This is a genomic window from Virgibacillus kekensis (genome assembly GCF_042654125.1).
Classification (GTDB): Bacteria; Bacillota; Bacilli; order Bacillales; family Amphibacillaceae; genus Lentibacillus; species Lentibacillus kekensis.
In genome coordinates this window covers 388,432-446,102 of record NZ_JBHSFU010000003.1, presented here as the reverse complement: position 1 = coordinate 446,102, position 57,671 = coordinate 388,432, and the positions used below count along the sequence as shown (strand labels likewise).

Genomic DNA, 57,671 nt, shown 5'->3' with positions numbered 1-57,671 from the left:
AATAATGGTAAGCAAGCTTCCCAATCATCGCCGTCTTTTCTCTTCCTTACAGGGTCCAAATCAGTTACACACACAACTTTCTTATTTATAGCGTAGTCGCTTTTATGCGTGTCAAATAGTTTTAAGAAATGATCAAAATATCGTCCTCCGATATTTATTACTGATGTATGATTTTCAACTAAATCACTATCAGGGTTTAAAGCTTTAGCAAATTCGGGCACAAGCAATTGTTCGGCTAAGCCTTCTACTAACATGACATTTTGAGCAAAGAAAATGTCTGCTTTAGTTACATCTAAGAAGCGTTGAACATATTTTTTAGATTTTAAGTCTTCTGTATCACTTTCATCAAATACCCTTCCTGGGTAAGCAACATTCATCTCTTTATTAATATCCTTATATAAAACTATTACGTCATCCAAATCAACTGCTGCAGTAATGTTAGGAGAATGAGAAGTTATAAATATTTGCCTTACTTCACTTTCCCTATTCTCCTTAAGGAATTTTAAAAATTTATATTGCATATTAGGGTGTAAATGAGCTTCTGGTTCTTCAATAGCTAGTATCGAGTAAACCTTTGAATTTGAACCTAAATATTCATCAGAAGTATCTTTTTGCATTTTCGCTAATAATAAAGAAATATATATCAGATTATTGTAACCCAATCCATTATTGACTGCTGGGAGAGTTATTCCTGTCTCATCTTGTACAATTAGCCTCAAGGCAGAATATAATTCTGTATCATTTATTGAACCATCAAATGCAGGTGTCATCTCACCAAATCCTGCTCCTGTATTTTGTACATAGCGTAGCATATGTCCTTTGCCTTCCTCCATCCTATCATGGAGAGACTTTATTAACTCATTTGCATTATCTGAAAACTGAATTTTATTTTCTCTAATTTTTGAGAGTTTTTCTTTATCTTCAATAGAAGTATCACCTTTAATGTCATAATCTATGAAAAAGTCGATCACTTCTTTTAAAAGTGCGTTTCTACCTGTGTACAAATCTCTTTCAACATCTCTAATTGCAGTTAAGAACTGAAAATCAAATTTATCTATGTCTTCAGGTTCAACCGCTGTTTTATTACCTGGGTGACCCACTAATAATCTACTCTTATATTTTCTTAAGAAATTATGTTCTATCTCATTCCAAAAATCATTAGGATTACTGGAGTTTATTTCTTTTATAGCTTGATAATAATTATCCCATTCTTTATCTGGTAGGTAGTACTCATAAGTGATTGTGGCTTCATACGGACTCTCCAATCTTGTTAACCAAGAGGAAACAGTCACAAGGTCATCTGAATAGCTATCTTCATTTTGAGATTCTCTTAACACTGCTTGCAGCGTGATTGTAGGAGGCTTAGTATAAAGTTCATCTATGCTTATTCTTTTGTTAAAATCATCAACACTCAATTGTTTGTTCTTCTTTGAGTTAAATAAAATTTCCAAAGCCCGAATTATAGTGGTCTTCCCTGCATTATTATGGCCTATCATCACGTTCAAACCATCATTAAATTCAACAGTCATACTACTTCTAAAAGAACGGAAATTCTCTACAGTTAAACTTTGTATGTACATAAATACCCCTTTATTAAATGATAATGTTACCGAAAGCTAAACACTACTTTCTTCTAACATCTTATTTTTTCTTTTGCTTGCTTCGTTTTCCTATGGTCCGGTTACTGATCCCCAAGTGCTAAAAGAAACAGATAAGTAAATTTCGTTTCACTCCCCCCTTAAGTAATCCTGAGTATAACTGCTACTAATCTTTTGGTTATATTAATAAAACGAACAAAACACTAAAAATAGAAATTAATATGTATATGTTCTCGTGTGCTTCACTTTATACAAGTCGTGTAGTAATAGAAACAAAAATGGAAATAAGACCTACTAGTCTAACTACACTAGAGCTAATTATCCAGTCTTTAAAATTCCTTTGTAATTAACAAGTTCTAGATTTTAAGACAATTTTCCTTCTTAGACAAACCTAACCTTTACTTTTAATCCATATTTCACAAAGTCCCTAAAAATGGAGACATCTGTTGCACAGTATCCATCTTCTACATAATACAAAGAGTTAATCTAGTCAGGTTACTGAAGAAACCCATAGTTTTGAATTATGGTTCAGATAATCGATGTTATAAGAACTACTCTAACTTAGGGTTGGTCTAGCTCCTTACACGCCTAAATGTTTTATCACGGAAAAGTAATATACTTGATTTACACTAACGTCGCTTACTTCCGAACTTATTGCCTCACCATTTTCGCGTCTCAGGTAAAAAGGGTACACTTTTTGGAAAGTATTATAATCTAACTTTCTTTCTGTACTAAGCTTACTGGATCGAGTGTGATCAAATGCTTTGTTTATAAAGATTATGGTTCCGTCTGTAGAAGCTGAGAACCATACAGGTGCTTTTTTTGTTTTTGGAACAGTTGGCAATTCAACCCTCCTGCCTTCTAATCTACGGATTATACTATTCCATATATGTAATGTTTTCATTATATCCTCTCCACTTAACACTTATTATGCATTCACTTAAAGCACAAAATTATAAAGCTATTTCTTGTATTATTCGACGTTAACTGTTAAAATCCTCCAATAAACGCTAAGAAAACGAAAAATATCTTTAAAGTAAAGGCAGTTTAAATATCTAACTTCTTTTATTCATAGTATCAAGTTTGCCTTAATGGAATATAATAGTTATGGAAAAAAACACGATTTAACTTGTGGTTAAATCGTGTTTTTATTCGTGTCAATATTTTTCTAAAATTAGGTTACATAAGGATTATTATGTGAATGTACAGCTTCTCCATATTCAATTTTTATTGTCCCTATTTTGCTATACCCTATAGATTAAGGGGTATTTCCAATGGGTCGGTACCAGAACGGGAGGTTTTTGTTACGCTCTAGAAAGGACACTTCCCAACATGAACCCCTAAAAAGGGGATTTCTTAAGTGCCCGCCAACAGTTTACCCTATAGCCATTTCTTGAACGGATCAACATATTCTCTCTCCGTCATGCTGTGCCGCAATCAATCTTCTGCTTCCTACTTACGAAATATGCAAGTATGAAACTAACATTAGTTCAAGAGATTCTGAACACCGTTCCTTCATATGGCAATAAAGTTCCTCTAGAATGGTTTTTATCTTCATTCGTTATCAAAACGCTAGCTTCTTTTATTGATTCAACAACCTTCTGATCTAATTCAACCTCCTGAGCAGAAAAATTACACAAAACAGTTAGGGATTCCCTCTCACCCTTACGTTGGTATGCAAAAACGTTGGAATCATTACGCATAAGTAATTCAAATTCCCCAGTCGTAATAATGTCGAAGTCTTTTCTGAGTTGGATTAGACGTTGATAATAATAGAAAATAGAATTCTCATCTGCTAAAGAAGTTTCCGCGTTAATCCTTTCATAATTACTGTTTACTTGAAGCCATGGAGTTCCGGTGGTAAAACCTGCGCAAGCAGTATTATTCCATTGCATTGGCGTTCGAGCATTATCTCGTCCTTTCGCATATATGGCTTCCATGATTTTTTCATGTGACCAGCCCAGTTCTGACTTTTCCTTATACATGTTCAACGTCTCGATATCACGATAATCTTCTAAGTTATCAAAATGGATGTTCATCATGCCTATCTCTTCCCCTTGATAAATGAAGGGGGTCCCTTGCATCATGTGAAGACAAGTGGCTAGCATTTTGGCAGATTTGACCCGGGATTCCTCATCGTTACCAAACCTTGATACGATTCTTGGCTGATCATGATTGTTCCAATACAAACTGTTCCAGCCAACACCGTGCAGAGAGGTCTGCCATTTTTCAAAATTCTCTTTTAGATCAACTAAATTAAGAGGTTTCAGATTCCATTTATCTCCCTCATGTTCATCTAATCCCATATGTTCAAAAGTAAAGATCATATCTAGTTCGTTATTTGCAGGGTTAGTGTATTCAAGAGCATCTGCAGGGCTTGCTCCAGGCATCTCGCCAACAGTCATCACATCGTATTTTGAAATAACTTCTTTATTCATCTCCTGCAGAAATTCATGAATTCTTGGTCCATTTACAAAAAAGGGGCCGGGATCTCCATATTGTACTCCTTCTTTTACTTCTCCATCCTTAAACTCCTGGTCTTTAGATATAAAATTAATAACATCCATTCGGAATCCATCAATTCCTTTATCCAGCCAGTATGTCATCATGTCATATATATCTTCTCTAAGTTTAGGGTTCTCCCAATTTAAATCCGGCTGCTTCTTTGCGAATAAATGAAGATAGTATTGCCCTGTTTTTTCATCAAACTCCCATGCTGATCCGCTAAATATTGACCCCCAGTTTGTTGGAGGTTCCCCATTTTCGTTTCCGTCTTTCCAAATATAATAGTCACGGTATGGACTGTCCTTACTACTTCTTGACTCTATAAACCAATGATGTTCATCAGAGGTATGGTTAACAACTAGATCCATGACAAGCTTCATATTCCTGCTATGCAGTTCGTCTAGTAATCTTTCTATATCCTCCATCGTCCCATAGTCTTTATAAATATTTCGGTAATCACGAATATCATAACCATTGTCAGCCTGAGGGGAATCGTAAACAGGAGATAACCACACAACGTCAATCCCCAGCTTTTTCAAATAATCCAGCTTTTCTATAATTCCCGGAATATCTCCTTTACCGTTACCAGTAGTATCGTTAAAACTAATTGGGTAAATTTGATATACAACGCTTTTTTTCCACCATTCATTTATCAAGATTATCCCCTACTTCCTCTTTTCCTATAATTCTTACAGTACCTTTTACATTTAGTCTTGAATCCATTGATCCTGCTTTATCAATGTTCATTTGCCCATCATTAGAAATCCTTATAGTAGCTAAAGAGTACGCGCCTTCTTGATACTCATAGGATATTTCATCATCTTCATATAATTGTCCAATCATTTCTTGGTTACTAGAATAGTAGGCTAGGCAATCTATATCTTGAACTTCTTTTGTATTGTGCACGAGAGATCCAAGCGGAAGTACAGTACCTTCCTTAATATAGATTGGCAGCGTGTCTAGGTCAGCAGAAACCAAATGATATGCCCCACCTTCAATTTTTTCTTCTGTCCAAAAGTCATACCAAATACCTTCTGGAAAATAGACAGCACGATGCGTTTGACCTGGACGAAGAATCGGCGCTATCATAAGATTGCTTCCTATCATTACTTGATCACTACAGTTAAATGTTTTGCTATCCCGTGGATATTCCATAACAAGAGGTCTTACGATTGGCATGCCTGTTTGTTCTGTCTGGTAAAAAAGGGTATATAAGTATGGCATAAAACGGTAACGTAATTGGATGTATTTTTTAACTGACATCATGGTTTCTTCTCCAAAAACCCATGGTTCCTGATAAATGGAGTCTTGCACACTATGGTTACGGAAATAAGGTGAGAACGCCCCTACCTGTGTCCACCTAATTAACAACTCTGGAGTAGTGTCCGAAGAAAAACCCCCAACGTCAGCTCCACAAAATGCAACCCCTGATAATCCTAAATTCATCGTCATCGGCAAAGACATCTCAAGGTGTTCCCAATGACTTCTGTTATCTCCAGTCCATACAGTGGAATAGCGTTGTACGCCTGCAAACCCGGCCCTTGTGAGTGAAAAAGGACGTGTTTTAGGCAATAAAGATTGCAACCCTTCAAATGTTGCTTTACTCATATAAATACCATATAGATTATGTCCTTCTTTATGGCTAATTTGCTTCCCGTCCAGATTATGCATGACATCTAAATCCATTGTTTTCGTTTCGTTGAATACAGAAGGTTCATTCATATCATTCCATATACCTCGTATCCCCAGTTGGGTGTAAAAGCCATGTAAGTGCCCCCACCATTTCTGGACTTTTTGTTGAAAGAAGTCAGGAAAGGCACTAAGACCTGGCCATACTTCTCCATGATAAACCTCTCCACTTAAATACTTGCTAAAGTATCCTTTTTGCATACCTTCCTTATAAACAGAGTAGTCTACGTCACTCTTGACTCCAGGGTCTACAATCGGAACCACATCAACCCCTTGATCCTTTAAATCAGAAATCATTTGATTGATGTTAGGGAAGCGATTCTCATCAAAAGTAAATATACGGTATCCGTCCATATAATGAATATCTAAGAAAATACAATCTAAAGGGATCTCATATTTCTTAAATAGAGCAGCCACTTTCTGAACTTCATCTTGTGATTGATAACTATAACGAGATTGATGGTATCCTAGAGACCATTTGGGAGGAAGGGGCGTTCTACCTGTAATCATCGTATAATATTGGAGAGTTTCCTTTATCTCATCCCCTAACATAATGTAGGTGTTTATTGCTCCTCCTTCAGCTTTAATGATCATTTTGTCCCGAAAACGTTGCATATCAAATTCTGTACGGTAAGAATTATCGAAATAGATACCAGTGGATACACAACTTGGGTCATGTAGGATGACAAAAGGAATCGACTGGTATAACTCCACTGTATCTTTATTGTGAGGTGCAAATACATCGGTATTCCAATTGCTGATCTTCGAACCATTTTTGTTCAAAAAACCACTTTTCTCCCCTAGCCCATAAACAGGTGCATCGTGTGATTTATGGACAGTTAAAATAATGTGCTTATCGGATGTATAGGTGACCCCTGGGGAGTCAGTTTCAAATAATACTTCTTTGTTGGTCTCTACTCTAATGGAAAATGGTGATTTATTAATGATAGCTTTATAGTTTTTGTGCACTAAATGAAACTCTTTATCCTTTTCCTTACATACTACTTCAGAAACAGGCTCATCTTTTTCAACCGCAATTGTGTTTTCTTCAGAAATCTCCCCAAACGGGTCAACTCCAAAACGAATGACTTTCTCTTCTGTAAAATAAATAAAAAAGGTTCCCTTTGATAGCTTTCCTCTCAATACGCCGCCGTCCCACCTAACCGATTGTACTGCTCCTACTGAGCGGATATTTTCTTTTTGGCCTCCAGTATTTGAAGGTAATATTGCATAACTAGTATCTTCTAACATGATTATCCCCTTCTTACTACACGAAATGGCTTGTTAATCCCGATGATTTCAAATTGAAGGTCCTCTAACTCTGTGTTAGTCTCTATGACTACTTCTTTGGCATGAACTACTACGTTTATTTCAATTGTGTTACCTAAATGATCTTCAATCTTTTCTTCAAAGGATGCTTCACAGTACACTTTACATAATGGCACTTTATACTGGGATATATCATTCCCCACAGAACTCCCTAATTGTTTTGTTTCATCTACATTCATTAAAATGGCAGAATTCATTCGAACAAATACAGGTATTTCATCAACATCAGCTCTGGATGTCACAACGGTAGGTCCCTTGTACACTTCATTAGACCATAAATCGATCCATGTGCTATTTGGAAGATATATTTCCCTTGAGATTGTTTCTTCTTCTATTATCGGGGCTACTAACATAGCATCCCCAAACAGATATTCATCATATAATCCATCTACTCTCTCATCTTCTGGGTACTCGAGCATTAATGCTTTCATCAATGGAAAACCAGTTTGAATTGCTTTTTTTGATTCATGATAGATATAAGGGATTAAGTTCATTCGTACATTTGCAAAATATCGATACACTTCGATAACGCGATTTTCCCCAGTTCTATCGGCTATATTCCACGGAGTACGGTCTTGATTGAATTCAGCCTTACTTTCTGCGTGGTATTGCATAATTGGGCAAAACGCAGCCATAGAAGATGAGCGCATGAATAATTCTGCCGTAGGAATGTCTCCGTTAAATCCAGCTAAATCCCATCCCCAAAATACGATTCCTGCCAGCCCTGCATTTAGACCAGCTACTAGCGACCTCTTAAAAGCACTAAAGGTAGAACGTTCGTCTCCTGCCCAGTGTGCTGGAAAGTTTTGAGCCCCTGTGTAACCAGCACGACTAAATGTTATTCCATTGTTTTGTTGCGCAAAGTTATAATACGCTTCAATATAATCATTAGGATAGAGGTTTCGCATTTCACTCCCAGTTTTTCCGCTGGCAAACTGAAGATTTTTACCAAAAACAAATTCTCCTCCATCTGTTTTGAAACCATCTACGCCTAGTTCGATTAAATACTGACGTTTATCAAACCACCATTTTCTACCTTCTTCATGACTGAAATCCATGATTAAACTATTCGTAAACCAGTTTTCAGGAATTCTGTATGGAGAGCCATCTTCATTTTGGACTACATATCCATTATCTATCAGATAGGCTTCATCTTGGTCTTTTAGTGGATGTTCTTGTTTATTTAAATACTTTTGGATAGGAATTTGCCACAATATCAGCTTTAATTTATCCTCATGTAGCTCTTCTACCATTTGCTTAGGGTTAGGCCACCTGCCCCAAGAAGGAAAATCCATTTCGTCATATTTATGGATATGACCCGGCTCTTTCAATTCATAAATAGCATCATTGAACATGTAATATGTTGCTTCATCGCTCCATTGCTCCAAAACAATTACTGTTGCAGGGATATTGTGCTGCTTAGTTGCCTCTACTTCTTGTTTTACTATGGATTGTCTGTCCCAGTTGTTACTCGACATCCATGGACCTAACGCCCATGCCGGTACCATAGCTGGTTTTCCTGTCGCATGGGTATATGCTTTCAATTGTTTCTTATAATCACCGAAGTAAAATTGAAGGTCTGTATCCATCGTCTTAGCATTTTGTTCAAAGGTTATCGTGCATTTGTCTTTTAGTTCAGATGCTAAATCAAACCTTGTATACATTGCTGTGTTTATGTGACAACCATAACCACTGTTCGTCATGTAAAAAGGTATTGGAATATATGTCCTTGTTCCTTGATCGCGGTATTGATTATAAACATAACAATCAATAACCTCTCCTCTTTGCTCAATCGAATTGTATCGTTCTCCAAACCCATAGAAACGTTCAGCTGAAGGAGTGTACCAATGAATCGACCACTCTCTCACTACATCATCTAAATCTGCTTTCCATTCAATAGGTGGATACAGAGGATGAGTAGTTAACAATTCTTTTTCACCGTGATAAAGAGACAATTGAGGAGAATCACCCGTAACCTCCAATCTATACTCTCCTGCTTCTAGGGTAGAATGTTCGAAGCTAATCCTCTCATCTACATGAGAAGTATTGTTTTGTTGGAGACAAAAGTTCATTCCCTCTTCATTAAAGGAAATATGCAAGGAATGTTTTGAATCTATAGAGAGACTAAGTGCTTCCCCATTATTTTCTACTAGCTCAAGGGTTCGAACGCTTTTCTTTTCCCATGTCATGAGTTCATACTCTTCTGAACAAAGTTGTGTTCCATTTTTAAGGTCAGCTGTAAATTGATAATAGTACTTTTCATGGCTGGGAAGAGGAGATAGGTCACCTTGATAGATAACGGTGTCCTGTGTATATTTTGGAGCTAATCCTAGTATTCTCTTCCAACTTCTTGGTTCATTATTTATTCGTAGCTCTACCTTATCTACATCCACATGACTGACGACTTGACAAGCAAAGTAAATGCTATCCTCAAGGGTTGGATAATGAGGAAAACGCTCGGTAAGCTGAGAAATATACACATTTTCATTCCCTAATGGGTCATGGATTATTTGATCACGAGTATTATCTTTAGATGCATAGAAATCAAAGATTCCCATCATAATATCTGCCAGTTTATCTTCTTTCTCACTGTCCCTTACATAGTGAGCATAACGGAAGGCTTTCTCTCTTTCTGACTTTTCAAGATAATAGAGTGCTAGCATTGAAGTCGCAGACGGCGAAATCTCCTTCGCTCCCCGAAAAGGCAATAGTCCGCCTTTTTCCTCCAGGTGGAGTACCATTTTTTGAGTTGCCTCTACCATTATTAAATCCTCTGGAGAGAATAGACCATATGGCATAACCGCCAGGGTTTGATCAACAGAAATTGTCCTTTCAGTTACTCCATTGAGTACCGTTCCTCCCGACAATAAATTGTTGAAAACATAATCCCGTATATCTGTCATCGTTTTTTGAAGGATAACCTCTCCCCTTCCATTCTTAGTTGCTTGTAATGCTGCATAGACCATAGCTATATTCGATAAATAGATATCTTTCCCCATTCCCCATATACTGGGGTGATTCTTATTCCATTCACTTGTTAGATAAGATACATAAGGCTCATAGTTAATGGTTGCTAAGGTCTGGCTGTCAGGGGTAAGCTCTAATTGTTTTTGAAATAGCCAAACCCACGTAGCGATATTATAGATTTCATCCTTTTTAGTATTAGGCTTAAGACGTAGAATGTTCTCCTCCACCGCCTGATCATCACTTTGCAATTGGTAAAGATACGTTTGGAGTAACGTTGTATATGTTTGTTTCGATTCCAAGGTCAACATCCTTTCACGAAAAAGGATATATGTGGGTGTTTCGCACATATATCCTTCTTAGGGTGTAAAGTTACTTGTTTAAAATCCCTTCATATTCTGATTGCAATGTTTCTAATACTTCCTCTGTCGTTTTATCTCCATTCAGAGCTTTTTCAAACTCTTGATTCGTAACATCACTAATCTTACTCCAATTTTCAACTGCGGGAGGTAATACCAATGTATCTAGTGCTTCAAATACTGCTTCACGATTTTCAGGAGGAGTTTGCTCTAAATACGGCTGTAGAATTTCTTCATCTGTGATAGCTGGTAACTCCCAAGAGTTTTCAACCCGAAGTTTAGCCACCTGTTCACTAGCACTCATAAAGGCAGCAAATTTATAAGCGGCTTCTTTTTTCTCAGTGTCAGCCGAAACAGCCAATCCATTCGCAAAGAAGTGGTGAGCTTTTTGGGTATTGCCTGCTTCAAGAGCTACATCCCACTCAAATGAAGCATCCTTAAATGCATCAAACATCCAAATACCTGTGTGTACAATCCCTAATTGTCCATTTAAAAACAGATCGGCTGGAGCTTGCCCTGACATTTCAGCGGGAGATGGAGATACTCCACTTTCCGTCACTTTATCTACCATATAATTCAGTGCTTCTAGATTTGCTTCATTATTCACAGTAGGTTCTCCATCTTCATTAAACAATTTCCCGCCATTTTGAGCTGCTATTTTAAAGTACTCATTCATCGTAACAGGAGCATAGGTTCCCCATACGTTATTCCCTTCATCTGTAATCTTCTTAGCCGCATCTAGTTCGTCTTCCCATGTCCAATCTTTTGTAGGATAGTCTACTCCTGCTTTATCGAACAGATCTTTGTTATAGAAAGTCAATACATTCGAAAAACTCTCTACCATCCCGTATTGCTTTCCATCAAACTGATAAGCTTCATATGCTTCTTGATTCAGCTGATCAGGATTAAAGTTTTCATCATCCTTAATAAAACCAGACAAATCAGCTAACGTTCCTTTAGAAGCATATTGAACAAAGTTTTCGTAATTTAATTCAAACACGTCAGGTGCATTTCCTCCTGCTATACGAGTTTGTAGTTTAGTAAAATAATCACTATATGCTGCCAACTCTGTATTAACCTTGATATTAGGATTTTCTTCCTCAAAAGCAGCTACCATATCAGCTAAAACATCTTCATAGTCAGGAGTAGCAGAGAAACTATAATACGTAATCTCAGTTTTACCATCTTTTCCTTCAGAGCCACTGCTTTCAGAAGCACAACCAATCATACTAAGCATAACGAGTAACAATACAGATAATGACCACAACTTCTTCATAAATACTCTCCCCTTTATTAAATATTTTTTTATTCTTTCATTCCACTCATAGTCATACCTTGGATAAAGTACTTCTGAGCGAAAAGATAGACAATTAGAATTGGTAAAACACTAATAACCACTCCAGACATCATTAACCCCCAATCTGTAGCCCACCTCCCTTGAAGTAGAGATAGACCAAGAGGCAAGGTTGCTAGCTTTTCATTACTGACTACAATTAAAGGCCATAGAAAATTATTCCATGATTGCATAAAGGTGAAAATCCCTAATGTCGCAAGCATTGGCTTTATCAGTGGCAAACAAACATGATAGAATACTTGAAAATGATTCGCGCCATCCATGAAAGCAGCTTCTTCTAATTCTCTAGGAATTCCTAACATCGCCTGTCGCATTAAAAAAGTACCAAAAACAGCGAACATTGTAGGTATTATGAGACCAGGATAGGAATCTAACCAACCGAATTGTTTAATAAGTATAAATTGTGGAATCATGGTTACCTGGGTAGGAACCATCATCGTTGCTAAATATAATAAAAATAATTTGTCTCTACCTTTGAAATGCATTCTGGCGAAAGCATAGGCCGCCATAGAGCTGAAGATCATTTGTCCAATTGTGGTTAGTACCGCCACCACAATGGAGTTCCATAAGAATCTCATCATTGGGAATTGTTGAGTCACTCTCTCGTAATTTTGTGTAGTTGGCTCATTAGGAATAAACTCAGGCGGCAACACCATGGTTGCACCTTCAGGTTTTAAAGATGTGGAAACCATCCAGAGAAATGGTATCAACATCGTGGAAGCGCCCACAATTAGGATTAAATAAAATAAAACCTGTCTTACAATAGGACGTTTGTTCGAGTGGTTTATTTTTCTTTCTTGATAGGTGGCGCTTGTACTAGACGTTTGAGTGTCCATAATTAGGTTGCCCCCCTATCTTGAAATTTCATTTGGATCCACGTAAAGAAGAAGATAACTAAAAACAGTACCCAGCTCATTGCAGACGCATAACCCATCTCGAAATATCGAAAAGCATGGTTGTATATGTTCTGTACCATTACGATGGTAGACCCTCCTGGTCCTCCACCTGTCATGATCATAACCTGATCAAAAACTTGAAATGAGTTTATTAAAGAAATAATCGTCACGAAGAAAGTCGTAGGTGCTAAAAGCGGAAGTGTTATATTCCATAATTGTCGAAGTTTACTAGCCCCGTCAATAGATGCTGCTTCATAGTAGGACGGGGAAATGTTTTGCAAGCCTCCTAAAAACAGAACCATGACAAAACCTATATCCTTCCAAGCACTCGCAAGTATTATTCCAAACATTGCAGTACTTGGATCATTAAGCCATTGAGGACCATCAACTCCTATAGTGGATAACATGTAATTAATCAACCCATATTCCGGGTTATAGAGCCATTTCCAAACAAGGGAAACTGCGACCCAGCTCGTGATAACCGGCAAGAAAAATGTGGCCCTGAAAAAAGCTCGAAACTTCATTTTTTTGTTTAATAACAAAGCACATGCAAGACCGAAAACTAACACAAGAGGCAAATAACCAAGGATAAAGAAGATTGTGTTTCGAAATGAAACCCAAAATTCTGGGTCCTGAACCAGCCGACTATAATTTTCAAACCCTGCAAAGGACATCGTTCCAATTAAATCCCAATTTGTAAAACTGATGACTAAGGAAGATACAATCGGGACACCAATAAAAGTTAAAAAACCTAAAAGGTTAGGTAAGAGAAATATACATAACCAGAAGAAAGTTTTCTTCTTCGTCATACTGACCAAGTTTTACACCCCCTTGTTTACACTTCTGATTTCACTGGTTCATAAATCGGTTCCTGGAAGATTTGATTAATAGCTAACAACGCTCCTCCCGTAAACCAAGCATCATCTTTTAACCTTGAGAAAACAAGTTCTGTATTGATATTCACCTTTTCAAAGAAATTATCATTTGCTATATCAAATACTTCCTGCTGGAATAGGTGACTATGTTTCACGCCTTCTCCCACGATAATCACTTTGTCTGGGTTAAATGTATTGATTAGATTTCGTAAACCATAACCTAGATGCATCCCCATTTCTTTCAGCAAGTCCAAAGCAATTTGGTCACCATTTTTAGCTGCTTTAGCAACTTCAGAAAAGTGAAGATCAGTCAACGTAGAATTACTAGCTTTAATTTCTTGCTCTTTGTTCTTGAAGTAAAACTCTGATGCATACATCTCTAAACACCCTGTCTGCCCGCAATGACATGGGTACCCATCCATAACTAATGTCGTATGACCAAATTCCCCGGCCCCTCCTACTGATCCATAGTAGATTTTTCTATCAATTACAACAGAAAGGCCTAATCCTGCTCCGATTGAAACAACCAAGAAATTATTGTGATGCTTTCCTTCTCCTTTTTCTAGTTCAGCTAAGGTATATCCATTGATGTTGTTGTCCACAAAAATTTCTACGTCTGGAAACTTTTCTTTAACCATTTTAGTAATAGGTACGTTCTCCCACCCCAGCATAGATGACCGAATAATGGTTCCATTATGTCTATTAACTAAACCAGAAGAAAGGATTCCTATTCCAAGAAGAAGTTGCATATCTTTATTTTCATCTTCAAAGATTTGATGTACTTTTCTTTGAATCATAGAAGTCACTTCTTTTGGAGTTACTTTCTGTGAGAATGAAGCATATTTTTTGGTAAGAAGCTCTCCCTCCATATTTGTTAGCGCTATCAAAATTTGTTCTTCTTCAATTTTCACACTAATGATATAGCCATGATTTTTATTAAATCGTAATAATTTTGCTTTTCTTCCACCTGTAGAATTGGCTTCTCCTACCTCATAAATTAAAGTTTGACTTTTTAAATCTTCGATGATGTAAGACAGTGTAGAAACACCTAGAGCACATTGTTTAGCGATTTCTGCTCTGCTAACTGGTTGTTGATCTCGGATGATATTCAAAACCTTAAAGCGATTAATTTCTTTGATAAGTTCCTTACTTCCACTTCTTAACGCTTTCATCAAACCACTCCTTGGACTCCTTACACTTACTTCTTTCAATGAACGAATTAAGTATAGTTATAATATATAATAACTTGATGAAAATTTCAATAACTTTTTAATTATCTTAATTTTATCGGACTTGCTTACTTATTTTCTAACGCTATTATTTCCATCATGCTGACCCAGCCTTGCCATCTGTTTAAGCCACTTAGAAAGAAACATAGGGACGGTTCTTGCGGCATGCAGGTATTTCCCGCCGACTACCAGTACTAAATACAACAGGTGTATGCTGAAGTGTTAATTTTTTGTCTATGGTTGGTCTCTCCTATTCTCCCCCTGAAAATGGTGAGCTCGTGTTGTAAACAGTTGTGGGAGCATAGTCACATGAGTGTACCGTCTCCGCCATCTTTTTCACTTGCAGCTGCCATGAGACTTACCATTTGCTGTAGGTTTACTAATAAAATATATGAAGAATTTTAAAGTGAAAAAGCCTATTCCTCCTTATTTTTCCGAGGATAGGCTTATGGTCTTTCACAACACCTGCCAATGGGTGAAATATCATTATCTATTGCATAGTATCGTTGTACTGTGCAGCAAACTACTTTGTTATGTTAATTGTACTTCTTCAACATAAGCACCCTTATGTTGAAGAATATTTTAATTTGTCAGCAGATAATAAACAAACTTTACCTTTTGCCCATTCATTATAAATTCTTCATCACTTGCTGCTATGTACTTAAAGCCGTTTTTCTCTAAGACTTTAGAGAGGCTATATTATTAGTTGTTGTCTTCGCGGAAACCTGTTTTATTCCTTGCTTACTTCTTATAGTTTCTAATAAAAGTTTCAATGCTGTGTTAGCAATTCCTTTTCCAGTATATGCTTTTCCCACTCTATAACCGATATGCCCTAAACCGTTTTCAATATCTACTAAGTTCATTCTTCCAATAATAGAGCCATCCTTATTTTTAATTAAATAAAAATATGATAACCCTTGCGCTTGTTCATCCAGTAAGGCTTTATTCCTTTCTTTAAATGTCTCAAAGTTGTAGTAATCATCCCCACGACTTGGTACCATTTCCTCAAAATAAATTTTGTTTTCAAGCTCAAACTCATATAAATTTTCAGCATCTGTGTCGTGTAATTTCTCAATTGTTATATCCATCTTAATTCCCACCAATTCAATATTGTTATAGCTAATCCTTATTCAACTATCCTGCTTCGTTACTTGAACAATTGGAGATGCTAAATCGACAACTCCTTATTCCGCTAACGCACCCAATAATTAAACAACAATCACGTTAATTTTTGATATACGAACCACTTTTATTGTTGATTTCTCCTAATTCAATACGATTTCCATCAGGGTCATTAAAAACTGAAATAGTTCCCCAATCAAATTTTAAATTCTTCTTTGAAAAACAAACACCTCGTTCTTCTAATTCATTCATACTATCATTCAAAAGTTAAAGGTAATCATAAATTCAAACAATAAAATAGAAATGATAAAACTTAATCTTAGGGGTGTAAATATGGAGTTTCGTGAATTTGGTTTAATCTTGTTCGCCGAACGTTATGAAGAATGTATTGCTTTTTATAGAGACGTTATACAGCTGAAGATAAGAAACGTTAAAGATACTCTGGTATCTTTTGAACTCCAAAATGGGTATCTTATGGTTGAACAGGGCGGTGTTGGGAAGAATCAAGAAAAATCAAGAGAGCAAAATCCCAATGTACTTCGTTTTGACGTCGAATCCCTAATTCCTTGAAACATCCAGACCAACGACTGGATTCATAGAATATCTCCTCCTAGAATAATAAATTAATCGGTATCCCCTAAAGGCTTCTTGTAATGTCATAGGTTCGCTTGTTAAACGGGATCTATTGTCCCAACCAGCCTGAAACATGTTTATACAAGTAGGGGGTGAACAGTTTAGCTAACGGGATCGAGTCCCACGGGTGCCACGTTCTACCCCGACTACCGTTATAATAAGACCATATAAAAAAAGGTCAACCAGAAAATAAAGGATACTCTTTAAATATCTGGCTAACCTTATATTACGAACGGGTGCAAGAGTTGAACAAGGATTTTCTACTTGTATAATTCAATAATCATCTTCAATTTACTTAAGATACTCTGCCTATCACCTTTGTGAGTTGTTCTATAAAGAAGAATTAGAGCCCTATAAGAAGCGAGGTATTCAGCTATTAAACCTTCGTAATCTTACTAGACAACAGGAAAGCATTGCTGAAATATCCGCAAAAACTAAATTGCAGTTACACTCTTTGGTGGATCAGGTATTCCCTGAATATAGAGGTGTATATGGTAGTTTATATTCTAAGGTTTCGTTGCTTACTTTACTTGAATTCCCAACATCAGAGGCAGTTTTGAAGATGAGTGAAAGAGAATTAGCAGACAGGATAGGTGCGTTATGTAAGAGTCGTTCCGACCTCTGGGCAAAGGAAAAAGCACAGAAACTAAGAGATGCAGCCCTTCGTAATCCATTTAAGAAAAACTTATACGAGAGTCATATCTTTAATCTTGAGGTGTTGGTGACGATGGTTCTTCAATACCAAGAGCATCTATCGAAAATTGCGACTGAAATAGATGCCCTCGCTAATGAAATTGAAGAATATCATATACTCCAGTCTATCCCTGGTATCGGAGAAAAAATCGCCGCCACGATTATTTCTGAAGTTGGAGAGATAGACAGGTTCAATGATGCCAAAAAGCTCGTTGCATTTGCTGGAGTGGATCCAAGTGTTTATTCCTCTGGTAAGTTTACGGCATCCGTTAATCGAATTACTAAACGAGGATCCAATAGACTTCGCCATGCCTTATATATGGCGGTCCAAAGTGGTATTCGAGATTCTCGTAAAAAGAAGACAACAGATGATATCATGGCACGCAATAAAAGATTAAGAGAGTTTTATGATAAAAAACGTGAAGAAGGAAAACCCTTTAGAGTAGCAGTTATTGCATGTGTTAATAAGCTCTTACATTGGATTTACGCCTTACTAAAAAGCAGAACTACTTTCCAAGATATAACTTAGAAACTAAATCTAACTAAATACAACAAAACCTTCCAATTACAACTAATAGGAAGGTTATTTGGCATGTTCTTTTTTAGTATATCATGGGTATTTTAATTTTTTTATTGAAAAATATTGACAAACTATTAGCTGGTTTAGCTTAATATGATAGTAATTCAACCGCTGGGTAGTTTCGATCAATAAGTTTATTATAAACTTTTCCACTCTTAATTGAAGTGTTGGATATTTGTTCGTTTGAATATCTATCCATTATCAAATTTTCTTCTGTTTGTGGCCTCCGTAAGGATATCTAATAAACTCTACACACGTAGATTCATAAATGAGCAACTCTTTAGCGTTAAACACTATTTTGTTTGCATTCCATATTTTCAATTGTTCACCAGCATCAAATTTGAGATGTAATATTTCATCATTAAAACTACATTCTAATATTTTGTGGTAATTATCATAAGGTCTTCCCAACCAATTCCCATAGAAACGTAATGTTCCTCCAGGCTTTACATCAAGATTAGTAATTGTTTTAGATAGCTTCTCTGCCTTCAAAATTACACCTCCATCCAAAATATTCTTATTCAACTAACCTGTCCCGTTAATTTAATAAGCATTTAACCAATTTCAATGTTCTCTTTTTCATTATAAGAAGTTTGAAAAGCATTATATAATACTTCTATTAAGTCTTCACCATCACTTGTAACGAAATAATTAGCTAAGCTGGTTATGTCGGAACTTATGTTATCTCCCCAAGGAGGCTCTAATGAAGAATCCTCAATGTTCCATACTACTTGTGAGGGCTTGTAATTTTGAAGCCTTCTGTGAGCATCTTTTAATTCTTCTATTAGTTTGGTTGATAAATCCCATTTTAAAGAACCTTGATAAAATTCGTTCATTAAAAAAGGATATTTTGTTCCCCATCCTTCTGGTTCCAAGTGATAAGAAATAGTTGAAAAAAAGGAGTGAAAAAAATCTTCTGAACCAATTTCATAATAAAAATCCCCCACATTTATGCCAACTCCCATAATTACAACCTCCTAAAATCTTGTTGTCATTAAGTGACTCTTGTTGCACATTACTGCCCGCTAGCACAAGATCATCATAAATCAATATTAACATAATATTCCAACCATTTTTCATAAAAATAAAGACCATCAATTTGATAATCTCTTGTTTAACTCTTGCACCCGTTAGTGCAACAAGCATTTATGTGGTGATTAGTTTTCTATTTTTCAGCAACTACGTTTATTCAAAAGACTCTGCCACAGCAATCAATTCTTCTTTGGTAACTTTTTCTTTTGATTGCTTCCCTAGAAAGCTAAACCTGTACTGGATATCATCTTCGCTCCATTTAATGGTTTTCACCTGGTCACTATTGGCATATTTTCCTTGTATATTTCCTATTTCGACTTCTTCGAATTCCAGATTGGAGCTTCCTTTCATCCCTTTAGTAGCCATTAGGCTTAGGTGATTTTCCTTGCTGAAAAAGTCAATAGTCAAGATTCTTTCGTTAACAGGGTCAGTAGATACCCGTGCTGATTCAACTTCAAAAGGTAATTCAGTCGGCAATTTTGGTTGAAATGGTTCATCTTCCAGTTGAGACTTTAAATCGGAATTATCAAAAGCCACTAAGTCTGTGCCTTTCTCTCCATTTGTTTCTTCACCACAGCCAACTAACAGTAATCCAACTGTTATCAACAAATATACTACTTTCTTCACATCGTTACCCCCGTTTGTTTGAAAATTTAATCACTATACATTTATTTTACCATAAAATTACCAATTACCTTTATTTTTTTTTGAACTATCCTGCCCCGTTAGCTCAATATCTCTCTCCTTTCATTTAACATAATATTCCAACTATAAGATTTAGTTTTCAATAAAAAAGACGATCAAGTTTGATGATCGCCTTGTTTAACTCTTGCACCCGTTAACTTAACAAGAATTTTACTTTACTTTTTATTTAAAAGATATTGTAAGAAACCGTTTAATGTATCTGAGCAAGTCGTTACTTCATCTATATCCATACCTATAAATGGTACAGTTGTGGTCAGTAGATGACATTGTTGAATTAAATGATGCTTATGGTGTTAATGATTTTGCTAAAGGATTAGTATTATTTGGTTCTGATGGAGGAGATACAGCATTTGCCTTCGATAACAGAACGAATGAGACAAAAATAGTAAATTCAACAATGTCATCTACTGACCACAAAATAATATAATTTTCTCCTATACTGCCTTCAGCACCATTTGAGTGTGAAATAAATTCTACATATTCATTTGGAAAAGTGACACCAAGTTGACTTTCTACTTGTTTTACCTTCTCTACCTTTACTGGAGGTTTCAATTCTAATCCATAATGATTTGTCATAACGTTTCCCCACTTTTAAAAATGTTATCTTTATAATAGCAATTTACATACTGATTTAATACCTTCCTTATTATGCTAAACTGCCCTTTAGTTAAACAAGGGCGCAATTCCTTATTCAAGGAAAGCACCCGTTTGTTTAAGTGTAATCCTTCACAATTTTTTCTACACCTTAATATAACTCCAATCCCTATTAAGTGTTGTTCCAGAATCAATTACAATACAAAAAGACACCTTCTTATTCAAGAAAAGCGCCCGATTGTTTTATAAATGTTTTACTGACCTTTTCTTTGGTTGTGCGCTCCTATTTTGTTTCTCATATCAAATAATAATGCAATCAACGGTACATGATAAGGAATAAATAAACCTTCTGAAATCATATTGATGATGTCATCCTTCGACGCCCATTTTACCTGTTTAACTTCTTCAGTCGGTAGTGAAAGGTTTGAGATGTTTAAATCAGTTTCAATAAGATAATAATCATCAAATCCATTTTCAAAGTTGACAGTTAAAGAAGGACGTCTATTTTGAAGGTTAAGTGTATAACCAATTTCCTCTTTTACTTCTCTTTCCGCAGCTTGTTGGCTGGTTTCACCCGCTATAGCACTACCTCCTACGGTAATGTCCCACATATTCTTCCAATCTTCCTTATCTGGTTGTCGCTGTTGAATCAGCATTTCTCCGAGTTGATTAAATAGACACACATGCATTACCAAATGATAATCACCCTGTTCAAATGTATCCCCACGGTTCATTTGCTTGCCCGTCAGATTTCTGTCCTTGTCGTAAATATCCCACGTCTCCATACTTCCCGCTCCTTTATGCTATCTTGTCTGCTCCGACTTTGCCGAATGGAGTCATATCTATTTTAGAGTTCGGTTAAGTCCAATAAAATCCTGCTTTAAACAATAATTCTTGGTGAACTAAACTGTCCTTTACTTCAATAAGAAAAAGAGCAATCCCTGCTTCTTAAAGGATTGCACCCGTTTGTTGAATAATATCTAATAAAAATTTATATTAAGGTCCTACATTAGGAGGGTTTAATATATGCACAGCGAAATCTTCTTTATAAGGACATTCTCCTTGAAGAATGCCTTTTGCCGCTTCCTCAAAGTTGTATTTGGTCTCTTTTAGATATGCTTTATTATCAAGTAATAACCAGCAGGCTCCTTTTGCTCGACTTTGTAAGCCTACACTACCAGCATTTACTATTCTTTTGTTACTAATTAATCGGTTGAATTGTATATGTGTATGTCCACAAACTATAATATTTTCCTTAACATCTTGAATCATTTCCATTACTTCTTCCTCAGGTGTATCAAACCTAATTGCTTCTGTGTCACTCCGAGGTGATCCGTGAACAAATAATACTTCTCCTAAACCATCAATATACAAAGTATAATTTTCAGGTAGAGTTTTCAGGAATTCAATTTGATTGTCTGTTAGTTGTTCTGCACACCACTTGTTTAACTCCATTACAAATTCTTGTGATTTTTCTTCTCCATTACTGAAGGCTACTTCTCTATCGGCATTCCCCATTATATAGTTGAATTTATCCTTATATTTCATTAAAGTATCCATAACTTTTCTTGGTTGGGGACCCCAAACTAAATCACCACCAATTATGACTTTTTGTACATTATAATGTTGGATTTCCTTCAGAACAGCTTCCAAGGCATAGTAATTTCCGTGAATATCATATATAGCTGCTACACTCATAAAAATTCCCTCCACTTTTAATTTTCGGGATATTCTTCTTATCCCTATTTAATTAACCTGCGTCAATAGTTAAGCAAAAAATGCCTTTTCCTTATTGAAGTAAAGCACCCGTTTGTTCAATAGGAAATTTACATTTTTTCAATCGAAAATACTAAATGATTAAAGTCTGTAGTAAATCCAATATCGTTACATTTATAAGTTAAAACGTTATGTCCTTCTTCAAGTAACATTCCAGAAGAATATGACTGTGACTCTCTCCCGTTCCCTTTATCCCAAATATTATAGATACTTAAGTACCCGTCACTTGTATAGCATTTACAAATCAGTTCTTGTGGGGAAGTATCTTCCCATAATGATATACTGGGGTACTTTTCATTGCTTAGAGAGGGAATTACAATTCCTTTATCGGTTCGTAGCCAAACTCCTTGCCTATGGGGTGAACCTTTGTTAATAAATTTAACCTCAATTTCTTGTCCGTCGTATATTTTTTGTACATCCCATTTGATTACACTATGGAACCCCTTTTCAGCAAACGCTTGGTTTAATATTCTTCTCGTCCCTATTTCCATTATAGCCTCCATAAGATTTGTAATTAGTATAAGACATCCTTCTTCTTCATCTATCCTGCCCCTTTACTTAAATAAGGCAAAGGAATTGCCATATCGACAAGTCCTCTTCAACTCTTGCACCCGTTACTTGAATATGTATTAAGTTATATATCTAATTCAAGCCAACTTCTAAACCGTTTCGCAGCTTCTCCATCAGCAACTATCCCACTATTAGAACTTGTGGTGAAAGGTAGCCATTGCCAGTCCTCACACCCTACAAAACCTAATCTTGACCAATTTTCAATGACGGTAAAATTATTTGCAATCTTATATCCGTGTCCTTCTCCATCACCGTGACTAAGGTAAACTATAGGAGCATCAGTATTGTCTTTCATATCAAATGCTAAATAATGCTAATTTGTTATGCCACACAACATCGTATTCATCGTCAGGGTTTGGGAATACGTTGTCTATCCAACCTTTTCGATCTTCTTCGAATTGAGGAAGAAGTTCTAAACTCCAGTGAGGAGTAGCGCAAAAAATTTCTCTATATTCATTCGGTTGCTTCATATCATCAGGTAAAAACCAACGTAAGGTGAAATTCCCAGAAAACTCTTGGAGAACCTTCTTAAAACTTTCGGGTAACTTAATCCCAAGCTGTTCTTCTGTTTGAAGTATTTGTTCAAGCGAGGATGGTTCATCTATAACAACTTCCTGAACTTCTCCCCCAATCTCTTTAATCCTAGAAGCAATAGCCTCTATTCTATTTCTTATTAATTTGTAGTCCATCTAATCACCACACCAAATCTTAAATTTAATACATCATTATTATAAGAATCTTTGTTTAACTAAACTACCCCTTTAACGAAATAAGGGCTTTATCCCTTGTTGCAGATAAGCACCCTTTAGTTGAATTGTAACTTCTTTAAATTTGCATTTGGAACTCCGGCTTCTATGTAACTTCTTATCAATTTCCAATCATTATTTTCATTTCTTTTAAATGTCTGAAAGAATAAGCTAACATTCTCTAATTTCTTTCCATCAATTATTAGTGTAGCTGATAAAATTACCATAATTTCATCTTGTCGTAAAGGAATTATCGCCTCTTCATTTAAGTCCCATTTGTTCTCTTCTTGTTTGGCGAAATTAAACCCTTGTTCCCAGCCAGTTATCGCCTCTTCATAACCAAAGTCTACTAATTCGCCATTTGAAATCTCTCTTGCTTTATAATATTTGGAAATAATATCTTTCAATTCTGTTAAAGACGAATTTCTCCAAACATCTAAATAGGAATTAAGAAACTTGCGAAATGAACTATCTTCCATAATAAAAGTCCTCCTAAAATATTGAATTTGTTCAACAAAAACGCTTAGTTAGTTAAAAAACTTAATAATTCGATTTTAACATAATGTTTATATAATTCACAAGAAAGGAAAAACTATCAAATAAATGCTCTTCTTGTTCAACTCTTGCACCCAATAGCTTAAGTACATTCTTTCACAAAGTCATTTAAAAGCGAGCAGTATAGGTCTGCTATGCATCAATTTGATGATCTCTTACTTATACTTAGGAGGCTGGTTAAACAAGCAAATCAGATTATCGTTAAATTAAAATCTAAATTAACCTGATTTATACAGTAACATAACCCAAGCTGAGAGAATACTATACTGGTGTATAGAAAGGAGAGGTATTTAGTGAACAACAACATTCAAATAAATCCTCATGAATTTCAGGAAGGTTACCAACCTGAACAAATTAAAAGACTATGCAAAAAGTATATGAACTACCATGTCATAGGACAACTAAGCGATGGATCACAGTTTGATGGAATTATCGATAGCATGGATGAGGAAGGTGTGACCATGTTAGTTTCAGAAGAAGTTGAGGCAGGACAAATGAATAGAATATTTGACTATGGGTATGATTATAACTATGATTACGATGATTATGATGATTACGGACGACCTCGCAGGAGAAGATTTCGTCGATTCCGCAGACAACGTTTCCCTTTTCGCTTTTTTAGAAGATTATTCCGTTTCCCATATTACTACCCTCCGTATCCCTGGTATGGATACGGTGGAGGATACTATTAATAGCCAACTTAAATAATGATTTAAGGCAGTTTAAATACTGCCTTTTTATCTGGAGTTGTACCACCAAGTATGAAAGCTTTAAAGAATACTATAACATTACATTCATAAAAACAGAGAATATTGAACTCTCTTAAAGTAAAGAACCCTTATATACAGTATCTGCAACAAAACATTGATATAGTGCACCTTTCTCACTGTTTACCTGTATTTTCGAAAAGGCGTTTAGGACGTGACTTGGAGCCTCTATGGGTACGATTTATCTTGAAAGGCTGAAGTAAGGTTTCATCAGGCAATCGATCCTATCATACCACCTCTCCAAGTAAAGTCCTATTGTTGTGTATGTTGAAAACTATAATTACTTACTGAAGATAAGAAGTAAATAAAGTTAAATAAAAGGCTATTTTTGTTTCTTATTTACGATGAATACGGTCAAACATCATACTGTATATAAGCCCCCGTTAATTTAAGTAAAATACATCACATATCGAATACCTAAAACTATACTCTCCTACTAAAAGTATTTGGATAATCAACAACTAAACCATCTGAATCTACACAAATTATTGTCTCATAATCATAACACTGGTAGTTGAAATATCTGAATTCCCCTTCCTTATGAATGTACTGATAAGATTGAGGTACCTTCTTCGTTTCTAAAGATGGCACTGATATGTAAACCATATGGAAATGTTCTACTTGATTAATATTCCAATTAATTCTATTAATAGGTAAAGAGTTGGAAAAAGGGGTAGCCGATATATCTATGTCAAGCGCCCCTTTAAGTCTGTCAATTAAATATCCATCAGTATTAAACCAGTTGCCTTCTCCATCAGAATGCAATTCTAAACTAGAAATGTGATCAACCATAATACTAAGCTTCCTAGTGAGCCAATGTTCATCTAACTCAATGTTATAATTCACATTATGAGCATTAGCCTTCGGTTCATCTACATAAATAACTGTACCTTTAGCAAAGAGTTTTTCAGTTGTTCTCCCTACTTTAAGATACTCGCAACCATATAGTTCTTCGTTATTCCATACTACTTTTAAATCCAAGTAATCTCCCCCAACAATTTCTAAAATAATTTTAAATTGGCAATCCTTATTGAAGTATTCTGCTGCGTTAGTTCAATATATCGATCCTTCAATACTAACATAATATTCCGATAACATTATTTGATTTTTCCCAAAAGAAAAAGGCGATCAACTTTGAGGATCACCTTGATTAATTCTTGCACACGTTAGCTTAATAAGGTTTGTCATATTACTTTTTCCATTCATGTTCCAAAACACTGTATAGTAATGAATCTCGCCAGCCATCTTTAATTAACAAATCTTCTCGAATTATACCTTCCTTGATCATTCCAACCTTCTCCAAAACTTTTGATGAACCTATGTTTCTTGGGTCACAAGTTGCATATATACGATGCAGTTTGAGTTCCTCAAATCCAAAATCAACTAACAAAGTTGCAACTTCTGTTGCTATTCCTTTTCTCCAATTATTTGGATTAACAATGTAGGCGACTTCTCCCACTTTGTTAGCGAAATCCCTTATGTTAAGCTCTCCAGCTCCAATCATAATTTGATTATTTATGATTGCAAAAACAAACCTTGTCCTTGGTTCTTGTGTTGAGTCTTCTATCACTTGATTCACAAAATCCTTCGAATTTGCTTCCGTATTTGGTCACCAAGGTTGATATTGACAAACTATTTCTTGTGATGCATATTTATGTACATCAATCCAATCACTCTTAGTAAATTCCCTTAATAATAACCTTTCACTTGAAAGACTAATCTTATTATGTTCGACTATAATCCCCTCCATATATCCTTTTTCCACTAAACTGCCCGTTCGTTTAAGTACATTCTTTCACAAGGTTACTTTAAAGTATAGACCCCTGTTGCGCAGTATGGGACAGCTAAGAAAAACGACCACCCAAAAAGCGATCGTCCCTAGATGTTTGTTTTATTACCAGTATCCTTGTACTATGCAGCAAAAAACCTTGCTTAATTAAAGGTCTTATTCAACTAAAGCACCCGTTCGTTGAAGAATCACATTATAATTTCTCGATAGAAAAAACTAAATCAGTAAAGTCAGTTTCAAAACCATAATCATTACATTTATAAATTAAAATACAATGGTCCTGTTCTTCAATTAATAACCCCGATGTATAACCTTGTGATTGCCTTCCATTCCCCTTATCCCAAGTATTATAAACACTTAAATTACCGTCTTTACTATAACATTTACAAATTACTTCTTTTAGTTTATGGAGGTATAGAACAATTCATCTATAAAGTTAAAATACTCGGGAAATGAGGGAGAAACCTGAGATCAGAACCGATAAAATAAGACTGTTATAAAACTTGAAAAGCTTTAGCGGTTTTCTTGGCAAACTCTAATGGGGGTTCAACAGATTCCCAATGGATATACATTAATCTTGGGTCGTCAAATAACCAGTGATTGTGTAGTGCTGTTACAATCAAATCTTGTTCACGAAGTGCACTAATAAATGCCTGTGTTTCTTTTTGTAATATAACCGTTTCTCCTAAGTTTAAGGCATTTCCGCTACTATCAAGATTTTCAAAAGAAAACAATGCGGCAATGGCAAGAGGAGACTGAGTTCGTCTATCTAGGATGGTAGGATTTAACTCATCACGCAGTCTAGTTGCCACACAGACTTCATTAACAATCTGGTGGCTATCCGCGTCTAATATATCAGCAAATTCTTCACATAAGCTTTGGTCCTCATCATGATGGTGTGGACTTTTATGTTGCCTCTTTTTCTGTTGCCTCTTTTTCTGTTGTCGACTTTCAAAAAACTCATCAAGGTCTCTATTTCTTATTTTTCTTTGCATAAAAAACTTCCCTTCTATATTATTCAATACTTAGAATATGGAAGTATATATTTTCCGCCTGTGTTATAATCTTATATTTTTTTGAAAAGGGCACTTGTATATAGAATGGGCAAATTAAATATTGATTTAAAAAACCCCCAGTCGCAATGAACTGCCCCCTGTCAAGTAGCCAGCGGAAATAATAAAAATGATTTAAGCGGCTTTAGCTCCATAGGGCTAAGGTCGTTTAGTCGTTTCTGGTACCTATCAAGAATATAGAAATGGATGTATTCATCTATCGCATTAGTTAGTTCTTCAAATGTCCCATACTTATGTAAATAATACTTCTCACATTTTAGGGCCCTCAATAGGATCCCAATGGTCCATTGTCAATACACTTGCCGACTCGCGCCATACTCTGTGTTATTCCAGCAGCGTCTATTATTTGCTTAAACCCATGAGAAGTATATTGGAACCCTCGATCACTATGAAACAGAGTGGAACAAAACAATCAACTAGGAATAAAATTAAAGAGAGACCAATAACTCCAGGTCCCCTTATTCCTGTAAGATTTATTATTGGGAATTTGTTTCTATCCCCGTCACATATAGTCACTTTTTGAATATACCTAAATATTCATTCCAAGGTCCAACGTCCGTTCTATATCTCTCAGCCATTACTCGTATGATTTGTGCAATGTGCGTTAGATCATGAACAACCCAGGTAGAAAGTAACTCTCTTAACTTCACTGCCCCAAATACAGGATGCAAACCCGTATATTCAAGATGTAATTTAGAGTCAACAAGATTCTCGACCTTGGTTATATTTTGCTTTCTAATTGCCTTAAACTCGAGTAATCTTTGATTAATTGACCCTTCAGACTTCTTATCTAAATGAGAAAAACGATCAAATGGTGGAAATGGATTAGTTTCACCTTGCTTTACAATGAATTCTAACCTTGGTATCCAATTACTTTTCTCACCCTCAATTAGATGCTCAATCACTTCAGATATGTTCCAGGTTCCTTCCCCTTCATTGCAGATCAACCACCCACAAGATAAACCAGACAAAAAATACTCCAAGGTTTGTGGAGTACGCTCTAAAATCTCAATTGCTTCTTTCATATTAAAATTCATAAAACCTCTCCTCTCTCCTGCTTAGTCAGTTCAGAATCTATATAATTCATGTTAATCTAATATTCCATATATAGTTTAATATTCTCAACAAAATTCTTTAAAAAAGACCGACATATTCTGTCGATCTTTCTAAAACGCTTTGACTAATTGGTTTGCAAATACTTAACTAGATAGTTCGAACTATAGAATAGGTGAAAATAGACGTATCATTGCTTCTTTAAATTTATCTTTTACTGATCTTTGGTTATACTTTTCAATTGTTAATTCAGAACTCTCTTTACTATCTTCAATAAATAAATTATGAAGTTGTTCAGCGACTTTTTGGTCATAGAAGATTGCATTTACTTCAAAGTTAAGTCCGAAACTACGTACATCAATGTTTGTAGTTCCTACTGAAGCCACCTCCTGATCAACTACAATTGTTTTAGCGTGCAAAAAACCCTTCTCATACAATAATATTTTTGCCCCATACTTTAAAAGTTCACCTGCGTACCCACTATTCGCCCAGTAAACAATTGAATTATAATTACTTTTAGGAATCATAATTCTTATATCGACCCCAGCTAATGAAATAATTTTACAAGCATCCATAAAACTTGTATCTGGGATAAAGTATGGCGTTTGTATATAAACTGTTCGTTCAGCAGACATAATGAGCATTATAAACATATTTTTAATATGCTGTGTTTCCGAGTTAGGTCCACTCGAGATTACCTGGACGGTGCAGTCCCCTTTATGTTCTTTTATTAAAAATGAGTTTTGCAAAGACTTTATTGGGTTCTTTTTAGTGGCTCGATACCAGTCTAAAAGAAACAGATCTTGAAAAGCATGAACGGATTCCCCCATTATCCTGCAATGAGTATCACGCCAGTAACCAAACTTTTTGGAAAGTCCTAAGTAATCATTCCCAACATTAAAGCCGCCAATGTAAGCAACTTTCGAATCAATAATACACAATTTCCTGTGATTTCGATGATTAACATGAAAATTAAATATCTTTAAAAATGAGGGGAAAAAAACCTCTACTTCCCCTCCGTGCAAGATTAGTTCTTTAAAAAAAGTGGTAGACATTCCCCTGGAACCAATTGCATCAAACATGACACGGACCTTTATCCCTTCTTGTGCTTTTTTTGTCAGTTCATCTCGAAGTTTAATTCCCAAAGAATCTGGTTTAATGGTGTAATACTGAATGTTTATTTCCTTTTTAGCTGCACTTATATCTTTAAACAAAGCTTTAAATTTCTCTTGCCCATCTTTTAAAATACCAATATCATTGTTCATTGTTATTAAGGCATCTGCTGATTCTAAGTTCATTAAAAGTAATTTTGAGTACTTTTTAAATAAATGATTATCATAAACATCACTTTTTTGAAGTAGTTTTATTTGTTGATCTGACCTGACAAGATACCTTTTGTCAGTAACAGTTTGTTCAATATTCTTATGTTTTAATTGTTTTCCAAAGAATATGTAAAAAAATAAACCAGCAATCGGTACCAAAAGAATAACGAATAACCAAGCCCAGGTTGCGCCAACCTCTCTTTTTTCAACAAATATTACTATACCTACTGAAATAAGGTTACTTATTATAACAAGAAATATAATAACGCTTATTATCTCTGACTGCATAATACCCCTTCTATCCCTGCCGCTTCCCCAAAATAAATAACTTCAATAAGCCATTAAAAAGAGTTCATTATAAAAAAAGCACTTTTTGAATGATTCAATTGTTTCACAATTAAAACCTTCTCTTTTAAAAAGATCATGGTAACCTTGTTCGTTTTGAATATAAGAACCATTATCGTTATTTTTCATATACCAATTACTAATTCTGTTCCCTTTAAAGTAACAAGGTTCAATCGCTAAGATTATTCCTCCTGGTGCCAATATTTTTCGAAATTGCTCCATGTACTTTTTCATTTTTTCAGAAGGAATATGGTGTAAGACTGCAATTATTAAAATCACGTCAATCGTTCCATTCTCCACAGAAATTTTATCATTTTGGAATACAGAAAAATCATAATCGGGATACAGCTTTTGTGCAAAATTTATTCTTTTTTCATCAGGGTCTATTCCAAAGTATTGTCCGGGTTTACAGAGTGTACAATTTGCACCGGTTCCGGCACCAAAATCAAGAACACTTTTATCATAAAGATCGTAATGCTTTCTAATTCTGTTATGTATATAAATTTGGTTAATCCATTTTGGACGAATTATTTTGTGATATATAGCAGGTGAAAGTTCCAATTGTTAATTCCCCCCCCTTATTTGATACCGTCTTCATAGTTATAGGTCTTCTAACCAATTCAGTTATAAATAAAATATAAATTGACATATTCCAGAATGATGCTTTTAAGATGAACAACTGTTAATCTGCCCCATTATTTTCTTGTTATACTGAGCTTTATTAACCACTATTTGACTATAAAATAGCTCTATTTTTTTAAAATTAAAAAGCCCCGTTTACTTAAACGGGACCTTGAATTTCTTTATAAAAAAACCAAATCATATAAAGTCGGCAATATTCTTCGTTATTTCCCAACGTATTTAAAAGCAGGAACTTTTTCCAAGAAATTCTAACAAAACTGAATAGTTAATACCCAAAATGGAAAATTGTAATCAATTTATGTGCATTCTATTCATGATCATAATTAACGAGGTCATAAACGATACTTTGCGGGGATGGAACTAAGGTATTCTGCAACACGATAACTTAGAAAAGTACGAATGGAAAATAGATTATGTTCGAGGAGTTGAAATAAATATATTGATCTCTAAGGCTCTATCCTATTCTTCTAACTGCTGCTTTGTGATAATCGTTGATTTTATCTAAAACATAATTGTTGTCCGTAGTATTATTATATATTATCTTTGCTAGCCTAGGTAGGTTGTATATAACTTTCCCAGACCCTGTAGGTTGGTGTATCTGAGACTCATTATAGAGGAATGAAGATTTCAGGACTTAAATACGTAAAGTAAACCTACTGCATTGGGGCGTTCCTGGATTGGGCGATAACACTTATCTAATCGTAAGACCTGAAGCTACAACGCACCATCTTTGTAAAAGATATATATGAAGGAAAAGTTTCATAATGTATATTAATCAGTTTAGCGCTGTACCTATAACGAATTCCCTTTATCATGCACTGTCATAAGAATTGACACTTTATCAGTTTAGTCATAAACTTAAATCAGAGTTATTCAGTTTAGTTCTTAACTGAAAGTTAAATACAGAATCCATGAGATAAAAATTGATGTATTTCTTATAGCTCTAAACAACAATGGAGGTGATTAATTCTATATGGATGAAAAGCAAGCAATAAAAATAAGCACTCTCTTATGGGATAGTCTAACCCGTGTATACAAAGATAATTTAAATGGAACAAATGAGTTATTAAAAGAATGGAATCTATCCAACGCTCAAATGGATATCATCGGCCGTTTAGGAGAGGAAATAGTATTATCCCAGCAAGAGTTAGCAGATAAATTGATTGTTACTAAAGGAAATATTACACAGCATATTAAAAAACTTGAGGATTTGAACTTGATTAACCGAAAAAAAGAATGGAAAACAAATTATATCTCTTTGACCGACGACGGAAACAGAGTCTATGAAGAATTAACCCCGCATCTTGAAAGGTATCAGTTAGAGAAGTTCAGCAAACTTACAATGGAGGAAAAGAAGCAGCTTCTTCATATGTTAAGAAAACTTCATAAGTGAGAGGTCTTTTATTTCAATACAAATTCGACGTCAACAAATGATCTTACCGGATGCTTTCTTTGGCCGTGAAGTTCTTAATTTCCTATTTAAACATAAGATGTTGGGAGCCGATCCCTCAGTTTTAAGCTAATTATTTCGGGGAATATGTGGAATAACCAAAAATGGAGGTTATTTACATGAAAGGAATAGCTTTAAGAAGTAAAGTGAATTGTGACTCGGAATATTCCAGTTTGAAAAAAGTCCTAGTTGTAAAACCCTCATTTATGCGAATTACCAAAGTTATAAATGAGACTCAGAAACATTATATGGAAGATAATATCAACATACCACTTGCTCTTGAGCAGCACGGAGAGTTTGTGCGAATGCTAAGATCGCATGGTATTCAAGTTTTACAACTTCCCGAAAAACGCGATTTACACGAACAAGTATTTACGAGGGACATTGGATTTACGATTCATGACCGATTATTTGTCAGTTCGATGAGCGAGCAGGTTCGACGGAGTGAAACAGAAGTTCTTAAAACCTGGCTTGAAGAAAGTTTTATTCCATATGAGGAGGTTTCAGATTCTATTGAAGGCGGTGATGTAGTTATTGATGGTTCAACTATCTGGGTTGGAAATAGTGGACGAACATCTAAACAAGCAATTAAAAACCTTCAACACCAGCTACCATCCTGCGATGTTGTGCCGCTTGCCCTGAAAGAGGATATTTTACATCTAGATTGTGTGTTTAATATTTTGGATAAAGATACAGCGCTTGTATATCCGCCCGCATTTACCCAACAAGGGTTAAGGAAAATTAAATCTAACTTTGAAATTGTTCCTGTGACCAAAAAAGAGCAATTTTACATGGGACCAAATGTGCTTTCCATCGGGCAAAGAAAGGTCATAAGTCTTCGTCAGAATAAGCGTTTAAACAAGTTATTAGAGGAAAAAGGATTCCACATCATCCCTGTTGATTTTTCTGAGATAATTAAATCTGGTGGATCTTTTAGATGTTGTAGCCTACCTCTTGTAAGAGAATAACGAAAGTAAAGAACTCCCTAAATTATTTTAGGGGTTCAACTTGGATAGTAATGAATATTAATCCACTTCACCGTATATACATAAAACGTTTCCCCATTATAATTATCTCCTCAATTTATATAACTTTCTCTTTCAAAAAAACAACCCCGAACTCTATGAATTCGGGGAGTTTATAAATCTTAATAGATCACCAAGAATGATTTCGTCATTTAACTCGAGCTCTTGTTGTAACGTCTCCTGATACTTCAGGCAATGGTCTCTACTGACTTGCTTTGCTGATTTCATGCTGTAACATAGGTTATCCATATATCCGTACTTACCTGTTACCATATCACCGTCCCGAAAAATCACCGGGTGGTTGTCTCTGATAAACAAGTTACGGCTGAACGACATTTTATCCTCAGTTGGAATGCCTAGTAAATGAAGGACAGTCGACCTAATACCAACCTGACCACCCACTGTGCTGATTTTCTTTCCTTTCTGACCTGGGATGTGAATTATTAAAGGAACCTGCTGCAGTTTCATATGATTGACCGGTGTTTTCTTTTGGCCAAGCAATTCATGGACACCTTCCTCATATTTTTGAGAAATCCCATAATGATCACCATAAATAACAAAAATAGTGTCCTTATACATGTGCTGTTCTTTCAGTTGCTCAAAAAGCTCTTTGATTGCCTCATCCTGATAGCGAACTGTTGTTACGTACCGATTTACTACTCCCACTTCTGTGTTTGCCGGCTCAATTAGCTGGTCTTCCTCTTCTAAAAGAAAAGGAAAATGATTGGTTAGTGTAATGAATTTAGCAAAATAAGGTTCATTCAGTTGTTTATGCTTATCAATCGATTGCATAAAGAACGGGATATCCTTTATTCCGTAGTTAACCGAGTTTTCCTGATTCACCTCATAATCTCTTTTCGAAAAAAAGTAATCATACCCGAGTGTATTATACATCGCTTCCCGGTTCCAGAATTCCCTGTCATTTCCATGTAGGGATGCAGTTGTATAGCCGCCTGATGACTTAAGGATTTCCGGTAGTGCATTAAACGAATTTTCCGGCCGGCGTACAAAGACAGACCCACTTGGTAATGGATATAGCCCTGTATCAACCAGGAATTCGGAGTCAGAAGTTTTACCCTGTGCAGTCTGGTCATATATATTGGAAAAATAATAACTCTTTTCTATTAAGTCGTTAAGGAAAGGCGTAATTTCTTCTCCATTGACCGTCTGATTGATGACAAAATTCTGGGTCGATTCCATGCTGATCAGAATTACGTTTCTTCCTTTTGCTTCTCCATAGTGTTTCCCCTTACCCGCTTGTTTGTTTGCTAAGTAATGATCTATTTTTTCAATATCGGATGAATCTGTAAAGGCTTCCGATATCGGTGCCTTCACCCCATATACTGAATTTACAATCTGATAATTATAGATGCCAAGAAGGCTGACAAGTTGTTCACGGTCATACTGGGTTTTAAGAAGGGTAGGCTGTTGTATGATCCCAAGACTAAATGTTACCAACAGTAAAACTCCTCCGCTATAGCAATATTTTTTTAATGGAGGTCTGGAAATGGTGTCACCCCTCTTTCTCTTACGGATGATAAACCGTCCCAATACAAATATATCAGCTATCAATAATATATCCCATGGCGTAAACAGTTCTGCTGTACTTGGACCAATGCCTCCCACGTTGCTTAACTGGAGTAAGACGGAGACTGTTACAAAGTCTATATAGAATCGGTAATATAAAATATTGGCGTACAACAATCCTGTAACCAACACAATTATGGATAACAGTAAAACAGGCTTCACTCTCTTGCTGAAGAAAAAGCTCAGTCCAATCCCCAGCATAAGAATACCAGCAGGAGCGAGTATAACAGATACAACGTCCAACCAGTTTAATATAGTCAAATCAAAACAGATAAACGTAGCGATGACCGTTTTCAGCCATAGAAAAAGGAAAACGGATAGTATTAAATTATTGGAAATAAATTCTTTAAACATGCGCATCAGTTTACGACCGTTCCTTTAGTCATTATATTAAATTGCTGTGTAATTATATTGACCGCACGCTTAGCAGCTGCTTCTTTCTGTATTCCCATTAATGCAATTTGAACCCAGTTTCTCTCCAAAAGATAGCCGCTTTCGTAACTGACGTGAATTCCTTGATCCTTTAGGATATCACCAAAATCCCGTGAAGAAATGGTGGAAGGTATCTCAATAGTAATGACGCCTGGAGAACAGGTCTCATAATCACCAAGAACAGCCATTTCATTAGATGCCAATGTTTCCCTAATCCATCTGATTAACGCACTGTCGGTATTTACAGGATTCTTGAGCGCTGCTTCAAGTGCAAGCAAACTGTTTGATGAATGAGTAAACGGCACACTGCCCGCCTGTTGGTAGGTGCCTATATCAAGATACGTCGGCAACGTATGATCCGGTTTTAATTCTTTCTCATGAAAAAGAATCGCAAGACCCGGATAGGATGCAATCCCTTTACCACTAACCGTGCTTGCAAGGTAAACACCAGAAAGATCTACTGGAAAAACACCTATACTGCTGCACGCATCCAGACATAGCTTAATGTTATGCTGTCCCGCGATATGCTTTATTTCTTCCAATGGAAAAATATAGCCCGTAGACGTTTCACAGTGAACGTGCCAAATCCAAGTAATACCAGGATGCTCATTCAGAAATTCATTTACTTCCAAACCGGTGATTGGTGTGTTCCAGTCTTTGCTGATCTTATAGAATGATAGATTCCATCTGAACGACTGTTTGACCAATCGCTCGCCAAATTCCCCGTTTACAAGGATAAGTCCCTTTCCTGGTAAACGGGATAATTGAGCGGCTATCATTTCATTGGCCATCGTGCCAGTACCCACTACAATTTCGGCAAAGTTTGCATTCGTTCTTTGAGATAGCTTGTACTGTACATTTTTCATTGTGTTGATGAAAGAAATATCGCGATGTGAGAGTGGTGCAGAATTCCAAGCTTTTTCCACATGGTTGTTAACAGGAACTGGTCCTGGAAGAAACGTATGGGTGAATTTCTTCTCTTCCCTTTCAATCAGTCGCTTAAAAAGTTTTGAGGATCTCTCAAAATTTTGCTTTGTCAAATACATTGGCTGGTATTGTGCATCTTCGTCCCCTACTAGTGGGCCAAAAGGTTTAAAACCAATATGCCGGTATAATTTCAATTGTCGAGTAGTACCTGAAATTAAAGCTAATGTGTATCCTTTCTCAAGGCAGAATGAAACCAGCCGTTCACATAAACCGTAAAAGACTTTACTCCCGCGGAAAGGCTCTTTTATTGATAACAGGCGAATCTCACAAGGTATACTGCCGAATGGCAGGTATGAATCAAGGCTTTCCAGTTTTTGATCCAATGAAAAAGGCCTGTTTCCGCGTACCGCAATCATACCTATTACTTCTTTATCATGTTTGGCAATAATATATGTATTTTCATCATGGAACCTGTCAATTAACACACGGTTTTGATTGGTTTCATGCTGTGGGATTTCTTCCACAAATGTTTCATAATTCAGCTGATAAATCTGATTCATTTCATCTGGTTGATTAGCAATACTATATGTAATCGTTCCTGTGTTGTTCATGTTACTTCCCCCTTATGTGTGCAATCAGAACAACCAGCAGCATGAGGAAAAATGTTGCCGTAAACTGATAATTTTCCATAAACAATAAAGTAAAAGGTACAGAAATGAGTGCGATTAATCCTGCTACCGTAAAGTTTCTTTTAATCAGTAATCCAGTTCCCAGGGACAGTCCACAGATGATCAAAGTCATCGGTGCTAACATCAAAGCTGCTGCAAGATATACAACTACCCCTTTTCCACCACGAAACTGTAGTTGAATAGGCCAAATATGCCCTGCTAAGATTGCAATCGTTGTTAATGATAACCAAAATATATTTATATCAAGTAAGTATTGGCATACTCCAAGCGGGATTATTGTCTTTAGCGCATCGATTAATACTGTTAGAAAAAATGCCGTACGTCCATATATCCGTCCCGCATTCCTCGCCCCTGCATTGGAGCTCCCATGGTCCCTTATATCACCACCACTCATAACCTTTCCTGTATAATACGCTCCATTTATACATCCAAATAAATAGCCCAATAAGGGCAAAGCAGCTTCCAAAAGACCATCACCTTACAGTTTTTCGACTGTTTTTATTCTAACAATATCACCAGAAAATAGCTATAACCTTAAAGGCTACTGTATCAAAGTGTTACGGTCTTTTACTTTTCAGTGACGATTTTCGGATTGAGGTTTTTTACGGGAAGAATCGGGAATTTCGGGGATATAAGCTGATATAACTCATTAAACCACTTGTATGGAAGGATATTAAAGATTTATATCTTATATCGGCTTATTTGGTAAAATCCGGCTAGAATTGTCAGGAAAAATTTCGTAAAAGGAAAGTCGAGGTGCAACGATATGCCGAGGGTGAAGGATAAGGGAAATTGTGTTGAATTCAGCATGGGATCGCGCAAAATCACGTTCAAGAAACAGTGCAAACTAACAAAAACGATTAATGATTTGCTGATTGGAGTCTTCTTTGTAGCTGGAAGTCTGCTTAACTTTTTTGAATATGCTGCGGTGCTCGGAAATACACTTTACTTCTCGGGTAGTCTAATCCTGGTATGCCGGTCGATTTATAATATCAAAATAAACACAACTGTTGAACAAGATACTAACCCTACAGACTTACATCAATCTTACTACTAGATAAATCTAAAAACCTGAGAAGATGTTTCATCCTCTCAGGTTTTTTTCTTAAAAGGTATGTGCAAGATCTTTCGCTCGCTTGATTCCATCTTCTTTGATTTCTTCTGCCTTATTTGGCATTGCTGCATGTCCCTCTATGAATAAGCCCTCAAAAGAAGGAACGCCGAAGAAACTCATTACTGCAGTCAGATACCGATGACCCATTTCCATTCCAGCTGCAGGGCCCTCTGAATAAATTCCTCCTCTTGCTTGAATGTGGAGGGCCTTCTTATCAGTAAGTAACCCGACAGGTCCCTGTTCCGTGTATTTAAAAGCCTTTCCAGCCACAGCAACTGAATCAATGTATGCTTTCATAACAGGTGGAAAAGAAAAGTTCCATAACGGTGTAACAAAAACGTATTTATCGGCATTGATAAACTGTTCACTCAATTCCGAAAGTCGTCCTACTTTTTCCTGTTCCAGATCACTCAGTTCTTCAAAACCTTTTCCGGTCTGGAGTTTTCCCCAACCCTGGAAAACATCTGCATCGATCTGGGGAATTATCTCTTTATATAAGTCCAGATGAATAATTTGATCATCTGTATTTACTTCTGTATATGTGTTAATAAAAGCTTGCCCGGCAGCCATACTGTAGGACTGCGTTTCGTCATGCGGGTGTGCTGTGATGAATAGAACTTTTGCCATTTTGACATTCACCTTTCCGACTCTAATATAGTGGTTATTGTGGATTTAAAACCCATTTTACATACCTATGTAATAATATCCTGAAATCAGAATATCGGGCCACGCTATATAATAAAGTACCCTACAGGAAACTGTCAAAGAAAAAGTTCAAAAATAAAAGGATTTGTTTGTAGAACAAATCCTCTGTTAATACTATCTTATTTCATACGGATTTCCGCCTATGTTCTTTCTCATTTCATCTGTAATCTCTATTGGCTTTTCTTTATCCCCATTTCCGCTATTTGTCTGGCCGCTACCGTCGTAATGGATGGGTTTTTGCTCCATTAAGTCACCCCCTGTTAATATTATATATGAAAACGCATTCATTTATCGAATGTTTTTTTCTTCTTTCACTCTAAAGTCAGGTATATAAAATATTGTATTTTTGGTATGAATTACGTCAACTAAACCATAATAAGCACTGAATTCACTTATAAAGGAGAGGTTTAAATGGCCCAACAACAGGCGCAGCAAACACTTAATCAAATTTCCCAGATTGTTCAGCAACTGGCGCAACAGGAGGAGCAAAATGCTCAGCAGCTTCAGCAAAGCCAGCAGCAGGCTGGTACTCAAATGGCTGGTCAGCAGCAACAGCTTGCACAGCGTGAACAAACTGCAGCACAGCAATTGCAGCAGGTTCAACAGCTTTTGCAACAGTGTCAGCAGCAACTGAATCAGTAAAATAATTCACCTCTTCCCGGAATTAGCGGGAAGAGGTTTTTTTTAGAGGTTATTCTTTTGATTTATTTTTATCAATATCAGGCTCTATTTCTTCAGCTGTTTCTGTCTGGAGTTTCCCGGAAGCGGGCAATTCCTCTGCTTTCTCTTCATGGTTAATTATAAAGCTGTGCAATAATGGTTCGCAAAGTGTTATAAAAAATGCCGCAAACAACGATGCTGGAAGAATTGGCAGATCACGTTCGATAAACAGCATTCCAAGAAGCCATATCGACAAAAATGCAAGTGGAAAGTCTCCGATTGTCGCAATCAGATTTCCATACCGTTTAAGGACAAACAGATCACCAACAAAATATGCGATCCCAGTAACCAGCAGGCTAACCCAAAAAAGATTAGTCAAAGTCGCATTATAAAAGATTCCAAGTATGGAAAAAACAGCGACAGAAATAACAACGAATTTTATTCCCAGTGCTGCTAAATGTCTCATAAGTTTCCTCCTTAAGTATATTAAGACCCAAAAAAGTTTCGGAAAGACTGTAAAGTTGCTGACCGGTTTACAGCCGCAATTGATGTTGTCAACGGCAGTCCTTTCGGGCATACCTGAACACAGTTCTGTGAATTACCGCACCCTTGAAGTCCTCCTTCATCCATGAATGATTCTATCCGCTCCTCCCGGTTCATCTCACCGGTCGGATGGGCATTTTTCAGGCGCACCTGGGAAAAAACGAACGGACCACGAAATTCATTTTTCTCGTTAACATTTGGACACGCTTCAAGACATACACCACATGTAAAGCATTTGGATAACTCATATGCCCATTGCCGCTCCTTTTCCGCCATCCTTGGACCCGGACCGATATCGTATGTACCGTCAATCGGAATCCAGGCTTTGACCTTCTTCAATGAATCAAACATGCTGTCACGATCAATGATCAAATCCCGCAAAACGGGAAAAGTGCGCATCGGTTTTAATCGGATTGGCTGTTCAATTTTATCGACCAGAGTGGAACAGGCCTGCCGTGGGACGTCATTAATCAGCATTGAACAAACGCCACATACTTCTTCCAGACAGCTCATTTCCCACTGAACTGGGTTGGTTTTCTCGTTATTTTTATTGACAGGATTTTGTCTGATATGCATTAAAGCAGAAATTATATTCATATTGGGGCGGTAAGGGATTTCAAATTCCTCCTCATATGAACTGGAATCTGGTGAATCCTGCCGCTCAATTATCAGATGAATGGTTTCCATAAGAATTCTCCTATTTTCAATTATGATATCTTCTTTGTATTCTTTCCTAAAACCTGGCTTTTTATTAGAAAACCTGGCATTTCGTTACCACTTTAATTCGTCAAATCAGAAAAACAAATACCTCTGTCTGACATAGTATGGAATTATGCAGAAGTTTTATTTATAAAGTTAGTTGGTCTTGGACAAAGTCGGAAGATAATATGCTTTTAGTATGGAAGGAGCGTGAACAGTTGAAAGTTCCTGACTGGCATATTCTGCTGTTTGTGGGTACATCACTAGTACACGATTATTGGATTTTCTGGGGTCTTCCACGTGTGTATTATTGGGAGGCAAAGAAGCAGTTTCAACTCCAAGAAGAAGATGAGGAAAATATAGCATAAAGAAAGGGCAGCGGATATGTTCCACTGCCCTGTATTTGTTAATCAAATAGATTCATGCTTAAGTACCGTTCGCCGGTATCAGGTGCCATACAAAGAACTTTTTTACCTTTACCTAAACGCTTTGCCACCTTAATGGCAGCAAACACTGCAGCAGCACCTGACAGACCGATGAACACACCTTCTTTCTGAGGAAGGGTTTTGAACATGCTGACAGCATCTTCATCATCAATCTGCATGATTTCATCGTATATTTCTGTATTGAGGATATCCGGAACAAAGCCTGGACTTGTTCCGACAAGTTTATGCTTGCCGGGTTTACCTCCAGAGAGTACGGGTGAGCCTTTTGGTTCCGCGACCGTGATATGGAGATCCGGGAGTTTTTCTTTCAGGATTTCGCCCGTTCCAGTTATTGTCCCACCAGTACCTGCAGTAGCTACGAATGCATCAAGCTCTCCGTTCATTTGTTTCATAATTTCAAGTGCAGTCGTTTTCCGATGGATATCAGGGTTAGCGGCATTTTCGAATTGCTGGGGTATAAAACTTCCGGGTATTTCCTTTTGAAGCTCTTTTGCCTTCTTTATCGCTCCTGGCATTTTGTCTTCACTCGGTGTTAGGACAACTTTTGCGCCAAATGCACGGAGAATATTTCTTCGCTCCTGTGTACTATTGTCCGGCATGACCATAATTGCCTTATAACCTCGCGCGGCAGCATTCATCGCAAGGCCAATTCCAGTGTTACCGCTTGTCGGTTCGATAATTGTGTCTCCAGTCTTGATGATGCCCTGGTCTTCCGCTGCTTTTATCATATTATAAGCAGCCCGGTCTTTTACGCTCTTGCTTGGATTTAAAGATTCTAGCTTTATATAAAGATCTGCTGCATCATCGGGTACTATATTATTTAAACGAACTACCGGTGTTTCTCCTATCAGTTCAGATATATTGTTTACTACTTTCATTTTTAGCATCCTTTCTATCCAGACAGCTTTATCTAATCTTCCCTGATAAAATAGTATCATGAGTGATGGATATTTTCACAGAAAAAAGCTGACTGTAAGAACAGCCAGCTATACGTTGTAATTATTTATCTGTTTTTTCCAGCGGTTCCAGTGCAGGGCCTTCAATTACTTCGCCTGTTCCTTTAAACCTTGATCCGTGACAAGGACAGTCCCATGTACAGTCACCGTCGTTCCACTCAACATCACAACCCATGTGTGTACAGCTGAGATTCATTAAATGCACTTTCCCGTTTTCGTCACGAAACGCTCCGACTTCTTTGCCGTTCACTTCAACTACGGCTCCCTGATTCCGATTGAGATCTTCGGGTTTTTCAACGGTACTTGCATCGGAATGATCATCGTCTTCGCCCTGTTCAGGCTCAACATCGTTCATTTCCTGAATATCACGCCGCGGTGAGAACAATTCTTCATACGGGTTATCGTTTTCAAGAATTAAATCTTTTAATAGAGCTGCGCCGATTGCAGCACTGGCCAGTCCCCATTTACCAAATCCGGTAACAGCATAGACATTAGGCTCATTAGAATTTACAGGGCCGATGAATGGTACCCTGTCGGATGAAATCAGATCATGCGATGACCAACGGTACATTATCTCTGTAGCATCAAACTGCTCTTCGGCGAACTTTTGAAGTTCCTCGTACCGCTCATCACTCGATTTTCCATCACCAGTTGAATGGCTTTCTCCACCAACCAGCACGTAACTTTTACTGTTATCTTTTATACGGCGCAAGGTCCTTTTTGGAGCGTCAGCACTGATATACATACCATCAGGGAATTCTTTATTCGTATTAACCGCTAGCGCATAAGAACTTTCTGGCTGCAGGTTACCGGCAAAAAATTCATCCGGGTCGTAGACAGGGAAGTGTGTCGCAAAGATTACCTGCTGACATGTTACCGTTTTATCATTTTCAGTGGTAACTTTTACGTTTTTCTTGCCTTCCACATCCATGACTCTGGTATTCTCATACATTTTCCCGTCAAGTTTCTCGATTTCCTTCAGTAAGGCATTTAAGTACTTTACAGGGTTAAATTGTGCCTGATAGCGCATCATTATTGCTGCCTCAATATCCATATCAAGTGGTAAATTTTCAAGAAACTCTCCCTCTATTCCTAGTTTTTCATAGGCCTCGGCCTCTTTATGAAACTTACTTCGGTCTTCTTCTTCCTTCGTATAAACAAACGCATCCTCTTCTTCTAAATCACAATCAATATTTAGTTCTTCTGTCAGCTTTTTTATGAGGGCGATCCCTTCCATATTTGCCTGATAATATAATTCAGCTTGCTCTTGTCCATATCGGTTAATCAGTTCATCGTAAATAAGATTATGTTGCGCAGTCAATTTAGCAGTGGTAAATCCGGTGGTCCCACTCATTAATTCACGTGCTTCAAGCAGCGCTACCTTTTTACCTTCCTTGGCTAACAGATAGGCAGCGGTTATTCCAGCTATCCCACCTCCTGCCACGGCCACATCCACTTTAATATCTTTATCCAACTTCGCATATGAAAAAGATTCTGCAGTTCCTCTCCAGAATGACTCTATTTGTTTTGGTAACGTACTGTTTTGATTCGCCATTATACCAACCTCCTGATGAATTATAGTATTCTTTTTCCTTTTTGATAGTCTGATAAACAAATTCGTTACCAAAATCCTGTGTTTATCAAACAATCATTGGGTATATGACTATGGAGGTGATTCAATATGGATATTTTGTCAATAGTGGCTTGGATAGCAATTGGCATAGGATTACTATCATCGGTAATTATACTTGTGGATGTTATTCGATATCCGCAAATGATGTGGATTATGAATATTGTATGGCCAATAAATGGTTGGTTTCTAGGACCATACGCGGTCTGGTCCTATTTTAAATGGGGGCGAATAAAGGCTAAAGGGATTGAAAAGGAAGACACACGTGGTTTTCCATCAAAAGTTTATTTCTCCACCAGTCATTGTGCATCAGGTTGTACATTGGGAGATGCTGTTGGTGTGCCGATTGTAGTAATAACTGGATTAACGATTCTAGGGTCAACTTTATTTGCGCATTATGCCGTTCAATTTACGTTGGCATATATTTTCGGGATCCTCTTTCAGTTTTTCGCTATCTATCCCATGAACAAGGATGCAGGAGTAATGAAAAATTTTAAAGACTCCATAAAAGCTGATACACTCTCACTGGTTTTATTTGAAGTTGGAATGTTCGGCTGGATGGCATTAGTTCACTATGTCCTTTTTACAACTCCACCAAAGCCTCATCAGATGACATATTGGTTTATGATGCAGATTGCCATGATTATTGGTTTTCTAACCAGTTACCCTGCAAACTGGTGGCTAGTAAAGAAAGGAATTAAGGAACAGATGTAAATAAACGATGCCCAATTCACAGGGCATCGTTTTAAATTAATGTTATTTAGTTAACAAGAAACTTATCTATTTTTTTTTTGATCTTTTTAATATAATCGTCACTCAAGTATTCTTTTCCACCTCTAATGATTTCGGTTCCGTACAGGTTTGTTGGAGCGGTTTCATCGGACTTATCAATGCCGATAAACGTGATAGCCTGATAGATTGTCCCATCCATGGTAACTGGTATTACTGCCGGACGATAAGCTTTACTATATACCCCTTCACGCTTATATAAATATTCTATCGCTTCCTCTTCAACTTCATATACGACTCCTTCGACTTTCTCCAACTTATTTTCTACAAGATCGGCTTTACCCCCATCTTCAGAGTCACGGGAAAATTTAAATTCAAATTCGTCTACAGTTCCTCGTCCTTTAATATTCAAGAAATGCTGATCGACTTTTGCGATTCTGAACCGTTCATTATCCATGCAGGAACCATACGCGAAGTACAGCAATTTATCCTGCTTCAGATAATTATATACTAACCAGTCACCAGATTGAATACGTTTGGCGCGTCCCGATTCAGGCAAGCCACTAGTATAGGTATAAGCCTCACATTCTTCCCCAATATCATTGAAAACCTTCGCAGGGACCCGTTCAAAAAGGTTATTCGGTGCTCCCTCTACATAACTTTCGAGTTCATCGATTTCTTTCAGTTGTGCGTCTGAAACATTATAAAGTTCTCCAAAAATACGGTCTGTTTCTGTCGGTTCCAGTGCAGGATAGCCTAGACCAGTATCATATAACGTACCTTCAGTCCAGCATTGGCGGTATATATTGGCAGCACCACCAAGCAAATTGTAGTTCTTCTCACCACGCCGTAATGTGCCATAAACGAATAATTTAGGCATTTTAATCCCTCCCCAGATAATTTTACCGTCTCTTTATATACTAAACGTTAAAAATGCAAGAAAAGGCATTCCCGTAACTTCTGAGAATGCCTTTCAACTTTTGCTGGTTATTTTACCAATTTTATAAGATTATTAAACTCAAGTTCTTCAAATTTAGCCTCGATTTTCGCCTTATCATATGCCCATTTTGCCTGGTCTAACGAGCAGTCAACAGGCACATCACACCTGATTGCAGCTAAGTCTCTTGAAAGATGAAGCATATCGAGGTTTGTCTGAATTTTTGTCTGTGCGCCCTTCGGCAGATTATCGATATTCTCGAGTAAGCTATCTATGGTTTCATACTCCTGTAAAAGTTTAAGGGCAGTTTTTTCCCCAATTCCTTTTACTCCTGGATAGTTATCAGACGAGTCTCCCATTAGACCTTTCAAATCTATAATTTGTTTTGGCAGGAGGCCCTTTTTATCAAGAAATGAATCTTTCTCAAAGACGTCATAATTACCCTGGCCCTTCTTCATGATGGCAACACGAATACCATCATCGACAAGTTGAAGGATATCCTGATCCCCTGTTAGAATGATCACTTCATGCTCAGTTGCATATTGTCGTGCCAATGTCCCGATACAATCATCAGCTTCATAGTTTTCCACGCCAATATTGGGAAGACTAAATGCCTCGATAACCTCTTTGATAAGATCAAACTGAGGAATAAGTTCCTCGGGTGGTTCCGATCTGTTAGCCTTGTAACTATTACACATTTCAGTACGGAACGTCTTGCTGCCCATATCCCAGCAGCAAATAACATGTGTAGGTTCAAATTTCTCTACAGCATCCAGAAAGTAACGCATGAATTGGTAGATGCCGTTTGTTGGTATACCTTTACTCGTCTTCATGAAATTACCCCGGAACGATGTGGCAAAAAAACCACGGAAGAGCAGTGCCATACCATCGACAAGCAATATATTATTGCGTTCGTTCATATTTTCACTCCTTAATATCAGCATGGGATTTTGCGATGTGTTCAAGTTTCCTGTGTATATTTGATAAAGTCTCCATATCAGCGGCCTGATCGGTAAACATTGCGGAAAAACTTTTCACATATTGTTCAATGCTGTTATGAATCTCTTTATTCATATTTTCTATTATAACATCCCATTGACTGATATAGGAATCCTCCATCGTTTTGTGATGTTTTTCAAGATATGCCTTTGCAAAAGGCTGTAGCCGATCGAATATTTCTTCTTTCATTTTCTCTTTTTCATTTCTCACAAAAAATGCTTTTGTCCCATTGAACTTTTTAAGTTCGGGGTGGAAATTTTTAATATCAAGGTCAGTTAAAGCCTGGTCATATTCAGGAGTTTCTAGTTTAGGAGTCTCCACGTCGGACAGCATAAAGTCCTCATCAACCTGTGTACTTTTTTTCATGTAATCCTGGTAAACAGTTTTTGTCAGTTCCTGGATAAATGACTCAATTCGGAGCGATACAGCGCGCAGTTCCTGCAATAGTTCATATCCTGCGTAATCAAGCAGATTCCGAAGATTAATTTCCAGCTGTTGCTGTGCTCTTTTTCCGGACTCCGTTACAGTAGTAGGGTTGAATGTTTCCTTGAACATATCATGGAATCTGATGGCTAAGCGCTCTAATACGTAAAATAACTGTTTCTCCACCTTCTGGCTGATTCTTCGACCATATACCTGAGAATCTATTTCGTCTGCCAGCTGTTTAAGAGTGGCCTGTTTTTCATCTAATTCCTTTTTAAACTGCTCTTTCTCAGAAGCATTAAGTTTCAACGAGTTAATGTGCTTCTCAACTGACTTCAATGCGCGATAAATATCCCTGTATACAGACTGGACAGAGATGGTGGTCAGTTCGAAATCAATAAAATGATATAATGACTTCTCAAACTCAGCCATTTGATTATTTAACGGCTGACTGTCCAGTTTTTCAAGCAGGGATTGTTTACTGGATACTGGAAATAGACGAGGAAAGCGAATTCCAAGCAGAGTCAGCTGCTCTTTTATATAATCAAGAACCATATGACATTCTGCCTCATCCTCGGCTAAATCAGCAGCATTCATGATAAAAAACATTTTATCAAGCTGGAATGCATCTTTAACCCGGCCAAGTTGCAATAGAAAGTCCTTATCCGCTCTTGAAAGTGCATGGTTATAATAGGTCACATATAAAATGGCATCGGCATGCTTTATATAGTCAAACGAAACATTAGTATGGCGAGCGTTAACCGAATCTGCCCCAGGTGTATCAACGAGCGTGATCCCCGCCCTCGTAACCGGGCAATCATAATAAAGGTCCACCGATTCAATGTAACAAGCTTTTGTTTCATCTGTTACATGGGCTGCGAAATCATTCAGCATTACGGTCGATTGTATTGCAAGATTATGCTTGTTATCCTGATATCCAGCAAGAACGGCATTCAGGTAAGCACGATGTGTGCTGTTGAGCTTGTTACTTTCATTAATTTTATTTTTCCTGATCCAATCCAGTAATTCAGATAGCTGATTACTCCGCGGGGAAAAATTCTTTGTAAGTGTATGAATATCATTCACAAGTGTTGCTTCATCTTTATGCTGTATAATTACTGTTCCGTGTTTCAATCCCTCTTTAACTGGATTGATTCGATTAATAACGGCAGTTGTCGGATTTGGTGAAGCAGGTAAAATATTTTCACCAATAAGGGCATTAGCGAATGATGATTTCCCGGCACTAAATGCACCAAACAAAGCAATTGTGTACGAACGGTTTTCCAGGCGCGTAGTTTTACGGTGCAGATCATCAGTAATTGATTGAAAACCCGGTAACGATTCAATCAGCCTAATTACTGTATTTGTATCATCAAGAACCCGATCGATGGAAAATGCTGTTTGTTCGACTTCAGGTCTTCTTTCCTCGGCAGGTTTCTTCACCTCTTTACTGGTAGCAGCATATTCTGCTGAAGCTTTACTCACTGGTCTTTGTCTTTCATCCAGCACTGTGTTGATTTGTTCCCACTGTTTTTCTTCAGGTTCCGGATTTTTCATTACTGCTTTAATATTTTCCTGTTGCTCGTGGAGTTTTTGCTGCAATTCTTCCATTTTCCATGCATCTTGAGCGGCGTTCGACAATTCCTTCTCTTTTAGTTCAAGTTCGGTAAGTTTTTGTTTCCATTGATTTCTAACGTCTTCTTCCATCATTTCTTGTATCTTGAATGCTTCTTTTTTATATTTCTGTTTTATCTGATAGCTAATTTCCTCTGTATAGTTCAACACATAATCACCGGTAACTTTTGCGCCAGGTTTCATCGCAGACATAAGGTCGTCTTCATCATAGGTTATCGTCATATTTTGGATGCGTTCCATAATCTCCTGATTCGTGATGCCATGCTCACCGGCCAGATTTATAAATTTATCACGAAGTTTCCACTCAATAGCAGATTCCATATTCTTTTTAAGCTCCTGAAGAAAGTTCTGAAGCCTGGACAAACGTTTCTCTTCTGTTTTGCGCTTAGATCCAAACAATCCCACTTTAAAATCTTTTTGTTGGGATACAAGAAACTCCTCTGCCTTTTCACGGAGGTCTGCGGGCATTAGATAGGCGTTCTGCAAAGTTGTGTTGAGATTATTTTTAAAGTCATTTTGAAACGCTTCCGGCTTGCTCCTGATCTGACCCATTTCTCTAATTAAGGCTTCAAGCTGTTCAGCAGGGTCATCCCCATCCTTACCAGCAGATAGAAGTGCGGTTTCTTCCTCATATCTCTGTTCCAGAAAGGATTTATGTTCATTTACAATCTGCATGACTGATCTCCCGACATTCAAATAATCATTTCGTTCTGCAGTCATCAGATTTAATAATTTCTTTTTTAAAACTGGGAACTCATTGTGGGCAGTATCAGCTTTAGTCATGGAAGAATAATAGATTTCCTGTGGCATTATATTCCATTGATCAAACGTTTGTTTAATATTTTTTTCGAAGTTTCGGAAGGTAATTTCCTGTTCATTATGTTTGTCAATCTGATTTATTATAATGAAAAAAGGGATTCCTAACTCTTCAGCTTTTTTAAGGAATTGAAGATTAACTTCTGACTGGACATGATTATAATCCATCACATAAAAGAGAACATCGACGAGATGCAATGATGATTCTGTAATAATCCGGTCGGCGTCGTCTGCAGCATCAATTCCTGGTGTATCGATTACGACACACCCTTCAGGTAGTACATTCTCTCCTGTATTAATTTCAATCGCCTTTATTGATGCTTTGTCTTTGGCATATTCCTTTATTTTGTCGATATCATATGGTTCTTCATATTCAACTATATCCCCATCGTGGAAATATACACGAGCAGTTCCATTTCCTGATTGGATTTTCACCACGTTGGCGCTTGTAGGGATGGGACTCTTTGGTAATATGGATTTTTCTAAAAGTCCATTAATTATAGACGATTTACCAGCTGAAAAATGTCCTGCAAAACTGATAATCAGCTCATCTTTATTCAATTTTTTATATATGTCCAGTAATTTATCAGCATTTCTCTCATCCTTATTATCACTTACTAAGGAATAGAGGCTTACAAGGTGCTGAAAATCAATACGAGTAGGCTGTTTGGATTTGGTCAACATGGCACTTTACTTTCCTTTCCATTTAACAATTCTGCCTTTTATTATACGATTTAACAGGGAGGTTTTCTACCCTATTTAATAAGTCTGTGATTATTCACCTTTATCTGCTAACAGCTTAGTGGAAATAAAACGAATTAAGTCACCACGACTAACTACACCCACAACCTTATTTTCATCATTCACTACCGGTATTTTTTTAAAATGGTGTTTAGAAATAATGGCAAAGGCTGCTTCTACCTGATCTTCCGGGTGTACAGTATACAGTGGGCTTCGCCGCATAATTTTCTCGACCTTGTGTTCCGTACTGTAATGCAGTTTTTGGCTGAAGTTTTCCCTTTCATTAACCAGAAAGACCATATACATATCATAGACTGTTCGTCCCTTTGGCTGAAGATAACGTATGACATCCCCGTCGCTGATCATGCTATCTAAGTAATTATTCTCGTCTACAACCGGCACTCCACCGATTCGGTGCTTTACTAATAGTTCAAGCAGCTGCCTGATGCTTTGATCTTTTGTAATACTTACTACATCTGTGATCATAAAGTCCTTTACTTTCATGCTCTCACCTCAAATTAAATTAAAAAAGCCAACCGTACAGATTGGCATTGATGTTATATAGAAATACGCTAGATAAAAATCCTGCTAAAAGAATTATTGGAGATTGCGGTATTGCCCACCATAATACAGTACTGGTTCCCCATCTTTCATTTCTATGTCCGTAACTTCAGCTATAAAAATCATATGATCACCCGCTTTTGCAGTTTCCTTTACATAGCATGAGAGTGTCACGATGGAGTCTTCTAGCACAGGATTACCATCCAGCTCCACAAATTGGACTTCCCGGTCCTTATCCATTTGCTTTGCAAAAATCATGGAGAGATCTTTTTGGCTATCTTTCAGAATACTGATTCCAAACTTGCCAGTTTCCTTCAATTTATCATACATTCGAGCTTTTTCATCTATTGAAATAGCAATTAATCTGGGGTTTAGTGAAACCGACATGAATGCATTTACAGTCATACCCATAACTTCCCCATTATATTCTGTGGAAACAACTGATATACCAGTTGCAAACTTCCCAATTGCATTGCGGAAAAATCGTGTATCCATTACATCCCCTCTTTTCTGATAAACCATTCTTCAATCAGAATATCATTTTACCTCCGAAATTAAAAATAATTGAAATTCGATATACAGTTTACATAATAAAATTATCGTATACTTATTTAGAATTCTCTCTAACTAGTGTATGTATTTTTCGTTATTTTGTTTAATTCACAGGAAAGCCCTGATATGTATTTAACATACCAGGGCAAATATCTCTTGGTTAAACAGGATAAACACCGTGTTTTCTTTCGGTAAACTGTACGTTCTTTGCTTCATAAATCGCGTAGCGTTTAACGAGTTCTTCCCGTAGCTTATCCGGTTCAACCACTGCATCGACTACCATCTCGGAAGCCAGACGGTAAATATCAATATTATCTTTATATTCTTCCTGCTTTTCTTTAATAAATGCTGGTCTTTCCTCTTCAGGCAGTTCTGCTATTTTATTGGCATAAACAGCATTTACTGCAGCTTCAGGTCCCATAACCGCAATTTGCGCTGTGGGCAATGCAAGACAACAATCTGGTTCAAACGCTGGGCCTGCCATGGCATAAAGACCTGCCCCATAAGCTTTGCGTACTACTACGGAGATTTTCGGAACGGTTGCCTCACTCATAGCAGCAAGCATTTTAGCACCATGGCGGATTATCCCTGCCCGTTCAACACGGGTACCGATCATGAATCCTGGTATATCCATCAGGAATAGCAGTGGGATATTGAATGCGTCACATAATTGAATGAATTTTGCTGCTTTATCTGCGGAATCAGGAAACAGTACGCCACCTTTCATCCTTGGCTGATTCGCAATGATACCAACAGTTTTACCATCAATTCGCGAAAGGCCGGTAATGATTTCAGGTGCAAATTTTTTCTTTATTTCACAGAAACTGTCTTCATCGATTATCCGGTCGATGAAATCATACATGTTAAATGGAGCATTCTGGTTTTCCGGCAACAGATCTGTTATTGTTTTTTCAAATTCCTTCACTTCTTTTTTATCGGAAACTGACGGTTTGTTCCTGAAGTTGGCTGGAAAATATCCTAGATAATTTCTTGCATAGTCAATGGCCTCTTCTTCTGTTTTCGCCAGTACGTCGCCACACCCGGATACCGAACAGTGCATTTGTGCGCCGCCCATTTCTTCAAGACTCACTTTTTCACCGATAACTTTCTCAGCCATCCGTGGGGATCCGAGGTACATGGAAGCATTCCCATCAACCATAACGACGATATCACAAAACGCCGGAATATACGCGCCACCTGCAGCAGACGGTCCAAATAACAGACATACCTGTGGTACTCTTCCTGATAGTTTAATTTGATTATGGAAGATCCGACCCGCTCCACGACGGCCCGGAAACATTTCAATTTGATCTGTAATTCTCGCGCCTGCTGAGTCCACTAGGTACAGCATCGGTATTTCAAGTTTAATTGCTGTTTCCTGGATCCGAATTATTTTCTCTACGGTTCGCTTTCCCCATGACCCCGCTTTAACAGTGGAATCATTTGCCATTACGCAAACAGATTGCCCGTTGATCTGTCCAATGCCAGTAACAACACCGTCAGATGGCAATGAATCATCCATACAATTGGCAAAAAAAGCATCCTCCACGTCAATTTCGTCATCAAACAGGAGTTCCAACCGTTTGCGGACAAACAATTTCCCTTTTTCTTCATTTTTCTGATGGTATTTCTCCTGTCCACCTTTTTTTATATGATCTGTTCTCTTCTGTAATTCTTCTAAATATGACATCTATTAGCCTCCCTGCTCCTATTTACCTTTATAGACAGGTTTTCTTTTTTCCTTAAATGCTTGTAAACCTTCCAGACGGTCCTCTGTAGGAATCGTCTCCTTATAGCAGGAGTGTTCGATTGACAGTCCTGAGGTAAGGTTAGTCTGTATTCCTTCATTAATTGATTTCTTAGCCTGCCGGACAGCAATTGGTCCGTTACCTGCAATTTGTTTAGCTAGTTCGATTGCAGATTCTTCAAGGATAGAGTCATCAACGACCTGCTCCACCAGCCCTATGTCGAGTGCCTCACTCGCTGTTATTGGTTTTGCTGTGAATATCAGTCGTTTTGACTGTCCTAGTCCAACCAGCCTGGTAAGCCGCTGTGTACCGCCAGCCCCCGGAATAATGGCGAGGGAAGTTTCAGTTAATCCCATCTTAGCCTGAGAAGCACTGATTCGGATATCACAACCCAGTGCAAGTTCCAGTCCACCGCCAAACGCGGCACCGTTTATAGCTGCGATTACAGGCATTTTCATGTTCTCCAGCCTGGTGACAGTATCACCAATATATTTCACAGCCTTAATTACCTGTTCTTCATTCATGCCTTTTCGTTCTTTCAGGTCAGCACCTGCACAAAATGCTTTCTCTCCAGTTGCAGTAACTACAATACAATGGATGGATTCATCATTCTCAATAACCTGAATGTGCTGGTTTAATTCATCCAGAAGATTTTTGGATATAGCGTTCATCGCTTCAGGCCTATTTAACTTTATAAATGCAATATGATCTTCAATTACACGGTATTCAACTTCTGCCACGTGAATTCTCCTTTCCTACCGTTCACTGTTAATGATCTTCATTTGGTGGCTGGAAAGATGATTAACATAATTCTCGATATACAAGGCCGAATCTATCACTTTATCAATATCCATTCCTGTTTCGATACCCATACGATGCAACATATATAGTAAATCGTCGGTGGCAAGGTTGCCTGAGGCGCCTTTCGCATATGGACAGCCACCAAGACCACCAACGGCGCTGTCAAAATTGGTAATTCCATGAGTAAGCGAAACAAGTACATTTGCAAGTGCGGTTCCCCGTGTGTCATGGAAATGCATTGCCAGTTTTTCTTTAGGGAAATAATTTAATAACTTCGTCAAGACCTCATCCACCTGTGCAGGGTCAGCGACACCGATGGTATCACCAATCGAAATCTCGTCGACTCCCATGTTAAATAGCCTGTCACAAATAGATATTACCTTATCAATCTCTATACGACCCTCATACGGACAACCAAAAACTGTCGAAACATAGCCTCTGAGTTGCTTATCAGCTCGCTTTGCTTCACCAGATACTCGTTCGAGAATTGGATAAGTCTCCTCGATTGATTTATTTATGTTGTTTTTATTATGTGTTTCACTGGCAGATAAAAAGAGACATACCTCGTCTAAATCAACGGCAAGTGCACGCTCAAGCCCTTTTTCGTTTGGGACAAGAGCGGCATAAGTTATATCTGGATTTCGTTTAATCTGTTTTGCCACAGCGGTAGCATCCTTAAGCTGCGGAATCCATTTGGGATGCACAAAGGATGATATTTCAATATAGGAAGCCCCTGTCTCAGACAGAAGGTTTATCCATTCTATTTTCGCGTCGGTTGGTACCATTTCAGCTTCATTTTGAAGTCCATCCCGAGGGCCAACCTCTTTTATATTAACCCGTTGTGGAAAGTTCAAGCGCAACCCTCCTATCTTCTGATTCCATTGTTATTCAATGATTGCAATAACATCGCCTTCATTTACAAAATCACCTTCTGAAACTTTCAGCTCCTTAATAGTACCTTCTGTTTCAGCTGCAATCGGAATTTCCATTTTCATAGATTCAAGGATGACAACATCCTGTCCTTCTTCCACTTTGTCTCCCTGATTCACAGTTAATTTCCATACACTACCTGCCATAGACGCTTTTACTTCATTCATGATGATTCCTCCTGTTATTTTGATTTGATTTCTGGTAAATAAATTTCTTCAACAAAAGCTGTAGTTGTATTTCCCTCTTTAAACGCATCACTTGCTGCTATATGGGTAAGCATTGGAATATTAGTCTTGATTCCTTCCACGATATACGAGGAAAGTGCCTCCTTTAGCAGTGCGATTGCTTCATTTCTATTAGACCCTTTCACAACAAGCTTCCCAATCATCGGATCATAATACGGTGTAACATCATATTCACTTTTGACTGCAACTTCATTCCTGATATTCTCACCCTCTGGTGTATTAAACGATGCTATATGTCCTGGAGATGGGAAGAAAGTTACCGGGTCTTCTGCATAGATTCTTGCCTCGATTGCATGCCCGTCAATCCTCAGATCATCTTGGCTAACCGTCAAGGGGCTTCCATTTGCAATATCCAATTGTTTCTCTACGATATCCAGTCCAGTTATTTCTTCTGTAATCGGATGTTCTACTTGGATACGAGTATTCATTTCTAGGAAATAGAAGTTTTCCTTTTCATCTACTAGAAATTCTATTGTTCCTGCGCTTGTATAGCCCAATGATTTAGCTGCTCGTACAGCAGCTTCTCCCATTTCTTTACGAGTCGATTCCGAAATAAATGAAGAGGGTGCTTCTTCTATAACTTTCTGATTCCGTCGCTGGATAGAACATTCGCGTTCAAATAAATGGATAACATTTCCGTGATGGTCAGCGAGTAACTGAATTTCAATGTGGCGTGCATTCTCAAGTTTCTTTTCCATAAACATTGCCCCGTCTCCAAAGAAGTTCTGGGCTCGTTTGGAATTACTTTCAAACGCTTTTGTAAGCTCTTCATCCGACCGGACAACCTGCATACCGATGCCGCCCCCGCCGGCTGAGGCTTTCAGCATAATCGGGTATCCAATATCCTTTGCAATCTCTACTGCTTCCTGTGCGTCGGAAACGGCACCATCTGTACCTGGTACCACAGGAACCCCAGCCTCCTGCATCGCATCCCTTGCAGCGATTTTGCTTCCCATCTTCCGGATGATTTCACTCGATGGACCGATAAAGGTGATGTCTTCCTTCTGACACCGCTCCGCAAAATCACCATTTTCACTGAGGAACCCGTAACCAGGATGGATAGCATCAACGCCTGCCTCTTTGGCAATTGACATGATCTTATCCACATTTAGATAGCTCTCATTAACTCGTGGGGGTCCAAGTAAATAACTCTCGTCAGCCATTGAAACAAATGGTGCATTTTGATCAGCTTCCGAATAGACTGCAACTGTTTTTACTTCAAGTCGTTTGCACGTTCTAATAATCCGTGCAGCAATTTCTCCGCGATTTGCTATCAATACTTTTTTAATCATAAACTCTCCCCTATTGACTGATTTGCTCGACAGCATACTCTCTTAGTTTGAATTTCTGAATCTTACCGCTGGCTGTCATTGGATATTCATCCACGAAGGCAATGTGATTCGGTATTTTATGCCGAGAAATTTTCCCTTCACAGAAAGACTTGATATCGGATTCTGTTACCGATGAATTTTCTCTAGGGATTATCCATGCCATTACTTCTTCACCATATTTTTTATCGGGAATACCTACTACCTGAACATCTAGCACATCGGGGTGCTTATACAGAAATTCTTCAATTTCTCGTGGATAGATATTTTCCCCGCCACGGATAATCATATCTTTCATCCGGCCGGTAATACGGATATAACCGTTTTCATCCATTACTGCCAAATCTCCGGTATGAAGCCAGCCATCTGAATCGATTGCTTCCTCTGTTGCTTCTTTATTATTGTAATAACCTTTCATTACATGATAACCGCGCGTACATAGTTCACCAGGCAATCCAAGTTCCTGTTCTTCATCTGTTCCTGGCACAACAATTTTAACTTCCACATTCGGATGCACTTTTCCAACAGTACTTGCCTTTAATTCAGCAGGATCATCGGTTCGTGTCTGGGTGATTACTGGTGATGATTCTGTTTGGCCGTACGCAATTGTAATTTCTTGGGCACCCATTTTGTTCATAACATCTTTCATTACTTCGATTGGGCAAGTAGAACCCGCCATGATACCCGTTCGCAGATGAGAGAAATCATATTTGGAAAAGTTAGGATGATTTAGCTCCGCTATAAACATGGTTGGTACGCCATGAAGGCCGGTACATTTCTCGTCTGATACAGCTTTCATAACTTTTTCTGCGTCAAATTGTTCGAGAATCACCATTGTCGTACCCTTCGAAACAGCTGCAAGAACCCCAAGCACACAACCGAAACAATGAAAGAATGGAACAGGAATACACAACCGGTCTTCATATGTCAGTTTCATACAGTCCGCAATCTGATTACCGTTATTGACGATGTTATTATGTGTCAGCATAACTCCCTTTGGAAACCCGGTCGTCCCCGAAGTGTATTGCATATTGATGACTTCATCAGGATCCATCGAGCGTTTACGTTCTTCCAGTTCCTCATCGTTTACTTTGTTGCCAAGATCCATCACTTCCTGCCACGTATAGGCATTGGGGTAGTTGTCTTCACCCATGATGATGATATTTTTAAGATAAGGAACCTTTTCGGAATATAAATTTCCTTTATCTGCCTGTTCAAACTCAGGACAGACTTCTTTCAAAATATCAATATAGGAAGTTCCTTTATAGGATTCTGCCAAGATAAGAGTTGTAGATTCCGACTGCTTTAATAGATATTCCAACTCAGCAGCCTGATAGTTTGTATTAACAGTTACTAGGACTGCCCCCATCTTTCCTGTAGCAAATTGGGATGTTAGCCATTCTGGTTTGTTATCTGACCAAATTGCCACGTTTTCACCTTTTTCGATCCCCAGCGCCATAAATCCTTTTGCAGCCTGATTAACCATTTCGTCGAACTCTTTGTATGTTTTTCTTAAGTTCAGCTCCGGATAGACAACTGCTTCATGATGTGGATACAAATTCACCTGC

52 protein-coding genes and 4 pseudogenes (1 of these 56 running past the window's edge) are annotated in these 57,671 nt (G+C 37.4%); 9 read left to right on the top strand and 47 right to left on the bottom strand.

What is annotated here, in order from left to right:
* The 11 genes and pseudogenes from ACFO3D_RS03625 to ACFO3D_RS03575 all read right to left on the bottom strand — a co-directional run.
* Positions 1-1,580, bottom strand: partial view of an ATP-dependent nuclease gene (locus tag ACFO3D_RS03625; protein ID WP_390293244.1) — the 5' portion only. The gene continues 478 nt to the left of window position 1, outside the view; the window shows 1,580 of its 2,058 coding nt (coding positions 1-1,580); it begins with the start codon at positions 1,578-1,580; its stop codon lies beyond the left edge, outside the window.
* A gap of 598 nt (positions 1,581-2,178) precedes the next feature.
* Positions 2,179-2,502 carry a hypothetical protein gene (locus tag ACFO3D_RS03620; protein ID WP_390293243.1) on the bottom strand — a complete coding sequence of 108 codons (324 nt, stop codon included), beginning with the start codon at positions 2,500-2,502 and terminating at the stop codon, positions 2,179-2,181.
* Between the two features lie 586 nt (positions 2,503-3,088).
* Positions 3,089-4,759 carry a glycoside hydrolase family 13 protein gene (locus tag ACFO3D_RS03615; protein ID WP_390293242.1) on the bottom strand — a complete coding sequence of 557 codons (1,671 nt, stop codon included), beginning with the start codon at positions 4,757-4,759 and terminating at the stop codon, positions 3,089-3,091.
* A complete protein-coding gene (locus ACFO3D_RS03610; protein ID WP_390293241.1) occupies positions 4,749-7,043 on the bottom strand; it encodes a glycoside hydrolase family 31 protein in 2,295 nt (764 codons plus the stop codon). The genes ACFO3D_RS03615 and ACFO3D_RS03610 overlap by 11 nt, the downstream gene beginning before the upstream one ends.
* 2 nt (positions 7,044-7,045) lie before the next feature.
* Positions 7,046-10,387: a glycoside hydrolase family 31 protein gene (locus tag ACFO3D_RS03605; RefSeq protein WP_390293240.1), complete on the bottom strand. Its 3,342-nt coding sequence runs from the start codon at positions 10,385-10,387 to the stop codon at positions 7,046-7,048.
* A 70-nt stretch (positions 10,388-10,457) separates the two neighbouring features.
* A complete protein-coding gene (locus ACFO3D_RS03600; RefSeq protein ID WP_390293239.1) occupies positions 10,458-11,720 on the bottom strand; it encodes an ABC transporter substrate-binding protein in 1,263 nt (420 codons plus the stop codon).
* Between the two features lie 29 nt (positions 11,721-11,749).
* On the bottom strand, positions 11,750-12,634 hold the full coding sequence (locus ACFO3D_RS03595; protein WP_390293238.1) for a carbohydrate ABC transporter permease: 885 nt from the start codon (positions 12,632-12,634) through the stop codon (positions 11,750-11,752).
* Positions 12,635-12,636: 2 nt separating this feature from the next.
* Positions 12,637-13,512 carry a carbohydrate ABC transporter permease gene (locus tag ACFO3D_RS03590; protein ID WP_390293237.1) on the bottom strand — a complete coding sequence of 292 codons (876 nt, stop codon included), beginning with the start codon at positions 13,510-13,512 and terminating at the stop codon, positions 12,637-12,639.
* A 17-nt stretch (positions 13,513-13,529) separates the two neighbouring features.
* Complete coding sequence (locus tag ACFO3D_RS03585) at positions 13,530-14,741, bottom strand: ROK family protein (RefSeq protein WP_390293236.1); 1,212 nt, start codon at positions 14,739-14,741, stop codon at positions 13,530-13,532.
* 639 nt (positions 14,742-15,380) lie between these two features.
* A pseudogene (locus ACFO3D_RS03580) lies at positions 15,381-15,886 on the bottom strand (GNAT family N-acetyltransferase).
* A 136-nt stretch (positions 15,887-16,022) separates the two neighbouring features.
* Positions 16,023-16,172: a VOC family protein gene (locus tag ACFO3D_RS03575; RefSeq protein ID WP_390293235.1), complete on the bottom strand. Its 150-nt coding sequence runs from the start codon at positions 16,170-16,172 to the stop codon at positions 16,023-16,025.
* A gap of 81 nt (positions 16,173-16,253) precedes the next feature.
* On the opposite strand from ACFO3D_RS03575, the gene ACFO3D_RS03570 reads away from it, so the two are divergent.
* Both ACFO3D_RS03570 and ACFO3D_RS03565 read left to right on the top strand, forming a co-directional pair.
* Entirely contained in the window at positions 16,254-16,490 is a 237-nt protein-coding gene (locus tag ACFO3D_RS03570) for a VOC family protein (protein WP_390293234.1), read from the top strand.
* Between the two features lie 370 nt (positions 16,491-16,860).
* A pseudogene (locus ACFO3D_RS03565) lies at positions 16,861-17,775 on the top strand (IS110 family RNA-guided transposase); the annotation flags it as partial.
* A gap of 252 nt (positions 17,776-18,027) precedes the next feature.
* Here the strand turns inward: ACFO3D_RS03565 and ACFO3D_RS03560 are convergent.
* The 9 genes and pseudogenes from ACFO3D_RS03560 to ACFO3D_RS03520 form a co-directional block, all read right to left on the bottom strand.
* The gene (locus tag ACFO3D_RS03560) at positions 18,028-18,318 is read right to left on the bottom strand and encodes a hypothetical protein (RefSeq protein WP_390293233.1); all 291 of its coding nucleotides are present in this window, start codon (positions 18,316-18,318) and stop codon (positions 18,028-18,030) included.
* A 62-nt stretch (positions 18,319-18,380) separates the two neighbouring features.
* Positions 18,381-18,791, bottom strand: a complete 411-nt coding sequence (locus tag ACFO3D_RS03555; RefSeq protein ID WP_390293232.1) for an immunity 70 family protein — start codon at positions 18,789-18,791, stop codon at positions 18,381-18,383.
* Between the two features lie 220 nt (positions 18,792-19,011).
* Positions 19,012-19,485: a DUF4367 domain-containing protein gene (locus ACFO3D_RS03550; protein ID WP_390293231.1), complete on the bottom strand. Its 474-nt coding sequence runs from the start codon at positions 19,483-19,485 to the stop codon at positions 19,012-19,014.
* A 363-nt stretch (positions 19,486-19,848) separates the two neighbouring features.
* Positions 19,849-20,139 carry an SMI1/KNR4 family protein gene (locus ACFO3D_RS03545; RefSeq protein WP_390293230.1) on the bottom strand — a complete coding sequence of 97 codons (291 nt, stop codon included), beginning with the start codon at positions 20,137-20,139 and terminating at the stop codon, positions 19,849-19,851.
* Between the two features lie 272 nt (positions 20,140-20,411).
* The gene (locus ACFO3D_RS03540) at positions 20,412-20,942 is read right to left on the bottom strand and encodes an NUDIX hydrolase (protein ID WP_390293229.1); all 531 of its coding nucleotides are present in this window, start codon (positions 20,940-20,942) and stop codon (positions 20,412-20,414) included.
* A gap of 211 nt (positions 20,943-21,153) precedes the next feature.
* On the bottom strand, positions 21,154-21,855 hold the full coding sequence (locus tag ACFO3D_RS03535; RefSeq protein ID WP_390293228.1) for a metallophosphoesterase family protein: 702 nt from the start codon (positions 21,853-21,855) through the stop codon (positions 21,154-21,156).
* A gap of 128 nt (positions 21,856-21,983) precedes the next feature.
* Positions 21,984-22,424 carry a hypothetical protein gene (locus tag ACFO3D_RS03530; protein WP_390293227.1) on the bottom strand — a complete coding sequence of 147 codons (441 nt, stop codon included), beginning with the start codon at positions 22,422-22,424 and terminating at the stop codon, positions 21,984-21,986.
* Positions 22,425-22,567: 143 nt separating this feature from the next.
* Positions 22,568-23,192, bottom strand: a pseudogene (locus ACFO3D_RS03525) (SMI1/KNR4 family protein).
* Positions 23,193-23,308: 116 nt separating this feature from the next.
* Positions 23,309-23,728 carry a flavoprotein gene (locus tag ACFO3D_RS03520; protein WP_390293226.1) on the bottom strand — a complete coding sequence of 140 codons (420 nt, stop codon included), beginning with the start codon at positions 23,726-23,728 and terminating at the stop codon, positions 23,309-23,311.
* A 369-nt stretch (positions 23,729-24,097) separates the two neighbouring features.
* Here ACFO3D_RS03520 and ACFO3D_RS03515 point away from each other — a divergent pair, with 369 nt between their 5' ends.
* Positions 24,098-24,496 carry a hypothetical protein gene (locus ACFO3D_RS03515; RefSeq protein ID WP_390293224.1) on the top strand — a complete coding sequence of 133 codons (399 nt, stop codon included), beginning with the start codon at positions 24,098-24,100 and terminating at the stop codon, positions 24,494-24,496.
* Positions 24,497-24,994: 498 nt separating this feature from the next.
* Here the strand turns inward: ACFO3D_RS03515 and ACFO3D_RS03510 are convergent, their stop codons facing one another.
* From ACFO3D_RS03510 to ACFO3D_RS03480, 7 genes and pseudogenes are all read right to left on the bottom strand, one after another.
* Positions 24,995-25,552, bottom strand: a complete 558-nt coding sequence (locus tag ACFO3D_RS03510) for a putative glycolipid-binding domain-containing protein (protein ID WP_390293222.1) — start codon at positions 25,550-25,552, stop codon at positions 24,995-24,997.
* 208 nt (positions 25,553-25,760) lie between these two features.
* Positions 25,761-26,321, bottom strand: a pseudogene (locus tag ACFO3D_RS03505) (GNAT family N-acetyltransferase).
* 533 nt (positions 26,322-26,854) lie between these two features.
* Positions 26,855-27,355: a DUF1259 domain-containing protein gene (locus tag ACFO3D_RS03500; RefSeq protein ID WP_390293221.1), complete on the bottom strand. Its 501-nt coding sequence runs from the start codon at positions 27,353-27,355 to the stop codon at positions 26,855-26,857.
* A gap of 161 nt (positions 27,356-27,516) precedes the next feature.
* On the bottom strand, positions 27,517-27,702 hold the full coding sequence (locus tag ACFO3D_RS03495; RefSeq protein ID WP_390293220.1) for an IS3 family transposase: 186 nt from the start codon (positions 27,700-27,702) through the stop codon (positions 27,517-27,519).
* Positions 27,703-27,945: 243 nt separating this feature from the next.
* Positions 27,946-28,470 (bottom strand): DinB family protein, encoded by a 525-nt coding sequence (locus ACFO3D_RS03490; protein ID WP_390293219.1) that lies wholly within the window; start codon positions 28,468-28,470, stop codon positions 27,946-27,948.
* A 180-nt stretch (positions 28,471-28,650) separates the two neighbouring features.
* Positions 28,651-30,096, bottom strand: coding sequence for a cardiolipin synthase (gene cls / locus ACFO3D_RS03485; RefSeq protein WP_390293218.1), 1,446 nt, complete (start codon positions 30,094-30,096; stop codon positions 28,651-28,653).
* 42 nt (positions 30,097-30,138) lie between these two features.
* Positions 30,139-30,714 carry a class I SAM-dependent methyltransferase gene (locus tag ACFO3D_RS03480; RefSeq protein ID WP_390293217.1) on the bottom strand — a complete coding sequence of 192 codons (576 nt, stop codon included), beginning with the start codon at positions 30,712-30,714 and terminating at the stop codon, positions 30,139-30,141.
* A 1,054-nt stretch (positions 30,715-31,768) separates the two neighbouring features.
* On the opposite strand from ACFO3D_RS03480, the gene ACFO3D_RS03475 reads away from it, so the two are divergent.
* A complete protein-coding gene (locus tag ACFO3D_RS03475) occupies positions 31,769-32,188 on the top strand; it encodes a MarR family winged helix-turn-helix transcriptional regulator (RefSeq protein WP_390293216.1) in 420 nt (139 codons plus the stop codon).
* 176 nt (positions 32,189-32,364) lie between these two features.
* Positions 32,365-33,213: a dimethylarginine dimethylaminohydrolase family protein gene (locus tag ACFO3D_RS03470; RefSeq protein ID WP_390293215.1), complete on the top strand. Its 849-nt coding sequence runs from the start codon at positions 32,365-32,367 to the stop codon at positions 33,211-33,213.
* Positions 33,214-33,366: 153 nt separating this feature from the next.
* Here ACFO3D_RS03470 and ACFO3D_RS03465 read toward each other — a convergent pair whose 3' ends face one another.
* Genes ACFO3D_RS03465 through ACFO3D_RS03455 form a run of 3 tightly spaced genes read right to left on the bottom strand, consistent with a single transcriptional unit; the run spans position 33,367 to position 37,371 of the window.
* Entirely contained in the window at positions 33,367-35,217 is a 1,851-nt protein-coding gene (locus ACFO3D_RS03465; protein WP_390293214.1) for an LTA synthase family protein, read from the bottom strand.
* Positions 35,217-36,827, bottom strand: coding sequence for an aminotransferase class V-fold PLP-dependent enzyme (locus ACFO3D_RS03460; protein ID WP_390293213.1), 1,611 nt, complete (start codon positions 36,825-36,827; stop codon positions 35,217-35,219). The genes ACFO3D_RS03465 and ACFO3D_RS03460 overlap by 1 nt, the downstream gene beginning before the upstream one ends.
* A 1-nt stretch (position 36,828) precedes the next feature.
* Positions 36,829-37,371, bottom strand: a complete 543-nt coding sequence (locus ACFO3D_RS03455) for a glycerol-3-phosphate acyltransferase (protein WP_390293212.1) — start codon at positions 37,369-37,371, stop codon at positions 36,829-36,831.
* Positions 37,372-37,671: 300 nt separating this feature from the next.
* Between ACFO3D_RS03455 and ACFO3D_RS03450 the strand changes: the two genes are divergently transcribed.
* Entirely contained in the window at positions 37,672-37,962 is a 291-nt protein-coding gene (locus tag ACFO3D_RS03450) for a YrhK family protein (RefSeq protein WP_390293211.1), read from the top strand.
* 48 nt (positions 37,963-38,010) lie between these two features.
* Here ACFO3D_RS03450 and ACFO3D_RS03445 read toward each other — a convergent pair whose 3' ends face one another.
* Both ACFO3D_RS03445 and ACFO3D_RS03440 read right to left on the bottom strand, forming a co-directional pair.
* On the bottom strand, positions 38,011-38,646 hold the full coding sequence (locus tag ACFO3D_RS03445) for an FMN-dependent NADH-azoreductase (protein ID WP_390293210.1): 636 nt from the start codon (positions 38,644-38,646) through the stop codon (positions 38,011-38,013).
* A gap of 192 nt (positions 38,647-38,838) precedes the next feature.
* A complete protein-coding gene (locus ACFO3D_RS03440) occupies positions 38,839-38,970 on the bottom strand; it encodes a hypothetical protein (protein ID WP_390293209.1) in 132 nt (43 codons plus the stop codon).
* Positions 38,971-39,135: 165 nt separating this feature from the next.
* On the opposite strand from ACFO3D_RS03440, the gene ACFO3D_RS03435 reads away from it, so the two are divergent.
* Entirely contained in the window at positions 39,136-39,366 is a 231-nt protein-coding gene (locus tag ACFO3D_RS03435) for a hypothetical protein (RefSeq protein WP_390293208.1), read from the top strand.
* Between the two features lie 49 nt (positions 39,367-39,415).
* Here ACFO3D_RS03435 and ACFO3D_RS03430 read toward each other — a convergent pair whose 3' ends face one another.
* The gene (locus tag ACFO3D_RS03430; protein ID WP_390293207.1) at positions 39,416-39,850 is read right to left on the bottom strand and encodes a YndM family protein; all 435 of its coding nucleotides are present in this window, start codon (positions 39,848-39,850) and stop codon (positions 39,416-39,418) included.
* A gap of 20 nt (positions 39,851-39,870) precedes the next feature.
* Positions 39,871-40,614 (bottom strand): succinate dehydrogenase iron-sulfur subunit, encoded by a 744-nt coding sequence (gene sdhB, locus ACFO3D_RS03425; RefSeq protein ID WP_390293206.1) that lies wholly within the window; start codon positions 40,612-40,614, stop codon positions 39,871-39,873.
* 200 nt (positions 40,615-40,814) lie between these two features.
* Between sdhB and ACFO3D_RS03420 the strand changes: the two genes are divergently transcribed.
* On the top strand, positions 40,815-40,994 hold the full coding sequence (locus ACFO3D_RS03420) for a hypothetical protein (RefSeq protein WP_390293205.1): 180 nt from the start codon (positions 40,815-40,817) through the stop codon (positions 40,992-40,994).
* Positions 40,995-41,032: 38 nt separating this feature from the next.
* Here ACFO3D_RS03420 and cysK read toward each other — a convergent pair whose 3' ends face one another.
* Both cysK and ACFO3D_RS03410 read right to left on the bottom strand, forming a co-directional pair.
* A complete protein-coding gene (cysK, locus tag ACFO3D_RS03415) occupies positions 41,033-41,950 on the bottom strand; it encodes a cysteine synthase A (protein WP_390293204.1) in 918 nt (305 codons plus the stop codon).
* A gap of 121 nt (positions 41,951-42,071) precedes the next feature.
* Entirely contained in the window at positions 42,072-43,583 is a 1,512-nt protein-coding gene (locus tag ACFO3D_RS03410; protein ID WP_390293203.1) for an FAD-dependent oxidoreductase, read from the bottom strand.
* Between the two features lie 126 nt (positions 43,584-43,709).
* Here ACFO3D_RS03410 and ACFO3D_RS03405 point away from each other — a divergent pair, with 126 nt between their 5' ends.
* Positions 43,710-44,372, top strand: coding sequence for a DUF4396 domain-containing protein (locus ACFO3D_RS03405; protein WP_390293201.1), 663 nt, complete (start codon positions 43,710-43,712; stop codon positions 44,370-44,372).
* Between the two features lie 46 nt (positions 44,373-44,418).
* Here ACFO3D_RS03405 and ACFO3D_RS03400 read toward each other — a convergent pair whose 3' ends face one another.
* The 11 genes from ACFO3D_RS03400 to ACFO3D_RS03350 all read right to left on the bottom strand — a co-directional run.
* Positions 44,419-45,267: a gamma-glutamylcyclotransferase family protein gene (locus ACFO3D_RS03400; RefSeq protein ID WP_390293199.1), complete on the bottom strand. Its 849-nt coding sequence runs from the start codon at positions 45,265-45,267 to the stop codon at positions 44,419-44,421.
* A gap of 107 nt (positions 45,268-45,374) precedes the next feature.
* Positions 45,375-46,244, bottom strand: coding sequence for a 5'-3' exonuclease (locus tag ACFO3D_RS03395; RefSeq protein ID WP_390293198.1), 870 nt, complete (start codon positions 46,242-46,244; stop codon positions 45,375-45,377).
* Between the two features lie 4 nt (positions 46,245-46,248).
* Positions 46,249-49,881 carry a dynamin family protein gene (locus ACFO3D_RS03390; protein ID WP_390293197.1) on the bottom strand — a complete coding sequence of 1,211 codons (3,633 nt, stop codon included), beginning with the start codon at positions 49,879-49,881 and terminating at the stop codon, positions 46,249-46,251.
* 90 nt (positions 49,882-49,971) lie between these two features.
* A complete protein-coding gene (locus tag ACFO3D_RS03385; RefSeq protein WP_390293196.1) occupies positions 49,972-50,442 on the bottom strand; it encodes a CBS domain-containing protein in 471 nt (156 codons plus the stop codon).
* 93 nt (positions 50,443-50,535) lie between these two features.
* Positions 50,536-50,994, bottom strand: a complete 459-nt coding sequence (locus ACFO3D_RS03380) for a flavin reductase family protein (RefSeq protein ID WP_390293194.1) — start codon at positions 50,992-50,994, stop codon at positions 50,536-50,538.
* Positions 50,995-51,211: 217 nt separating this feature from the next.
* Positions 51,212-52,741, bottom strand: coding sequence for an acyl-CoA carboxylase subunit beta (locus ACFO3D_RS03375; RefSeq protein ID WP_390293193.1), 1,530 nt, complete (start codon positions 52,739-52,741; stop codon positions 51,212-51,214).
* 18 nt (positions 52,742-52,759) lie between these two features.
* A complete protein-coding gene (locus tag ACFO3D_RS03370; protein WP_390293192.1) occupies positions 52,760-53,539 on the bottom strand; it encodes an enoyl-CoA hydratase in 780 nt (259 codons plus the stop codon).
* A 15-nt stretch (positions 53,540-53,554) separates the two neighbouring features.
* Positions 53,555-54,454 (bottom strand): hydroxymethylglutaryl-CoA lyase, encoded by a 900-nt coding sequence (locus ACFO3D_RS03365; protein WP_390293191.1) that lies wholly within the window; start codon positions 54,452-54,454, stop codon positions 53,555-53,557.
* Between the two features lie 30 nt (positions 54,455-54,484).
* Positions 54,485-54,697, bottom strand: a complete 213-nt coding sequence (locus ACFO3D_RS03360; protein ID WP_390293190.1) for an acetyl-CoA carboxylase biotin carboxyl carrier protein subunit — start codon at positions 54,695-54,697, stop codon at positions 54,485-54,487.
* A 14-nt stretch (positions 54,698-54,711) separates the two neighbouring features.
* Positions 54,712-56,067: an acetyl-CoA carboxylase biotin carboxylase subunit gene (locus tag ACFO3D_RS03355; protein WP_390293189.1), complete on the bottom strand. Its 1,356-nt coding sequence runs from the start codon at positions 56,065-56,067 to the stop codon at positions 54,712-54,714.
* A gap of 10 nt (positions 56,068-56,077) precedes the next feature.
* The coding region (locus ACFO3D_RS03350; protein ID WP_390293188.1) for an AMP-binding protein at positions 56,078-57,671 on the bottom strand (1,594 nt) is incomplete at its 5' end.

Excerpts from the sequence above, each read along its gene's own strand:
- ACFO3D_RS03620 (WP_390293243.1), bottom strand. The coding sequence starts at position 2,502 with ATGAAAACATTACATATATGGAATAGTATAATCCGTAGATTAGAAGGC.
- ACFO3D_RS03375 (WP_390293193.1), bottom strand. The coding sequence starts at position 52,741 with ATGTCATATTTAGAAGAATTACAGAAGAGAACAGATCATATAAAAAAA.
- ACFO3D_RS03410 (WP_390293203.1), bottom strand. The coding sequence starts at position 43,583 with ATGGCGAATCAAAACAGTACGTTACCAAAACAAATAGAGTCATTCTGG.
- ACFO3D_RS03535 (WP_390293228.1), bottom strand. The coding sequence starts at position 21,855 with ATGAGTGTAGCAGCTATATATGATATTCACGGAAATTACTATGCCTTG.
- ACFO3D_RS03420 (WP_390293205.1), top strand. The coding sequence starts at position 40,815 with ATGCTTTTAGTATGGAAGGAGCGTGAACAGTTGAAAGTTCCTGACTGG.
- ACFO3D_RS03470 (WP_390293215.1), top strand. The coding sequence starts at position 32,365 with ATGAAAGGAATAGCTTTAAGAAGTAAAGTGAATTGTGACTCGGAATAT.
- cysK (WP_390293204.1), bottom strand. The coding sequence starts at position 41,950 with ATGAAAGTAGTAAACAATATATCTGAACTGATAGGAGAAACACCGGTA.
- ACFO3D_RS03445 (WP_390293210.1), bottom strand. The coding sequence starts at position 38,646 with ATGGCAAAAGTTCTATTCATCACAGCACACCCGCATGACGAAACGCAG.
- ACFO3D_RS03360 (WP_390293190.1), bottom strand. The coding sequence starts at position 54,697 with ATGAATGAAGTAAAAGCGTCTATGGCAGGTAGTGTATGGAAATTAACT.
- ACFO3D_RS03500 (WP_390293221.1), bottom strand. The coding sequence starts at position 27,355 with ATGCAAAGAAAAATAAGAAATAGAGACCTTGATGAGTTTTTTGAAAGT.
- ACFO3D_RS03460 (WP_390293213.1), bottom strand. The coding sequence starts at position 36,827 with ATGAACAACACAGGAACGATTACATATAGTATTGCTAATCAACCAGAT.
- ACFO3D_RS03400 (WP_390293199.1), bottom strand. The coding sequence starts at position 45,267 with ATGCCTAAATTATTCGTTTATGGCACATTACGGCGTGGTGAGAAGAAC.
- ACFO3D_RS03490 (WP_390293219.1), bottom strand. The coding sequence starts at position 28,470 with ATGAATTTTAATATGAAAGAAGCAATTGAGATTTTAGAGCGTACTCCA.
- ACFO3D_RS03540 (WP_390293229.1), bottom strand. The coding sequence starts at position 20,942 with ATGGAGACGTGGGATATTTACGACAAGGACAGAAATCTGACGGGCAAG.
- ACFO3D_RS03355 (WP_390293189.1), bottom strand. The coding sequence starts at position 56,067 with ATGATTAAAAAAGTATTGATAGCAAATCGCGGAGAAATTGCTGCACGG.
- ACFO3D_RS03440 (WP_390293209.1), bottom strand. The coding sequence starts at position 38,970 with ATGGAGCAAAAACCCATCCATTACGACGGTAGCGGCCAGACAAATAGC.
- ACFO3D_RS03575 (WP_390293235.1), bottom strand. The coding sequence starts at position 16,172 with ATGAATGAATTAGAAGAACGAGGTGTTTGTTTTTCAAAGAAGAATTTA.
- ACFO3D_RS03405 (WP_390293201.1), top strand. The coding sequence starts at position 43,710 with ATGGATATTTTGTCAATAGTGGCTTGGATAGCAATTGGCATAGGATTA.
- ACFO3D_RS03520 (WP_390293226.1), bottom strand. The coding sequence starts at position 23,728 with ATGGAAGATAGTTCATTTCGCAAGTTTCTTAATTCCTATTTAGATGTT.
- ACFO3D_RS03555 (WP_390293232.1), bottom strand. The coding sequence starts at position 18,791 with ATGGGAGTTGGCATAAATGTGGGGGATTTTTATTATGAAATTGGTTCA.
- ACFO3D_RS03390 (WP_390293197.1), bottom strand. The coding sequence starts at position 49,881 with ATGTTGACCAAATCCAAACAGCCTACTCGTATTGATTTTCAGCACCTT.
- sdhB (WP_390293206.1), bottom strand. The coding sequence starts at position 40,614 with ATGGAAACCATTCATCTGATAATTGAGCGGCAGGATTCACCAGATTCC.
- ACFO3D_RS03600 (WP_390293239.1), bottom strand. The coding sequence starts at position 11,720 with ATGAAGAAGTTGTGGTCATTATCTGTATTGTTACTCGTTATGCTTAGT.
- ACFO3D_RS03595 (WP_390293238.1), bottom strand. The coding sequence starts at position 12,634 with ATGGACACTCAAACGTCTAGTACAAGCGCCACCTATCAAGAAAGAAAA.
- ACFO3D_RS03530 (WP_390293227.1), bottom strand. The coding sequence starts at position 22,424 with ATGGAAATAGGGACGAGAAGAATATTAAACCAAGCGTTTGCTGAAAAG.
- ACFO3D_RS03585 (WP_390293236.1), bottom strand. The coding sequence starts at position 14,741 with ATGAAAGCGTTAAGAAGTGGAAGTAAGGAACTTATCAAAGAAATTAAT.
- ACFO3D_RS03545 (WP_390293230.1), bottom strand. The coding sequence starts at position 20,139 with ATGACAAATCATTATGGATTAGAATTGAAACCTCCAGTAAAGGTAGAG.
- ACFO3D_RS03430 (WP_390293207.1), bottom strand. The coding sequence starts at position 39,850 with ATGAGACATTTAGCAGCACTGGGAATAAAATTCGTTGTTATTTCTGTC.
- ACFO3D_RS03395 (WP_390293198.1), bottom strand. The coding sequence starts at position 46,244 with ATGAACGAACGCAATAATATATTGCTTGTCGATGGTATGGCACTGCTC.
- ACFO3D_RS03610 (WP_390293241.1), bottom strand. The coding sequence starts at position 7,043 with ATGTTAGAAGATACTAGTTATGCAATATTACCTTCAAATACTGGAGGC.
- ACFO3D_RS03385 (WP_390293196.1), bottom strand. The coding sequence starts at position 50,442 with ATGAAAGTAAAGGACTTTATGATCACAGATGTAGTAAGTATTACAAAA.
- ACFO3D_RS03450 (WP_390293211.1), top strand. The coding sequence starts at position 37,672 with ATGCCGAGGGTGAAGGATAAGGGAAATTGTGTTGAATTCAGCATGGGA.
- ACFO3D_RS03380 (WP_390293194.1), bottom strand. The coding sequence starts at position 50,994 with ATGGATACACGATTTTTCCGCAATGCAATTGGGAAGTTTGCAACTGGT.
- ACFO3D_RS03570 (WP_390293234.1), top strand. The coding sequence starts at position 16,254 with ATGGAGTTTCGTGAATTTGGTTTAATCTTGTTCGCCGAACGTTATGAA.
- ACFO3D_RS03475 (WP_390293216.1), top strand. The coding sequence starts at position 31,769 with ATGGATGAAAAGCAAGCAATAAAAATAAGCACTCTCTTATGGGATAGT.
- ACFO3D_RS03465 (WP_390293214.1), bottom strand. The coding sequence starts at position 35,217 with ATGCGCATGTTTAAAGAATTTATTTCCAATAATTTAATACTATCCGTT.
- ACFO3D_RS03435 (WP_390293208.1), top strand. The coding sequence starts at position 39,136 with ATGGCCCAACAACAGGCGCAGCAAACACTTAATCAAATTTCCCAGATT.
- cls (WP_390293218.1), bottom strand. The coding sequence starts at position 30,096 with ATGCAGTCAGAGATAATAAGCGTTATTATATTTCTTGTTATAATAAGT.